The organism is Enterobacter cloacae complex sp.6700776, assembly GCF_048284255.1.
GTDB lineage: Bacteria > Pseudomonadota > Gammaproteobacteria > Enterobacterales > Enterobacteriaceae > Enterobacter > Enterobacter intestinihominis.
On sequence record NZ_JBLVYK010000007.1, the window covers coordinates 1 to 57,671 of the forward strand.

52 protein-coding genes and 1 rRNA gene (1 of these 53 running past the window's edge) are annotated in these 57,671 nt (G+C 54.0%); 27 read left to right on the forward strand and 26 right to left on the reverse strand.

Annotated features, from left to right (window positions below):
• Positions 1–101, forward strand: a 5S ribosomal RNA gene (gene rrf, locus ACNQ0T_RS12515); the annotation flags it as partial.
• Between the two features lie 348 nt (positions 102–449).
• On the opposite strand, the gene ACNQ0T_RS12520 is transcribed toward rrf, so the two are convergent.
• From ACNQ0T_RS12520 to ACNQ0T_RS12530, 3 genes are all read right to left on the reverse strand, one after another.
• Positions 450–671, reverse strand: coding sequence for a lipoprotein (locus tag ACNQ0T_RS12520; RefSeq protein WP_003860364.1), 222 nt, complete (start codon positions 669–671; stop codon positions 450–452).
• A 247-nt stretch (positions 672–918) separates the two neighbouring features.
• On the reverse strand, positions 919–4,032 hold the full coding sequence (locus ACNQ0T_RS12525; RefSeq protein WP_022649576.1) for an efflux RND transporter permease subunit: 3,114 nt from the start codon (positions 4,030–4,032) through the stop codon (positions 919–921).
• 11 nt (positions 4,033–4,043) lie between these two features.
• Positions 4,044–5,183, reverse strand: a complete 1,140-nt coding sequence (locus tag ACNQ0T_RS12530; protein ID WP_417930102.1) for an efflux RND transporter periplasmic adaptor subunit — start codon at positions 5,181–5,183, stop codon at positions 4,044–4,046.
• A gap of 396 nt (positions 5,184–5,579) precedes the next feature.
• Between ACNQ0T_RS12530 and envR the strand changes: the two genes are divergently transcribed.
• Positions 5,580–6,227 carry an acrEF/envCD operon transcriptional regulator gene (gene envR / locus ACNQ0T_RS12535; RefSeq protein ID WP_417930104.1) on the forward strand — a complete coding sequence of 216 codons (648 nt, stop codon included), beginning with the start codon at positions 5,580–5,582 and terminating at the stop codon, positions 6,225–6,227.
• Here envR and ACNQ0T_RS12540 read toward each other — a convergent pair.
• The 14 genes from ACNQ0T_RS12540 to ACNQ0T_RS12605 form a co-directional block, all read right to left on the reverse strand.
• Positions 6,222–8,306 carry a putative bifunctional diguanylate cyclase/phosphodiesterase gene (locus tag ACNQ0T_RS12540; RefSeq protein WP_417930105.1) on the reverse strand — a complete coding sequence of 695 codons (2,085 nt, stop codon included), beginning with the start codon at positions 8,304–8,306 and terminating at the stop codon, positions 6,222–6,224. The two genes, envR and ACNQ0T_RS12540, sit on opposite strands and share 6 nt — an antisense overlap.
• Positions 8,307–8,445: 139 nt before the next feature.
• Positions 8,446–8,610: a DUF2556 family protein gene (locus ACNQ0T_RS12545; protein WP_003860373.1), complete on the reverse strand. Its 165-nt coding sequence runs from the start codon at positions 8,608–8,610 to the stop codon at positions 8,446–8,448.
• Positions 8,611–8,788: 178 nt separating this feature from the next.
• Positions 8,789–9,085, reverse strand: coding sequence for a DNA-binding transcriptional regulator Fis (gene fis / locus ACNQ0T_RS12550; protein WP_000462905.1), 297 nt, complete (start codon positions 9,083–9,085; stop codon positions 8,789–8,791).
• 23 nt (positions 9,086–9,108) lie between these two features.
• Complete coding sequence (gene dusB / locus ACNQ0T_RS12555; protein ID WP_006812176.1) at positions 9,109–10,074, reverse strand: tRNA dihydrouridine synthase DusB; 966 nt, start codon at positions 10,072–10,074, stop codon at positions 9,109–9,111.
• A gap of 329 nt (positions 10,075–10,403) precedes the next feature.
• Positions 10,404–11,144, reverse strand: a complete 741-nt coding sequence (locus tag ACNQ0T_RS12560; protein ID WP_108367887.1) for a carbonic anhydrase — start codon at positions 11,142–11,144, stop codon at positions 10,404–10,406.
• Positions 11,145–11,282: 138 nt separating this feature from the next.
• A complete protein-coding gene (prmA, locus tag ACNQ0T_RS12565) occupies positions 11,283–12,164 on the reverse strand; it encodes a 50S ribosomal protein L11 methyltransferase (protein ID WP_108367886.1) in 882 nt (293 codons plus the stop codon).
• A gap of 11 nt (positions 12,165–12,175) precedes the next feature.
• A complete protein-coding gene (gene panF, locus ACNQ0T_RS12570) occupies positions 12,176–13,627 on the reverse strand; it encodes a sodium/pantothenate symporter (protein ID WP_022649570.1) in 1,452 nt (483 codons plus the stop codon).
• On the reverse strand, positions 13,617–13,859 hold the full coding sequence (locus ACNQ0T_RS12575; protein ID WP_022649569.1) for a YhdT family protein: 243 nt from the start codon (positions 13,857–13,859) through the stop codon (positions 13,617–13,619). The genes panF and ACNQ0T_RS12575 overlap by 11 nt, the downstream gene beginning before the upstream one ends.
• A 108-nt stretch (positions 13,860–13,967) precedes the next feature.
• Positions 13,968–15,317, reverse strand: coding sequence for an acetyl-CoA carboxylase biotin carboxylase subunit (gene accC, locus ACNQ0T_RS12580; RefSeq protein WP_003860388.1), 1,350 nt, complete (start codon positions 15,315–15,317; stop codon positions 13,968–13,970).
• Between the two features lie 10 nt (positions 15,318–15,327).
• Positions 15,328–15,789, reverse strand: a complete 462-nt coding sequence (accB, locus tag ACNQ0T_RS12585; protein ID WP_010436174.1) for an acetyl-CoA carboxylase biotin carboxyl carrier protein — start codon at positions 15,787–15,789, stop codon at positions 15,328–15,330.
• 21 nt (positions 15,790–15,810) lie between these two features.
• Entirely contained in the window at positions 15,811–16,263 is a 453-nt protein-coding gene (gene aroQ, locus ACNQ0T_RS12590; protein ID WP_022649568.1) for a type II 3-dehydroquinate dehydratase, read from the reverse strand.
• A 234-nt stretch (positions 16,264–16,497) separates the two neighbouring features.
• On the reverse strand, positions 16,498–17,097 hold the full coding sequence (gene msrQ / locus ACNQ0T_RS12595) for a protein-methionine-sulfoxide reductase heme-binding subunit MsrQ (protein WP_038416810.1): 600 nt from the start codon (positions 17,095–17,097) through the stop codon (positions 16,498–16,500).
• Complete coding sequence (msrP, locus tag ACNQ0T_RS12600) at positions 17,098–18,099, reverse strand: protein-methionine-sulfoxide reductase catalytic subunit MsrP (RefSeq protein ID WP_032626457.1); 1,002 nt, start codon at positions 18,097–18,099, stop codon at positions 17,098–17,100.
• A 77-nt stretch (positions 18,100–18,176) separates the two neighbouring features.
• Positions 18,177–19,151, reverse strand: coding sequence for an MDR family oxidoreductase (locus tag ACNQ0T_RS12605; protein ID WP_154051829.1), 975 nt, complete (start codon positions 19,149–19,151; stop codon positions 18,177–18,179).
• Positions 19,152–19,334: 183 nt separating this feature from the next.
• On the opposite strand from ACNQ0T_RS12605, the gene csrD reads away from it, so the two are divergent.
• From csrD to tldD, 8 genes are all read left to right on the forward strand, one after another.
• A complete protein-coding gene (gene csrD, locus ACNQ0T_RS12610; RefSeq protein ID WP_022649564.1) occupies positions 19,335–21,275 on the forward strand; it encodes an RNase E specificity factor CsrD in 1,941 nt (646 codons plus the stop codon).
• 282 nt (positions 21,276–21,557) lie between these two features.
• Positions 21,558–22,601 carry a rod shape-determining protein MreB gene (gene mreB / locus ACNQ0T_RS12615; protein WP_000913396.1) on the forward strand — a complete coding sequence of 348 codons (1,044 nt, stop codon included), beginning with the start codon at positions 21,558–21,560 and terminating at the stop codon, positions 22,599–22,601.
• Positions 22,602–22,663: 62 nt separating this feature from the next.
• On the forward strand, positions 22,664–23,680 hold the full coding sequence (gene mreC, locus ACNQ0T_RS12620; RefSeq protein WP_003860400.1) for a rod shape-determining protein MreC: 1,017 nt from the start codon (positions 22,664–22,666) through the stop codon (positions 23,678–23,680).
• On the forward strand, positions 23,680–24,168 hold the full coding sequence (gene mreD, locus ACNQ0T_RS12625) for a rod shape-determining protein MreD (RefSeq protein WP_003860402.1): 489 nt from the start codon (positions 23,680–23,682) through the stop codon (positions 24,166–24,168). Before mreC ends, mreD begins: the two co-directional genes overlap by 1 nt.
• 9 nt (positions 24,169–24,177) lie before the next feature.
• Entirely contained in the window at positions 24,178–24,771 is a 594-nt protein-coding gene (locus ACNQ0T_RS12630) for a Maf family protein (RefSeq protein WP_003860403.1), read from the forward strand.
• On the forward strand, positions 24,761–26,230 hold the full coding sequence (gene rng / locus ACNQ0T_RS12635) for a ribonuclease G (RefSeq protein ID WP_003860405.1): 1,470 nt from the start codon (positions 24,761–24,763) through the stop codon (positions 26,228–26,230). Before ACNQ0T_RS12630 ends, rng begins: the two co-directional genes overlap by 11 nt.
• Positions 26,231–26,272: 42 nt before the next feature.
• Positions 26,273–30,079, forward strand: coding sequence for an AsmA2 domain-containing protein YhdP (yhdP, locus tag ACNQ0T_RS12640; RefSeq protein WP_417930107.1), 3,807 nt, complete (start codon positions 26,273–26,275; stop codon positions 30,077–30,079).
• A gap of 83 nt (positions 30,080–30,162) precedes the next feature.
• Complete coding sequence (gene tldD / locus ACNQ0T_RS12645) at positions 30,163–31,608, forward strand: metalloprotease TldD (RefSeq protein ID WP_199126317.1); 1,446 nt, start codon at positions 30,163–30,165, stop codon at positions 31,606–31,608.
• A 113-nt stretch (positions 31,609–31,721) separates the two neighbouring features.
• Here the strand turns inward: tldD and aaeR are convergent, their stop codons facing one another.
• A complete protein-coding gene (aaeR, locus tag ACNQ0T_RS12650) occupies positions 31,722–32,648 on the reverse strand; it encodes an HTH-type transcriptional activator AaeR (RefSeq protein WP_022649561.1) in 927 nt (308 codons plus the stop codon).
• A 178-nt stretch (positions 32,649–32,826) separates the two neighbouring features.
• On the opposite strand from aaeR, the gene aaeX reads away from it, so the two are divergent.
• From aaeX to ACNQ0T_RS12675, 5 genes are all read left to right on the forward strand, one after another.
• Positions 32,827–33,030: a p-hydroxybenzoic acid efflux pump operon protein AaeX gene (gene aaeX / locus ACNQ0T_RS12655; protein WP_003860416.1), complete on the forward strand. Its 204-nt coding sequence runs from the start codon at positions 32,827–32,829 to the stop codon at positions 33,028–33,030.
• 7 nt (positions 33,031–33,037) lie between these two features.
• The gene (gene aaeA, locus ACNQ0T_RS12660) at positions 33,038–33,970 is read left to right on the forward strand and encodes a p-hydroxybenzoic acid efflux pump subunit AaeA (protein WP_023298740.1); all 933 of its coding nucleotides are present in this window, start codon (positions 33,038–33,040) and stop codon (positions 33,968–33,970) included.
• Between the two features lie 5 nt (positions 33,971–33,975).
• Positions 33,976–35,943, forward strand: coding sequence for a p-hydroxybenzoic acid efflux pump subunit AaeB (gene aaeB / locus ACNQ0T_RS12665; RefSeq protein WP_038416806.1), 1,968 nt, complete (start codon positions 33,976–33,978; stop codon positions 35,941–35,943).
• Positions 35,944–36,029: 86 nt separating this feature from the next.
• A complete protein-coding gene (locus tag ACNQ0T_RS12670) occupies positions 36,030–37,484 on the forward strand; it encodes an NAD-dependent succinate-semialdehyde dehydrogenase (protein WP_022649558.1) in 1,455 nt (484 codons plus the stop codon).
• Between the two features lie 45 nt (positions 37,485–37,529).
• On the forward strand, positions 37,530–37,802 hold the full coding sequence (locus tag ACNQ0T_RS12675; RefSeq protein WP_022649557.1) for a barstar family protein: 273 nt from the start codon (positions 37,530–37,532) through the stop codon (positions 37,800–37,802).
• Between the two features lie 59 nt (positions 37,803–37,861).
• Here ACNQ0T_RS12675 and yhcN read toward each other — a convergent pair whose 3' ends face one another.
• Both yhcN and argR read right to left on the reverse strand, forming a co-directional pair.
• Positions 37,862–38,125: a peroxide/acid stress response protein YhcN gene (gene yhcN / locus ACNQ0T_RS12680; protein ID WP_006812160.1), complete on the reverse strand. Its 264-nt coding sequence runs from the start codon at positions 38,123–38,125 to the stop codon at positions 37,862–37,864.
• A gap of 378 nt (positions 38,126–38,503) precedes the next feature.
• Positions 38,504–38,974, reverse strand: coding sequence for a transcriptional regulator ArgR (gene argR, locus ACNQ0T_RS12685; protein ID WP_003860428.1), 471 nt, complete (start codon positions 38,972–38,974; stop codon positions 38,504–38,506).
• A 397-nt stretch (positions 38,975–39,371) separates the two neighbouring features.
• Here argR and mdh point away from each other — a divergent pair, with 397 nt between their 5' ends.
• On the forward strand, positions 39,372–40,310 hold the full coding sequence (gene mdh / locus ACNQ0T_RS12690) for a malate dehydrogenase (protein WP_022649556.1): 939 nt from the start codon (positions 39,372–39,374) through the stop codon (positions 40,308–40,310).
• A 51-nt stretch (positions 40,311–40,361) separates the two neighbouring features.
• Here the strand turns inward: mdh and degS are convergent, their stop codons facing one another.
• The 3 genes from degS to zapG form a co-directional block, all read right to left on the reverse strand.
• Entirely contained in the window at positions 40,362–41,429 is a 1,068-nt protein-coding gene (gene degS, locus ACNQ0T_RS12695; RefSeq protein WP_003860430.1) for an outer membrane-stress sensor serine endopeptidase DegS, read from the reverse strand.
• A 92-nt stretch (positions 41,430–41,521) separates the two neighbouring features.
• The gene (degQ, locus tag ACNQ0T_RS12700) at positions 41,522–42,889 is read right to left on the reverse strand and encodes a serine endoprotease DegQ (protein ID WP_022649555.1); all 1,368 of its coding nucleotides are present in this window, start codon (positions 42,887–42,889) and stop codon (positions 41,522–41,524) included.
• Between the two features lie 170 nt (positions 42,890–43,059).
• Positions 43,060–43,458 (reverse strand): Z-ring associated protein ZapG, encoded by a 399-nt coding sequence (zapG, locus tag ACNQ0T_RS12705; RefSeq protein ID WP_022649554.1) that lies wholly within the window; start codon positions 43,456–43,458, stop codon positions 43,060–43,062.
• Between the two features lie 189 nt (positions 43,459–43,647).
• On the opposite strand from zapG, the gene zapE reads away from it, so the two are divergent.
• From zapE to ACNQ0T_RS12760, 11 genes are all read left to right on the forward strand, one after another.
• A complete protein-coding gene (zapE, locus tag ACNQ0T_RS12710; protein WP_193131693.1) occupies positions 43,648–44,772 on the forward strand; it encodes a cell division protein ZapE in 1,125 nt (374 codons plus the stop codon).
• A gap of 346 nt (positions 44,773–45,118) precedes the next feature.
• The gene (rplM, locus tag ACNQ0T_RS12715) at positions 45,119–45,547 is read left to right on the forward strand and encodes a 50S ribosomal protein L13 (protein ID WP_003860434.1); all 429 of its coding nucleotides are present in this window, start codon (positions 45,119–45,121) and stop codon (positions 45,545–45,547) included.
• A 15-nt stretch (positions 45,548–45,562) separates the two neighbouring features.
• Positions 45,563–45,955 (forward strand): 30S ribosomal protein S9, encoded by a 393-nt coding sequence (gene rpsI / locus ACNQ0T_RS12720; protein ID WP_003860436.1) that lies wholly within the window; start codon positions 45,563–45,565, stop codon positions 45,953–45,955.
• Between the two features lie 307 nt (positions 45,956–46,262).
• A complete protein-coding gene (gene sspA, locus ACNQ0T_RS12725; RefSeq protein WP_003860438.1) occupies positions 46,263–46,901 on the forward strand; it encodes a stringent starvation protein SspA in 639 nt (212 codons plus the stop codon).
• 5 nt (positions 46,902–46,906) lie between these two features.
• Entirely contained in the window at positions 46,907–47,404 is a 498-nt protein-coding gene (sspB, locus tag ACNQ0T_RS12730; RefSeq protein WP_032622090.1) for a ClpXP protease specificity-enhancing factor, read from the forward strand.
• A 268-nt stretch (positions 47,405–47,672) separates the two neighbouring features.
• Positions 47,673–48,413, forward strand: coding sequence for a DUF1120 domain-containing protein (locus tag ACNQ0T_RS12735; protein WP_022649551.1), 741 nt, complete (start codon positions 47,673–47,675; stop codon positions 48,411–48,413).
• A 49-nt stretch (positions 48,414–48,462) separates the two neighbouring features.
• On the forward strand, positions 48,463–49,209 hold the full coding sequence (locus ACNQ0T_RS12740; RefSeq protein ID WP_022649550.1) for a DUF1120 domain-containing protein: 747 nt from the start codon (positions 48,463–48,465) through the stop codon (positions 49,207–49,209).
• Between the two features lie 147 nt (positions 49,210–49,356).
• Complete coding sequence (locus ACNQ0T_RS12745) at positions 49,357–50,028, forward strand: fimbria/pilus chaperone family protein (protein WP_022649549.1); 672 nt, start codon at positions 49,357–49,359, stop codon at positions 50,026–50,028.
• A gap of 24 nt (positions 50,029–50,052) precedes the next feature.
• Positions 50,053–52,440 (forward strand): fimbrial biogenesis usher protein, encoded by a 2,388-nt coding sequence (locus ACNQ0T_RS12750; RefSeq protein WP_193131694.1) that lies wholly within the window; start codon positions 50,053–50,055, stop codon positions 52,438–52,440.
• Entirely contained in the window at positions 52,437–52,967 is a 531-nt protein-coding gene (locus tag ACNQ0T_RS12755) for a hypothetical protein (RefSeq protein ID WP_045308045.1), read from the forward strand. Before ACNQ0T_RS12750 ends, ACNQ0T_RS12755 begins: the two co-directional genes overlap by 4 nt.
• Positions 52,964–53,668 (forward strand): DUF1120 domain-containing protein, encoded by a 705-nt coding sequence (locus tag ACNQ0T_RS12760; protein ID WP_022649546.1) that lies wholly within the window; start codon positions 52,964–52,966, stop codon positions 53,666–53,668. Before ACNQ0T_RS12755 ends, ACNQ0T_RS12760 begins: the two co-directional genes overlap by 4 nt.
• Positions 53,669–53,818: 150 nt before the next feature.
• Here ACNQ0T_RS12760 and codA read toward each other — a convergent pair whose 3' ends face one another.
• The 3 genes from codA to gltD form a co-directional block, all read right to left on the reverse strand.
• Positions 53,819–55,099, reverse strand: a complete 1,281-nt coding sequence (gene codA, locus ACNQ0T_RS12765) for a cytosine/isoguanine deaminase (RefSeq protein ID WP_063146516.1) — start codon at positions 55,097–55,099, stop codon at positions 53,819–53,821.
• Positions 55,089–56,339 carry a cytosine permease gene (codB, locus tag ACNQ0T_RS12770; RefSeq protein WP_063200040.1) on the reverse strand — a complete coding sequence of 417 codons (1,251 nt, stop codon included), beginning with the start codon at positions 56,337–56,339 and terminating at the stop codon, positions 55,089–55,091. Before codB ends, codA begins: the two co-directional genes overlap by 11 nt.
• 187 nt (positions 56,340–56,526) lie before the next feature.
• Positions 56,527–57,671, reverse strand: partial view of a glutamate synthase subunit GltD gene (gltD, locus tag ACNQ0T_RS12775; protein WP_032626441.1) — the 3' portion only. Its footprint extends 274 nt past the window's final position; only the last 1,145 of its 1,419 coding nucleotides appear in the window; its start codon lies beyond the right edge, outside the window; it ends in the stop codon at positions 56,527–56,529.

The following is a 57,671-nucleotide window of genomic DNA, read 5'->3' on the forward strand; positions in this document are numbered from 1 at the left end:
GCGGTGGTCCCACCTGACCCCATGCCGAACTCAGAAGTGAAACGCCGTAGCGCCGATGGTAGTGTGGGGTCTCCCCATGTGAGAGTAGGGAACTGCCAGACATCAAACAAGTAGAAAGGCCATCCGAAAGGATGGCCTTTTTGCGTTATGCCCTCAGCTAAACCAATTTCCTTATCAGATATTCCAACGAGTGCCGTTAATACCTTACTTGACGTATTAAAGCGTCTTAACCCAGCTATAAATGAATTCACGGAATGCATAATGCTTACTCGCAGCAGCGTTAAATCAATTCAGTGATTCAGACGGAGGTTGTATAGGTAAGGAAATAGGGCTATAAAAAAAACAGGATACTGAATCTAAAAATTATCTGATGATATCTGAGAGGGGAAATATACATCCCTTTGATTAGATAAAATAAAAGCGCGGCGATGGCCGCGCTTTTAAAAGTATTATTTAGTCAGGGCGACAATACCGAGAGTCAGGCCAGCTATTGCTGCGGCGCCACCGGCAATCGCACCTGCTGTTTCCCAGTTATCCTGGGTAGTCCCCTTCATACAGGTATTGGTGTGAACCAGTCGCCCCTGATCGTCGTATACCGGTACACAGGGAGAGTCGTGCGCGCAACCAGCAAGCAGCGCAGCGAGGAGTGCAACGGAAAGGAATCTTTTCATGATGTTACCTCAATATGATCGCTTATTCGCTTAAGAGCCGATGCGGCAATTTACGAATTGATGATTATTTTACCACCGCACTAATACCATACAGCACGGGGAATAATCTCAAATTGTGTGGATTGTAAAAATCATGGAGAAAAAAGAGGGGCGTTGATTATTTATGGAGGAAATGTGAAGAGATGTCTTTTTATTAGAATGCTGACAGGAAATAAAAAAGGCACCAGAGGTGCCTTTATGATTTTCATTAATCCTTATGCTTTGTAAACCGTCTCCGGACAACAACGAAGAAAACAGGAACAAAGAAAATGGCCAGCAGAGTGGCTGACAGCATCCCGCCCATCACGCCCGTCCCGACAGCGTTTTGTGCCCCACTACCTGCGCCACTACTGATGACCAGAGGCATAACACCAAGGATAAATGCCAGAGAGGTCATCAGGATAGGGCGCAGACGCATACGTGAGGCTTCCAGCGTGGCTTCAATAATCCCTTTGCCTTCTTTATCCATAAGATCCTTGGCGAACTCAACGATCAGTATGGCGTTTTTGGCTGATAAACCAATTGTCGTAAGCAGACCAACCTGGAAGTAAACGTCATTGTTCAGCCCACGTATTGATGCAGCCAGAAGCGCGCCGATCACCCCCAGGGGCACAACCAGCATGACCGAGAATGGAATTGACCAGCTTTCATAGAGAGCCGCCAGACACAGGAACACCACAATCAGTGAAATGGCATACAGTGCTGGAGCCTGATTTCCGGAAAGACGTTCCTGATAAGACATCCCCGTCCAGTCGTAGCCAATTCCGGAAGGCAGTTTCGACGCAAGGCTTTCCATCATCTCCATTGCCTCACCGGTACTTTTGCCTGGCGCAGACTCACCGAGGATCTCCATTGATGGCATCCCATTGTAACGTTCCAGACGAGGTGAGCCGTACACCCAGTGAGAGCTGCTAAAGGCAGAGAAAGGCACCATTTCGCCGTTAGCACTACGCACATACAGGTCGTTAATATCTCCTGGTAACATACGGAAGCGAGCATCAGCCTGGACATAAACTTTTTTCACGCGTCCATGATCGATAAAGTCGTTCACATAAGTGCCACCCAATGCTGTTGAGATGGTCTGATTGACATCAGATATGCTCACACCCAGCGCCTGGGCCTTCTCCTGGTCGACATCCAGTTTGTACTGTGGCGTATCTTCCAGTCCGTTAGGACGCACGCGGACCAGTAAGTCAGGATGTTCCCTTACCATGCCAAGCAGTTGGTTACGTGCCTGCGTGAGCTGCGTATGTCCTAGGTTTGCCTGGTCAATCAGTTCAAAGTCAAAGCCTGTTGCGGTACCCAGTTCAATAATGGCAGGGAGGTTAAACGGAAATACAAGACCATCTTTGATCTGGCTAAACGCTTTCGTTGCGCGGCTGACAATCGCCTCAACGCCGTTTTCCTTGCCCGGGCGTTCTTCCCATGGCTTCAGGCTGACGAAAGCGATACCGGAGTTCTGCCCCTGCCCGCTAAAGCTAAATCCGTTTACGGTAAAGACCGATTCAACGTTCGCTTTCTCTTTCGTCAGATAATAGTCCTGAACCTGATCGAGTACCTGCTGGGTACGCATCTGCGTCGCCCCTGCCGGCAGCTGAACCATCGTCATAAACACCCCCTGATCCTCTTCCGGCAGGAAGGAGGAAGGCAGGCGCAGGAACAGTACTGCCATGCCGCCGACGATGATGACGTAAACCAGCAGATAGCGTCCGGTCTTACGTAAAATGCCGCTCACGCTGTTGCTGTAGTGCTCCACGCTCTTATCAAAAAGCGCGTTAAACCAGCCGAAGAATCCACCTTTCTTTTCATGATGGTCGCTGGAAACCGGTTTGAGCAGCGTTGCACATAAAGCAGGCGTTAATATCAACGCCACCAGCACCGATAAGGCCATCGCGGAGACAATGGTCAGCGAGAACTGGCGATAGATAGCCCCGGTTGAACCTCCAAAAAATGCCATCGGAATAAACACCGCTGAAAGCACCATGGCAATGCCCACCAGAGCGCCCTGGATTTGCTCCATCGACTTCTGGGTCGCCTCTTTTGGCGGCAGCTTGTCCTCAACCATGACGCGTTCTACGTTCTCAACCACCACGATGGCATCATCGACGAGCAAACCTATCGCCAATACCATCCCGAACATCGTCAGGGTGTTAATGGAGAAACCAAACGCAGCCAGTACCGCAAAGGTACCCAGTAGCACCACGGGCACGGCAATAGTCGGAATAAGGGTTGCCCGCAGGTTTTGCAGGAACAAGTACATCACCAGGAACACGAGAACGATCGCTTCAAACAGCGTCTTCACCACTTCATGGATTGAGATCTTCACGAAAGGTGTGGTGTCGTACGGATAAACGACTTTCAGGCCCTGAGGAAAGAAGGGCTGCAACTGCGCCAGTTTACTCTTAATGGCGGCAGCGGTATCCAGCGCGTTTGCGCCAGTCGCCAGCTTGATCCCGAGCCCCGTTGCTGCCTGGCCATTGATTTTGGTGACCATGTTGTAGTTTTCGCCACCCAGCTCAATGCGGGCCACATCTTTCAGGTGGACCATTGAACCGTCCTGGTTCACCTTCAGCGTCACACGGCCAAACTCCTCCGGCGATTTGAGGCGCGTTTGAGCAATAATTGAGGCGTTCAGTTGCTGCCCTGGTACGGACGGCGTACCTCCCAACTGGCCCGCAGCAATCTGGTCGTTCTGCGTTTTCAGTTGGTTAATGACATCCAACGGCGTGAGCTGATATTTATTCATCGCGTTGCTGTCCAGCCAGATGCGCATTGCATACTGCGCACCGAACAGCTGCACATCACCGACGCCGGAAGTACGGCTGATCGCATCTTTTACGTTAGAAGCGACATAGTCGGAGATATCATCCTGAGTGAGGTTTTTATTATCCGACACAAATCCCGCGACCAGCAGGAAGCTGCTGCTGGATTTTTCCACGCCGATCCCCTGTTGCTGTACTTCTTGCGGTAGCAGCGGCATAGCGAGCTGGAGTTTGTTCTGAACCTGCACCTGCGCGATATCAGGATCCGTACCCGACTCGAACGTCAGGGTGATGGTGACGTTACCGGCAGAATCACTGGTGGACGACATGTACATCAGATTGTCGATTCCGTTCATGTTCTGTTCGATAACCTGCGTCACGGTATCCTGGACCGTCTGGGCATCAGCGCCAGGGTAGGTCGCTGTCACCGCAACTGCTGGCGGCGCAATGGTTGGATATTGCGCCACCGGCAGTTTTAAAATGGCCAGCCCGCCCGCAATCATCAGAATGATGGAGAGCACCCAGGCGAAAACAGGCCGTTGAATAAAGAAATTAGCCATCTCGTTATCCCTTAACTGGCTGGAGTCGCGGCGGTATCAGGAATAGCCACGACGGTGACGCCAGGGCGAACTTTTTGCAGGCCGCTGATAATGACGCGGTCGCCATTTTTCAGACCTTCCGTGATCAACCACCGATTGCCAATCGCCTGCGGTGCAACGACAGTGCGAGATTCCACCTGGTTTTTATCGTTTACCACAAGCACGGTTGCATCACCGCGAGGTGTACGGGTTACCCCCTGCTGGGGAACAAGGATGGCATCAGGCTGTGTGCCTTCGTCAATGCGTGCACGGACAAACATACCCGGTAACAGCATATGCTGAGGGTTAGGGAAGAGAGCGCGAAGGGTGATTGAGCCGGTACTTTCATCTACCGTGACATCAGAGAACTGGAGCGTTCCTTTCAGCGGATAAGGCTGGCCATTTTCCATCAGCAACTCAACGCTGCTGGTGTCTCCCTTTTGCAGGCTCGTCTGCTGCTTCAGACGCATAAAATCGCTGCTGGATTGCGTTACATCGACATAAATGGGATCGAGCTGCTGAACTGTCGCCAGTGCGGTTGACTGACCATTAGTGACTAACGCCCCTTCAGTGACGCTGGATTTGCCAATGCGCCCGTTGATTGGCGATGTGACTTTCGTATAAGCAAGATTGATCCGCGCGTTTTCAACGCCAGCTTTCGCGGCAACGACGCTTGCATCCGCCTGCTGGGCGGTTGCCACCGCCTGATCATACTCCTGCTTGCTCACATATTGCGTACCGACCAGCGGAAGGTAACGTTTTACCGTCAGATGGGCTATGTTTGCCGCAGCCTGCGCTTTTACCAGTTCACCTTTCGCATTATCGTAGGCTGCCTGATAGGTGGCCGGATCGATCTGATAAAGTGATTCACCCGCTTTGACGTCGCTGCCTTCGGTAAAATTACGGTGCAGAATGATACCACTTACCTGGGGACGAACCTCCGCTACACGATAAGCGTCAGTTCTGCCTGGCAATTCCGTCGTTACGGCCAGTGGCGCGCTTTTGACAATATGAACACTGACCTGAGGAGCTTGCCCATGCTGCTGTGGGTTTTCTTGCCCATCGCACCCGGCGAGCAGTGCAGCACAGACAATGAAACCGGATAAGGGTAAGCGTCTGAAGTGATTCGTCATTACTGTTCCTTAAACTACCCTTGAACCGATATATGCCATAAGTCGGTGAAAGGGTGTGAGGCAAAAAAAGAAATGTAGCTGCGTATAATAATGAGGGTATTCAAGGTTTTTTAATTTATAAGTGCTGATGGAGGCAATAAAAAGCAAAATCAGATTCTGAACCAGTGTATTCGAAATCCGGCTTCTGTCAGGATAATCAACGGAATACTTATGAGTAAATACAAACTATTTATTTAATGAATTTGATTCGCTCAATTTATTCGTATGAATTATAAATTAAATGAATTGACTTTTTTTGTGCAAAACTAAAACGGGTTATGGTGAATACTTTGACTTACACGACCCTTTAATAACGTTTGATGTCGTATCAACCGTATAAGTAATGAGTAGCAGGCTATGGCGCGTAAAAAGAAAGAAGAGGCTCAAAAGACCCGGCAGCAGCTGATTGAAGCCGCTATCGGGCTATTCGCGACACGTGGCGTGGCTAATACCACGCTTACCGACATCGCCGATGCTGCTCAACTTACTCGCGGGGCGGTTTACTGGCATTTTTCGAGTAAAGCGGAAATATTTAACGCCATCTGGGAACAGCAATTGCCGCTGCGTGAAATGATTCGTGACAGGTTAATACTTTCTGAAAAAGATGACCCTTTGTTAATGCTTCGTGAACAGTTTATTGTCGCGCTGCAATATATTGCGAGCGAGCCACGTCAGTATGCTCTTTTACAAATTCTGTATCATAAGTGTGAATTTCATGACGATGTGATTTCAGAATGTGAAATACGCAAGCGGATCGGTTTAAACGATACTTATCTTCGCAGGACGTTGAGACAATGCATTGCGCGTAGCATTATTTCTTCCCAAACTAATATTGAACTGGCGCTGATTGTTTTCCACGCATTTTTTAGCGGAGTCATTAAAAACTGGTTAATGGATAGCAACAGTTTTAATCTGTACAAACAGGCGCCGGCGCTGGTGGATAATATTCTTGCGACACTAAATATCACTCGAGTGGCGCCAGTGTTCTACGATACAGCCTCATGATTGCATACGGGATGGTGACATCTCCCCGTGCTGGCACTGTTCCATAATAGCCTGCGCGGTAATCGGTTTGCCCAGCAGATAACCCTGTAGCGTATTGCATCCCAGTTCTGTCAGAAAGGTCTGCTGCGCTGCGGTTTCGACCCCTTCTGCCACGACCTTCAGATTCAGCGTTTTTGCCAGGGCAATAATCGCCGAGACGATCGTCGCATCTTCACTCTCTCCACTTAACTCTTTTACAAAAGCACGATCGATTTTCAACTCGCAGGCAGGGAGTCGCTTAAGATAAAGAAGGCTTGAATAACCTGTACCAAAATCGTCTATCGAGGCTTTTACGCCCGCATCCGTCAGCGCTGTCAGGACACGAACGCTTTCGTCCGGATTGCTCATCGCCGTGGTTTCGGTCACCTCCAGGATCAACATGCCGGGCGGTACGCTATGGCGCGTCAGACAATCGAGAACCGTTTTAACCAGCGACGGCTGTTCGAACTGCAACGTAGAAAGATTCACCGCCATTGACCAGTCCGTGTGGCCCTGAAGGTGCCATTCTCGCAGCTGGCGGCAGGCCTCGTCGATTACCCAGTTTCCAATTGGAATAATCAGCCCGGTTTTCTCTGCAAGCGGTAGAAACAGGTCGGGGGGCAGTAATCCCTGTTTGGGATGCTGCCAGCGTAACAGCGCTTCGAATCCGATGACCGGCCCGGCAGGGGCATGGAATTTAGGTTGATAAAGCAGGCGTAACTCATCACGGTCGATGGCCTGCCACAGATCATTCATCAGCTGTAGATGCGTCTGCGCCAGCGTATTCATTGACGGCTGAAAGAAGTGATAACCGTTGCGACCCATATGTTTCGTGTGGTACATCGCAGCATCAGCGTTAAACATCAGTTCACGATCGGTTTTGCCATCGTGTGGATAGAGCGCAATGCCAATGCTCAGGGTGACCATCAGTTCGTAAGGATCGAGATGGAACGGGCTATCAATGACGCGTACCAGTGAATTTGCCAGTGAGGCAGCATCATCCGGGGTAGTGGTTTCGGCCAGCAGGACGAATTCATCCCCACCGATACGCGCCAGCGTGTACTGACCTTTCAACTGCAACAGCAAACGCTGAGTCACCGCAACCAGAAGATTGTCACCGACATCATGACCATAGGCATCGTTGACGGTTTTAAAGCCATCAAGATCCATAAACATCAGCGCGAAAGGGCTTCCTTCGCGATCGGCCTTGCTGATGGCCTGATCGAGGCGATCCTCAAGCAGAATACGATTGGGTAAGCGCGTCAGCGTATCATGCAACGCCAGCTGTGCGAGTTCACGGTTAGCTTCTGCCAGGGATGAGGCCAGCAGCGAGGTACGAGCCTGAAGGCGGGCATCGAACATCGATACCAGCAGCGTAATCCCCAGAATAGCGAGCGCGACCACGCTAACCAGTATCGCCAGCCAGCTCCCGTTAAGACCATGATGGTGGACCATCGTCGATATCGGAAATTGTGCTGCTTCCATGCCGGCGTAATGCATGCCAGCGATAGCGATGCCCATGGTGACCGCCGCCCCCAGCCGCATCAACGCCATTCGTGCAGCTTCCTGACGTAAACGGAACGTCAGCCAAAGAGCGGCCAGTGAAGCGGCAAGGGCTATGACCACAGAGATAGCCATCCACGTTTTATCCCAGACAATACCCGGTGTGACCTCCAGGGCAGCCATACCGGTGTAGTGCATGACAACTATGCCTGTACCCATCACGACGGCGCCAGGCAGCAGTCGGCGCAAATGTAGCTGCTCGCCGCTAACGAGCCACAGGGCGAACATTGACGAGCTGATGGCGATAATCATCGAAAGCACGGTCAGGGTCGCGTTGTAACTCATGCTCATGGAAAGATCCATCGCCAGCATACCGATGAAATGCATCGCCCACACGCCAATCCCCATCGAAACACCGCCACCTGCCAGCCAGACGCGTGCAGCGACGCCCTGGCTTCCGGCAACGCGCGCAGCCATATTCAGCGCGGTATAGGCGGCAAGAATGGCGACAATAAAGGAGATGACGACGAGGATTTGGTTGTATTGGCTAACCAGCATGGTCTGTTCACTCGTTGTGAGACGTTAAGCAAGAGCGGTTGGAAAGGGCACAGACATTATCATCGTCAGGAAATGACGAAAAGTGATTTAAGCCCCTGTTTTTATTGGGTGATAACAGAGGGGTACAGGATGAAAGAGGCTAGTCCAGCTCTGAGCAGTTGACCAGTTTTAGCGGGTTCACGGAATTCATATTGCGACATTTATCGGTTTCGGTGCTCATCAGTTCAATCCACTGCATCAGCAGCGCATCGAAAATGAAAACAGAGACAGCAAAAACGACCAGCCACCAGTATTTACGAATCATGTGTCATTCCGTGAAAAGAGAGCCTGTAAGGTGGTGGAAATATACACGAAAAGCGGGCGTTGAAAAGTGGGGAAGGAGAAGGTTTACAAAGCGTTGACGGTCACCCATCCGGGCAATAAAAAAGGCGCTTCCCCATGCCGAAGAGCGCCTTTTTAAACAAGCATTTAACTGATTAGTATCAGTTCATGCCGTATTTTTTCAATTTCTTACGCAGGGTACCACGGTTGATGCCCATCATCAGGGCAGCGCGGGTTTGATTACCACGGGTGTATTGCATCACCATGTCCAACAGTGGCTGTTCAACTTCAGCCAGTACCAGCTCATACAGGTCATTAACATCCTGACCGTTCAGTTGAGCAAAATAGTTCTTCAGTGCCTGTTTAACCGAGTCACGCAGGGGCTTTTGAGTCACCTGATCCTGAGAGTTAACGGTAGAAACGGTCAGTACGTCAGAATTTACGCGTTGTTCGAACATAGTTCTGTCAGCTCTTTATTTCATTACGCAAGATTTTCGAAGTATGCCTCCAACGCCTCCAGCTGTTCGCTGGCATCCTCAATGGCGTTGAATGTGCGCCGAAACTGGTCATTTGGAGCGTGCTCCTGGAGATACCAGGATACGTGTTTACGCGCAATTCGGTACCCTTTTGCCTGGCCGTAGTGGTCATGCAGTTCCCGAACATGCGAACAAAGCAAGCGCTTAACCTCTGCCAGAGGCAGCGGGGCAAGCAGCTCCCCAGTGTCCAGATAATGCTGGATTTCCCGAAAGATCCAGGGTCTTCCCTGAGCGGCACGTCCTATCATCAGAGCATCAGCTCCCGTATAGTCGAGCACAGCTCTGGCTTTAAGCGGGTCAGTTATGTCGCCATTCGCGATAATCGGAATGGAAACTTTCTGCTTAACTGCCCGAATGCTGTCGTATTCAGCTTCACCGTTGAACAAACAGGCGCGAGTGCGTCCATGAATGGTCAGGGCCTGAATGCCACAGTCTTCGGCCAGTTGGGCAATCTCTACACAGTTACGGTGTTCCGGCGACCAACCCGTGCGAATCTTCAACGTAACAGGAACGTCCACTGCGCTGACAACCGCCGTCAGGATTGACTTCACCTGGTCGGGGTATTGCAGAAGGGCTGAACCTGCAAGCTTGCGATTCACCTTTTTGGCCGGGCAACCCATATTGATATCAATAATCTGGGCGCCACTTTCCACGTTAATACGCGCGGCATCTGCCATCTCTTCAGGCACGCTTCCGGCAATTTGCACGGTGCGGATACCTGGCTCATCCACGTGCACCATCCGAAGGCGGGACTTGTCGCTTTCCCAAACCTGCGGGTTAGACGACATCATCTCGGAAACGGTTAATCCTGCTCCCATCTCGTAGCACAGCGTCCTGAACGGCCGGTCGGTAATACCTGCCATTGGGGCTGCGATCAGGCGATTTCTAAGCTGGTGGTGTCCGATGCGCATGAGTTAAGAAATGACCATACTGTGACTGCAAGGCGGCGTATATTACGCATTTTTTGCACGAGATGAAAGGCCAAACTTTGAACAATCCTCTGTTGTAGATCAAGGAATCGCCAGTCATTCTTTTCGGATAAGATTATTCGCTATTTAAATCATTGTGTTATGAAGAAATGAACATTTTGTGGGCGCTTACAATTTCCCGTAACTTCTCATCATTTCTGAATAAATGAATCAATTGGCCGGGATAATCTGCTGCGATATGCAGCAGATTATGGCGCTTCTTTGCGATCTGCGTCGCATTTCAGCACAGGATATCAGCGCAAAAAATCGGCTTATTCAACAACCAGACGGCCATGAAGCGGCTGAACCGGGCGGCTGTTTTCGTGGTGCATAGTGTGAGTGAATTTTTGCAGCTGTTCAGCAGAGACGGTCAGCGGATGCTTGAGCACCAACCATGTCACCCCTTCTGAGCACGGTGGCGTGGTCAGGGAGCCGCTAAAACGCCAGTAGGTTTTATCCGCAGGCAGTAATTTATTCATATCGAGGGTTGGCTTAATTGTAACGTTCTGGTCAACCTGTCCTGGCATCACGCCCCAGAGTTTATCCAGCTCAGTGTTTGCCGCGCCCTGATCGAACATAACGGCAACGACCGTCAGTTCGCCGTCAGCGTTTTTATGGACCAGATGCATTTCCATTGCGTATTTTTTACCGTGCACCGTGTTTTCGGATGGTGCATGGAAATGGAACTGCTGTAACGTCCAGCGCTGTTTATCAAGCGTGATGCTGTCGCGTGTATCGGCATTTTCACTCGCCTGGATAGTATGGCCGTTGTTTGTCAGTGTGACCGGGCCGTCGATATAGTGCGTTTCCAGCGGAGAGATGTGAGCTTTGACCGTATTATCAATGTTAACCGGCGACTGATACATCCCGCTTTTACACGTCTTGTACGCCTCGTCCAGTTCGCCCCAGTGTTCCGGTGCGCCTTCTCCTTGATAGCTCCAGTGTGAGGCGTAAGTTGAAGCCGAAATCACGCTCAGCGCCAGCAGCGCTGCCTTGCCTGAAATGTGTTTCATCGTATTCTTCCTGTGAATTTTATTATCCAAATCAATGATTAACATTATGATTTGTGCGGTTATTTTATCGAAGAAAGGATGAAGGGGGGGAGAAAAAACCGAAGGGAAAAGGCGTGGTCAGACGACCACGCCAAAGGCTTATTTTTTACGACCGGTGATGCGACACCACTCTTCTTTCTCGACAACCGGGTCGAGCGCAAAGAGATCGGCGTAGGCTTCACAGACGCTGGCTGCCTGGCTGGCAAGGATACCGGACAGGCCCAGCAGACCGCCTTCAACCGGCAGCACGCTGATTAACGGCGCCAGCTCGCGTAACGGGCCAGCCAGGATATTCGCGACCACCACATCGGCTTTCATGGCCTCTGGCTGTGCATCGGGCAGATACAGTTCAAGGCGATCGGAAACGCCATTACGCTCGGCGTTATCACGGCTGGCCTGAATCGCCTGCGGATCGATGTCGATCCCGATGGCTTTTGCCGCGCCCAGTTTCAGCGCCGCGATAGCGAGGATCCCGGATCCGCAACCGAAGTCGATCACGGTTTTGCCTTCCAGATCCAGGCCATCCAGCCATTGCAGGCACAGGGAGGTTGTCGGGTGGGTACCGGTGCCGAACGCCAGACCCGGATCCAGCATTACGTTGACCGCATTTTCATCGGGAACGTCGCGCCAGCTTGGGCAGATCCACAGACGATGACCAAACTGCATCGGATGGAAGTTGTCCATCCACTCGCGTTCCCAGTCTTTGTCTTCCAGCTGTTCGATTTTATGCGCGAAACCCGCGCCCAGCAGCGGATGGTTTTCCAGAATCGCCACGACCTCTTTCATGTCGGTTTCTGCATCGAACAGGCCGATAACGTCCGTATCACCCCACAGGCGCGTTTCGCCTGGTAGCGGCTCAAAGACCGGCGTGTCATGCGTGTCCTGGAACGTGATAGAGACCGAACCGGCCTCCATCAGCGCATCACTCAGTTCTTCGGCGTTCGCGCCGGTTGTGTTCAGTTTCAATTGGATCCACGGCATGGCAAAACTCTTTATTTATCAGTAGAAATCAGGGTGGCGGGTGGAACGGGACGGCCAAAACGGTTACCCACCACAAACGCCAGTAAACTTAACAGTAACGAAGGCACGATCGGGTGAAAGCCAAGATACTGAATTTTCAACGTGGCGAGAACGGCATACAGGACGCCCCCGACAATCATGCCGCTTAATGCACCCGCGGCATTCGCGCGTTCCCAGTACAGCCCCAGCACCAGCGGCCACAGGAAAACGGCTTCCAGCCCGCCAAAGGCGAGCAGGTTCAACCAGATGATCATCTCCGGTGGACGCCACGCGGCCAGCAGCAGCAACGCCCCCAGCACCAGGGTAATCACCGCCGACATGCGCTTGAGGCGTCGCTCATTTTCGACCTGTTCAGGGCGCAAATTCAGATAGAGATCTTTAATGATCGTAGCGGAACTTTGCAGCAACTGAGCGTTGATGGTCGACATAATGGCCGCCATGGGTGCGGCGAGGAAAATTCCGGCGGCAAACGGCGGAAGTACTTTCACCATCAGGGTTGGAATGACCAGATCCGGTACGGTAAGGTCAGGGATCACCGCGCGTCCCAGCGCGCCCGCCAGGTGCATACCAAACATCAGGATTGCCACCACAATTGTCCCGATAATAATCCCGCGGTGTACCGCTTTGCTGTCTTTATATGAAATGCAGCGCACGGCGGTATGCGGCAGGCCAATCACGCCAAAGCACACCAGCACCCAGAACGAGGTCATAAAGGTTGGAGAGAGGATGTCATCCGCCCCCTGCGGCGAGACCAGTTTCGGATCGATCGCTTCCAGGGTTTCAACCGCATGGCTCAGGCCCCCTGCGGCATGCACGATACCCACCAGCAGAACGAGAGTGCCAATGAGCATCACCATTCCCTGCATCGTATCGTTCAGAACGCTGGCACGGAACCCGCCAAACGCGGTGTACAGCGCGATACTCACACCGAAAATGACCAGACCCGTCTCGTAGGGGATCCCGGCTGCCGTTTCCAGCAGACGTGCGCCGCCGATAAACTGCACCGTCATCGCACCAATAAACGCCACCAGCAGACTCAGGCTTGCCAGCCATACCAGCAAGCGACTCTGATAGCGGGCAAACAGCATATCGTTCAGCGTCACGGCATTGTAGCGACGGGCCAGAATGGCAAACTTTTTACCCAGTATGCCCAGAGAGAGCCAGATGGCAGGCAGCTGGATCATGGCCAGCAGTACCCAGCCCAGTCCGTACTTATAAGCGGCGCCCGGGCCACCGATAAACGAGCTGGCGCTGATGTAAGTAGCGGTCAGCGTCATGGCCAGCACGACGCCACCCATTGAGCGGCTCCCGAGAAAATACTCGTTCAGAAAGGTGCCGGTCGAACGTTTACGCATCGCATAAACCGACAGGCCAAACACCAGGAACAGGTAAGCGACAAGCGGCAGAATGACTTCAAGCTGCATCATCGTCCTCCAGGGAGATATCGCGATAGATGAATTTCACCATCGCCCAGCACAGCACAATAAACACCAGCGGCAGCAGCAGGCAGGCCATTTCAAACCAGTGCGGGAGGCCGGTAATGCCAATCGCTGAATCAGGTAAGTAAGCAGTTACTAACCATGCAGCGAGATAGAGAAGGGTCAGCCACAGCGCCCAGCGCGCTTCTTTATGGGCCTGAACAAAACGTTTGTCCATTTTTTGTCCCTTGTGGATGAAGAAAGCGGGGATTGTACATGATGGGGCTTTGCGATCCCCAGAAATAAAAAAGGCCGGATAATCCGGCCTTTTAGCAACACTGGTCTCTTACTTCTCGTTCAGACCGAGTTTTTTCTCCAGGTAGTGGATGTTAGTACCACCATTCTGGAAGTGCTCGTCGCTCATGATGCGCATCTGGAGATCTACGTTGGTTTTGATCCCGTCGATGATCAGCTCCTGAAGGGCGTTCTTCATGCGGGCAATGGCCACGTCACGGTTTTCGCCGTAGCAGATCAGCTTACCGATCATTGAGTCATAGTACGGCGGTACGGTGTAACCGGCGTAAATATGGGACTCCCAGCGCACACCAAAGCCACCCGGCGCGTGGAAACGCGTGATTTTACCCGGGCTTGGCAGGAAGGTGTTCGGGTCTTCGGCGTTGATACGGCACTCTACCGCATGGCCTTTCACCACAACTTCTTCCTGTTTGATGGACAGCGGCTGACCGGCTGCGATACGCAGCTGTTCTTTGATCAGGTCAACGCCGGTGATCATTTCGGTAACCGGGTGTTCAACCTGAATACGGGTGTTCATCTCAATGAAGTAGAACTCGCCGTTTTCGAACAGGAACTCAAAGGTACCCGCCCCGCGATAGCCGATATCGACACACGCTTTGGCGCAACGCTCACCGATGTAGCGACGCAGTTCCGGCGTAATGCCCGGCGCTGGCGCTTCTTCGACGACTTTCTGGTGACGACGCTGCATGGAGCAGTCACGTTCAGCCAGATAGATCGCGTTGCCCTGACCGTCAGCCAGCACCTGAATTTCGATGTGGCGTGGGTTTTCCAGGTATTTTTCCATGTACACCATGTCATTGCTGAAAGCCGCTTTCGCTTCCGCTTTGGTCATGGAGATGGACTGCGCCAGTTCAGCATCGCTGCGTACAACGCGCATACCGCGACCGCCGCCGCCGCCAGACGCCTTGATGATAACCGGGTAGCCAATGCGTTTAGCATGGGCGCGGTTAGCATCCATATCGTCGGTCAGCGGGCCGTCAGAGCCCGGTACGGTTGGCACGCCGGCTTTTTTCATCGCGGTGATGGCAGACACTTTGTCACCCATCAGGCGAATGGTGTCGGCTTTCGGGCCAATGAAGATAAAGCCAGAGCGTTCAACCTGCTCAGCAAAGTTGGCGTTCTCAGAGAGGAAACCATAACCCGGGTGAATCGCGACCGCGCCAGTGATTTCGGCGGCGCTGATGATCGCCGGGATGTTCAGATAGCTTTTTACGGACGGAGCCGGACCGATACAGACCGTCTCATCCGCCAGCAATACGTGTTTTAAATCGCGATCCGCGCTTGAGTGCACGGCCACGGTCTTGATGCCCAGTTCTTTACAGGCACGAAGAATACGCAGTGCAATCTCGCCACGGTTGGCGATAACAATTTTATCCAGCATGTTCGCCTCGTTACTCGATGACGACCAGCGGCTCGTCAAATTCTACCGGCTGACCACTTTCGACCAGAATCGCTTTCACAGTACCTGATTTGTCTGCTTCGATCTGGTTCATCATTTTCATGGCTTCAACGATGCACAGGGTATCGCCTACGTTGACTTTCTGACCCACTTCGATGAACGCTTTCGCGTCCGGGCTCGGGGTGCGGTAGAAAGTACCAACCATTGGGGAACGTACGATGTGACCACTGATTTCTGCAGCTGCTGCAGGTGCGGCTTCTGCTGCTGGTGCAACGGCTGCGGAGAGCGCAGGCTGCTGCACTGGCGCAGCATAAGCTTGCTGCATTACCGGGAAGCTAGCGGCTGGGGCTGCACGGCTGATGCGTACAGACTCTTCGCCTTCAGAAATTTCCAGTTCGGAGATGCCTGATTCTTCAACCAGCTCGATCAGTTTTTTAATCTTACGAATATCCATGAGTGGGTTCCGTACTCTTGTTTAGTGTGATTGTGACAAGCGTTTTACCGCTGTCTGTAAAGCGTATGAATAGCCGTCTGCACCCAGCCCACATATCACGCCAGCGGCGATATCTGACAAGTAGGAATGGTGGCGGAACGGCTCTCGGGCGTGCACGTTACTCAGATGGATCTCGATAAACGGGATACTCACCGCGAGCAGTGCGTCGCGTATAGCAACACTGGTGTGCGTAAACGCGGCCGGATTGATCAGGATATAGTCCACAGTGTCTTTAGCCTGATGAATACGGTCGATGATTGCGTACTCCGCGTTTGACTGAAAATGGTCCAAATCCACATTCAGCGAGGCTGCTTCCGTACCCAGACGGTTAACAATTTCGCTCAATGTCAGCGTGCCGTACTTCTCTGGCTCACGGGTGCCGAGCATGTTCAGGTTCGGTCCGTTCAATACTAAAATTTGGAATTTGTCAGCCATTGTGCCGCTATCTCCTGCGATTTTCGGGTAAAAAACAACATATACCCTCAACACGCAATTGTCACCCTTTCAGAGGCCAAAAACCCCTGTCCGGAAAACCGAAGTCGCACATTATAACGATTTCGTAGCATTTGGCAGCTAAATACTGGTCTTATCAGGGAAGATTATCAACCGCTATCCGAAAAAGATTCGCGGCTGATAAATAATCTGCGGGAAAACGCACAGTTTCGTGGACTATCGTACCCACTGGCGGAACTTCTTATAACGCCATGCTAAAAGGGCCAATGCCAGCAGGGTGTAGATGACCGGCTGAGGAGATAATATCTTCACCGACCACAGGTAATGGATGGGCGCGAGGATCGCGACAAGATAGACGAAGTTGTGCAGCAGTTGCCAGCGCCGTCCCATTTTTCGCTGCGCGTACTGCGTGGATGTCAGCGTCAGCGCCAGTAAAACCAGCCAGCTTACGATACCCAGCGTCAGATAAGGACGCGTAACCAGTTCGCTGCCAAGGAGTGCCAGGTTGTTAATGCCCAGTTCCAGCAGGGCGTAACTGGTGAGATGCAGCGTCGCCCAGGCAAAACACCATAGCCCCAAAAGCCGACGGGTACGTATTAGCAATGGCTGTTTAGCGTAGCGCGCAAGCGGTGAGACGAGCAAGGTCGCCAGCAAAAATTTCAGAGCCATCCGACCCGTAAAATGCTGAATATCTTTAGCCGGATCGGCACTGAACTGTCCCTGGCTGGCTGCCCAAAAGAGCCAGATAAAGGGGAGCAATCCGGCTAAATGCAGGAGTACCTTCAGCCAGGTTATCTGCTTTGCCGTTAAACGCACTTAGAAGTTCTCCCGTAAATTCAGCCCTCGATAGAGGGATGCCACCTCATCTGCATAGCCGTTAAACAGCAGCGTTGGCTGGCGTTTAACATCCAGCGCGCCGCCGGAACCGATAAAACGTTCCGTCGCTTGCGACCAGCGTGGATGATCAACGTGCGGGTTAACGTTGGCAAAAAAACCATACTCATCTGGCGCTGCGAGGTTCCAGGTGGTGGGTGGGCGTTCACGGGTGAGCTTAATGCTGACGATCGATTTGATGCCCTTGAAACCGTATTTCCACGGTACGGTCAGGCGAATGGGCGCCCCGTTTTGCGGCGGCAGCGCTTTGCCGTAAACCCCGACGGTGAGCAGCGTAAGCGGATGCATGGCTTCGTCGAGACGTAAACCTTCAACGTAGGGATACTCCAGCCCGCCGCCGATAAACCGATCCTTCTGGCCTGGCATCTCGTCCGGGGCATAGCGCGTCTGGAAGGAAACATACTTCGCGTTGCTGGTGGGCTCAACCAGCGCCAGCAGTTTATGCAAAGGGAAACCTACCCACGGCACCACCATCGACCAGGCTTCCACACAGCGCATACGGTAAATGCGTTCTTCAAGTGGGAAGCGGGTGGTGAGGTCATGATGATCCAGCGTCAGCGGCTTTGCCACTTCGCCATCAATCTTCAGCGTCCAGGGATCGGTTTTCATGCTCCCGGCGTTGGCGGCAGGATCGGCCTTATCGAGGCCAAACTCATAGAAGTTGTTATAGCCGGTGACTTTATCTTCCGGCGTCAACGTCAGTTTATTCTGCCACTGCGCCGGTTTCGTGAAGTTAAGCGGTGCGCCAGAGGGGGCTTTCGGGCGGTCGTTGCCCTTAAACCAGTCGAGCAGATCGGCGTGGGCCGCAGGGGTGAGCGTCAGGGCAGTGGCGCTGATGCCAAGCATTTTCAGGATCTGGCGACGCTGTAGCATAAAGACAGACTCGGACGTTACGTCGGCTTCCGTCAGTTTTCGGGTTTTCATGGCATCCTCCGTCAGGCGTTTTTCTAAGCATGACGGAGGAGGAGGGTTAGCGCGAATATGTCACGAAAATTTGAAGATTAGGCGATTTTAACCAGCGCACGACCGTGGAACTGGTTGTCCATGATTTTATTGGCGTACTCTGGCGCCTGGCTCAGGGTAATCTCAGTGGCGCTCTGCTCATAGAATGAGGCTGGCAGATCCCGCGCCAGACGTTCCCAGGCCTCAGCCCGCCGCTCGGCTGGGGTCATGACCGAATCGACACCCTGAAGACGCACGTTACGCAGAATAAATGGCATCACCGTCGTCGGCAGGGCAAAACCACCCGCCAGACCACAGGCCGCCACGCAGCCACCGTAATTCATTTGCGCCAGCACCTTCGCCAGCACTTTGTCGCCGACGGTATCTACAGCGCCAGCCCAGACCTGTTTTTCCAGCGGACGGGTCTCGGCGAATTCGTCGCGGCTCAGAATACGGCTTGCGCCCAACTGACGTAGATAATCATGCGTACTTTCGCGGCCAGAGACGGCGGCGACCTGGTACCCCAGCTTGTGCAGCAGCGTGACGGCCGTGCTGCCCACGCCACCGCTGGCGCCGGTCACGACAATTTCGCCAGAGTCAGGACGGATCCCGGCCTCTTCCAGCGCCATCACGCAGAGCATGGCGGTGAAACCTGCCGTGCCGACGATCATCGCCTTACGGCCGTCCAGGCCTTTCGGCATCGGGACCAGCCAGTCACCTTTTACGCGCGCCTGCGCTGCCAGTCCTCCCCAGTGGTTTTCACCTACGCCCCAGCCGGTGAGCAGCACCTGCTGTCCGGCGTGAAAACGCGGATCTTCACTGGTATGCACGTGGCCAGCCAAGTCGATGCCTGGCACCATTGGGAAATTTCGGATGATTTTACCTTTTCCCGTAATGGCCAGTGCATCTTTATAGTTCAGGCTTGACCAGTCGATATCTACGGTCACGTCGCCCTCCGGCAGGCGGCTCTCGTCAATGGCTTGCACCGAGGCAACGGTTTTGCCGTCCTGCTGTTCTAAGATCAAAGCCTGCATACAGGGTCCTCACTAGGATTGATGATGGGAAAATATGTACTGAAGACTATACTCGCTCAATGAAACGCAGTGCCGATTTAACGCAATAAATTGCCAGATACACCAGGTTTGGTAGTATGCCGCATTTGAAATGCAAGTTAGCGCTCACTTGCGACCCCTTAAACCCACGGAGTAATCTCAAGGATGCGATTAACGACGAAGTTCTCAGCTTTTATCACCTTGCTGACGGGACTGACCATATTTGTCACGCTAATCGGCTGCTCGCTGAGCTTTTATAATGCCATCCAGGATAAGCTGGTTAACCGGGTAGAATCGGTTGCATCGGTTATCGACACTCGCCTGATTACAACCTCCTTCCCGGCACTTTCGCGTGAACTGGATGAGTTAATGGTGCCTGTGGATATCGTGCAGATCGACATTAAACAGGGGAAGCAGACCGTTTTCAGCCATACCCGTCAGGGCAGCTACCGTCCTGCCGGCACGGTAGATCAGTATCGGGACATAACGGTACGCTCACTTAAACATCCGGGCATGACAATCCATCTGATGTACCAGGATCCGATGAGCAACTATTTACGCTCGCTCATGACCACCGCGCCCTTAACCATCGCCGTTGCCTTGATCGTCCTGCTGATTTTCCTCGCCGTTCGCTGGCAGCGTCGTCAACTTTCCGGCCAGGAACTGCTGGAAACACGCTCGGTGCGAATACTGAATGGCGAGCGGGGTCCGCAGGTACGGGGATCGGTTTATGAATGGCCATCACGTACCAGTAGCGCCCTGGACGTGCTGCTCTCCGAAATCCAGTTTGCCAGCGATCAGCGTAGCCGTATGGACACGTTGATTCGCTCCTACGCCGCGCAGGATAACAAAACGGGCCTTAACAACCGTCTCTTCTTTGATAATCAGCTGGCTACGCTTCTTGATGACCCCGAAAAGGTGGGGACGCATGGCGTGGTAATGATGATTCGCCTGCCCGACTTCGATCTGCTCCGTGATACCTGGGGCCAGCGCGTGGCGGAAGAGAACCTCTTCACGCTGATTAACCTGCTGTCCACCTTTATTATGCGCTACCCCGGCGCGTTACTGGCACGCTACCACCGCAGCGACTTTGCCGTCTTGCTGCCGCATCGCACCTTAAAGGAGTCCGAGAGTATCGCCAGCCAGCTGTTGAAAGCCGTCGATGCGCTACCCCAGAGCAAAATGCTCGACCGCGACGACATGGTGCATATGGGCATCTGTGCCTGGCGCGGCGGTCAGTCGACGGAGCAGGTGATGGAACATGCAGAAGCGGCCACGCGCAACGCCGTATTGCAGGGGGCGAACGGCTGGGCGGTCTATGATGATACGCTACCGGAAAAAGGGCGCGGCAACGTACGCTGGCGAACCCTGATTGAACAGATGCTGAGCCGGGGTGGACCGCGCATCTATCAAAAACCGGCGGTCATAAAAAATGGTCATGTCCATCATCGTGAGCTGATGTGCCGTATTTTTGATGGGACCGAGGAGGTTATCTCCGCAGAGTATTTGCCGATGGTGCTGCAATTCGGATTGTCCGAAGAGTATGACCGCCAGCAAATCACCCGCCTCATTCCGTTTTTATCGTACTGGCCTGAAGAAAATCTGGCTTTACAGGTGACCGTCGAATCGCTGATCCGTCCGCGTTTTCAGCGTTGGTTACGTGACACGTTAATGCAATGCGAAAAATCGCAACGCAAACGCATTATTTTTGAACTTGCAGAGGCAGATGTAGGTCAACACATCAGCCGGTTGCGCTCGGTTGTGCGTTTAATCAATGCGCTTGGGGCTCGCGTGGCGGTAACACAGGCGGGTCTTACCCTGGTCAGCACCAGCTGGATCAAAGAGCTGGATGTCGAATTATTGAAGCTGCATCCGGGTCTGGTAAGGAATATCGAAAAGCGCACGGAAAACCAGCTGCTGGTACAAAGCCTGGTGGAGGCGTGCAAAGGAACGCAAACGCAAGTATTTGCCGCAGGCGTACGTTCACGCAGTGAATGGCAGATGTTGACAGAGCGCGGCGTGACGGGCGGTCAGGGGGATTTTTTTGCCGCCTCTCAGCCGCTTGACACCAATGTGAAAAAATATTTGCAAAGATACTCTGTTTGACCTGCCGTTTACTTTGTTTTCACGTAGAATATCGCGCCTGTAGCTTTGAGTAAGACGAGCATAAAAGCCAGTGAACGACCTTTTATAGGTTACAAGTGAAAGTGAGGGACGCTGCTGTTTACTCAGCCCTGAGGGATTCAGGGGATGAATTTGTAACAAAGGAAACGTGCTGCACTAATTTTCACCGTAGCAGACGATTTTTGCGCCTTGTCGCTGCTGCGTGTGGTTGGTAAAGTAAGCGGATTTTGTTTTCCGCCCCAGCTTTCAGGATTATCCCTTAGTATGTTGAAAAAATTTCGTGGCATGTTTTCCAATGACCTGTCCATTGACCTGGGTACCGCGAATACCCTTATCTATGTAAAAGGACAAGGCATCGTATTGAATGAGCCTTCCGTTGTGGCCATTCGTCAGGATCGTGCTGGCTCGCCAAAAAGCGTGGCCGCAGTAGGCCATGATGCGAAGCAGATGCTGGGCCGTACGCCGGGCAACATTGCCGCGATCCGCCCAATGAAAGATGGCGTTATTGCTGACTTCTTCGTGACCGAAAAAATGCTTCAGCACTTCATCAAGCAGGTTCACAGCAACAGCTTCATGCGCCCAAGCCCGCGCGTACTGGTGTGTGTGCCGGTTGGCGCAACCCAGGTTGAACGCCGTGCAATCCGTGAATCCGCTCAGGGTGCCGGTGCGCGTGAAGTGTTCCTGATTGAAGAACCGATGGCTGCGGCAATTGGTGCGGGTCTGCCGGTTTCTGAAGCAACCGGTTCTATGGTGGTGGATATCGGTGGCGGTACCACTGAAGTGGCCGTTATCTCCCTGAACGGCGTGGTGTACTCCTCTTCCGTGCGTATCGGCGGCGACCGTTTCGACGAAGCCATCATCAATTACGTTCGCCGTAACTACGGCTCTCTGATCGGTGAAGCGACCGCAGAGCGCATCAAGCATGAAATTGGTTCTGCCTATCCGGGTGATGAAGTTCGCGAGATCGAAGTTCGCGGTCGTAACCTGGCAGAAGGCGTGCCACGCGGATTCACCCTGAACTCCAACGAAATCCTGGAAGCGTTGCAGGAGCCGCTGACCGGCATCGTGAGCGCGGTGATGGTTGCGCTGGAACAGTGCCCGCCAGAGCTGGCCTCCGATATCTCCGAGCGCGGTATGGTTCTGACCGGTGGTGGTGCGCTGCTGCGTAACCTCGACCGCCTGTTAATGGAAGAGACAGGTATTCCTGTCGTAGTTGCAGAAGATCCACTGACTTGCGTCGCCCGTGGTGGTGGCAAGGCGCTGGAAATGATCGACATGCACGGCGGCGACTTGTTTAGCGAAGAGTAGTCGGGTGTGAGAGGGTAGCAAATGGCTACCCTTTCTCTCTGACGCGAGAATACGCATAGCCTATGAAGCCAATTTTTAGCCGTGGCCCGTCGCTACAGTTTCGCCTGATCCTGGCGGTTCTGGTGGCGCTCGGGGTCATTATTGCCGATAGCCGCCTCGGTACGTTCAGCCAGATCCGAACGTACATGGATACCGCCGTCAGTCCTTTCTACTTTATTTCAAATGGTCCCCGTGAACTGCTCGACTCCGTGTCGCAAACGCTTTCATCGCGTGACCAGCTCGAACTCGAAAACCGTGCATTACGCCAGGAACTGCTGCTGAAAAACAGCGAGCTACTGATGCTGGGGCAATATAAGCAGGAAAACGCGCGTCTGCGGGAACTGCTTGGCTCGCCGCTGCGCCAGGATGAACAGAAAATGGTCACCCAGGTGATCTCCACCGTAAACGATCCATACAGCGATCAGGTGGTGATTGATAAAGGCAGCGTGAACGGCGTATACGAAGGTCAGCCTGTCATCAGCGATAAAGGCGTTGTGGGCCAGGTCGTGGCGGTTGCCAAACTGACCAGCCGTGTGCTGCTGATTTGCGATGCCACCCATGCACTGCCGATTCAGGTGCTGCGTAACGATATTCGCGTAATTGCCGCCGGTAATGGTTGTACCGACGATCTGCAACTGGAACACCTGCCCGCCAACACGGATATCCGCGTGGGTGACGTGCTGGTGACGTCTGGTCTGGGCGGTCGTTTCCCTGAAGGCTACCCGGTTGCGGTTGTCTCTTCCGTGAAGCTCGACACTCAACGTGCCTACACCGTGATCCAGGCGCGTCCAACGGCTGGCTTGCAGCGTTTACGCTACCTGCTGCTGCTATGGGGCGCCGATCGCAACGGCGCTAACCCGATGACGCCGGAAGATGTGCATCGCGTGGCCAATGAGCGCCTGATGCAGATGATGCCGCAGGTGCTGCCTGCGCCGGATGCAATGGGGCCACCTGCGCCCGTACCGGCTCCGGCGACGGGGTTAACGCAGCCGCTACCGGATGCGCCGCCACCGCCGCAAGTCTCGGGTGGAGGGCAGTAGTGGCCAGTTATCGTAGCCAGGGGCGCTGGGTAATCTGGCTCTCATTCCTCGTTGCATTGTTACTGCAAATTATGCCCTGGCCGGACGACATTCTTGTTTTCCGGCCAAACTGGGTATTACTCATTTTGCTCTATTGGATCCTTGCCCTGCCGCACCGCGTAAATGTCGGCACAGGTTTTGTGATGGGTGCCATACTGGATCTTATCAGTGGCTCTACGCTTGGCGTCCGCGCCTTATCCATGAGCATTATTGCGTATCTCGTTGCACTCAAATTCCAGCTCTTTCGTAACCTTGCGCTCTGGCAACAGGCGCTGGTGGTGATGTTGTTGTCGCTCGCTGCGGATATCGTTGTTTTCTGGGCAGAGTTTTTAGTGATCAACGTCTCTTTCCGACCGGAAGTGTTCTGGAGTAGTGTAGTAAACGGTGTGCTCTGGCCGTGGCTGTTCCTGCTGATGCGTAAAATTCGCCAGCAGTTTGCCGTGCAATAAAAGGTTTCTATGACGTCTTTGTATCTTGCCTCCGGTTCTCCGCGTCGCCAGGAACTGCTCGCGCAGTTGGGTGTATCCTTCGAACGCATCGTTACCGGTATCGAAGAAAAACGTGCTGAGGGCGAAAGCGCTCAGCAGTATGTCTCCCGTCTGGCGCGTGAAAAAGCGCAGGCGGGCGTTGCATGCGTGCCGCGTGACTTACCGGTGCTGGGGGCCGATACCATCGTCATTCTCAATGGTGAGGTGCTTGAGAAACCCCGCGACGCAGACCATGCTGCGCGGATGCTGCGTAACATGTCCGGGCAAACCCATCAGGTGATGACGGCGGTAGCGCTGGCAGACAGCCAGTACGTTCTGGATTGCCTTGTGGTAACGGAAGTGACGTTCAGAGTCCTCACCGACGAGGAGATCGCCGGCTATATCGCCAGCGGTGAACCTATGGATAAAGCAGGTGCATACGGTATTCAAGGGTTGGGTGGCTGTTTTGTCAGGAAGATAAATGGCAGCTATCACGCCGTAGTCGGCTTACCGCTGGTGGAAACGTATGAGTTGCTGAGCAATTTTAACTCACTGCGTGAGGGAAGGGATAATTATGACGGCTGAATTGTTGGTAAACGTAACGCCATCGGAAACCCGTGTGGCCTACATTGATGGTGGCATTCTTCAGGAAATTCATATTGAGCGTGAAGCGCGGCGCGGAATCGTAGGCAATATCTACAAAGGTCGTGTCAGTCGTGTACTGCCGGGTATGCAGGCGGCTTTTGTAGATATTGGGCTCGATAAAGCGGCGTTTTTGCACGCCTCCGACATCATGCCGCATACCGAATGCGTGGCAGGCGAAGAGCAAAAACAGTTTGCCGTGCGCGACATCTCTGAGCTGGTGCGTCAGGGCCAGGATCTGATGGTGCAGGTGGTAAAAGATCCGCTGGGCACCAAAGGCGCGCGTCTGACCACCGACATCACCCTTCCTTCACGTTATCTGGTCTTTATGCCGGGGGCGTCGCACGTCGGCGTGTCACAGCGTATTGAGAGCGAAAGCGAGCGTGAACGCCTGAAAAAGGTGGTCAGCGCCTACTGCGACGAGCAGGGCGGGTTTATTATCCGTACCGCAGCGGAAGGGATCAGCGAAGAAGACCTGGCCTCGGATGCGGCCTATCTGAAGCGCGTCTGGACCAAAGTGATGGAGCGTAAAAAACGCAACCAGACCCGCTACCGGCTGTACGGTGAGCTGGCGCTCGCTCAGCGCGTATTACGTGATTTCGCCGATGCGCAGCTCGACCGAATCCGCGTGGACTCCCGTCTGACGTACGAAGCCTTACTGGAGTTCACCGCCGAGTACATCCCGGAAATGCCGGGGCTGCTGGAGCATTACACCGGACGCCAGCCGATATTTGATCTCTATGACGTTGAAAACGAAATCCAGCGTGCGCTGGAGCGTAAGGTTGAGCTGAAATCGGGTGGCTATCTGATTATTGATCAGACCGAAGCGATGACCACCGTCGACATCAACACCGGCGCGTTTGTCGGCCATCGCAACCTCGATGACACCATCTTTAATACCAATATAGAAGCGACGCAGGCCATCGCACGCCAGCTTCGCCTGCGTAATCTGGGCGGTATTATCATCATCGACTTTATCGATATGAATAATGAAGACCACCGCCGTCGCGTGCTGCACTCCCTGGAGCAGGCGCTGAGTAAAGATCGCGTGAAAACCAGCATCAATGGCTTCTCGCAGCTCGGTCTGGTGGAAATGACCCGGAAACGGACCCGCGAAAGCGTGGAACATGTCCTGTGTAATGAGTGTCCAACCTGCCATGGACGCGGAACGGTAAAGACGGTGGAGACGGTCTGCTACGAGATCATGCGTGAGATTGTCCGTGTCCATCATGCCTACGACTCAGACCGTTTTCTGGTCTATGCTTCCCCTGCGGTGGCAGAGGCCCTGAAAGGGGAAGAGTCGCACGCGCTGGCGGAAGTGGAAATCTTTGTCGGCAAACAGGTAAAAGTGCAAATTGAGCCGCTCTATAACCAGGAGCAGTTTGACGTCGTCATGATGTAAACGCAGTTCGCTGCGAGATTTAAGGCTGACAAGGAGAGACGCGTGAGGCGATTGCCGGGGATTTTACTGCTTACAGGGGCAACGCTGGTCGTGATTGTCGCGTTGCTCGTGAGCGGGCTGCGTCTCGCCTTGCCGCATCTGGACAGCTGGCGGCCGCAGATCCTGGCAAAAATCGAATCTGCCACCGGTCTGCCGGTGGACGTGAGCCATATCGAGGCAAGCTGGCAGAACTTTGGCCCGACGCTTGATGCGCGGGATATCAGCGCCAGCCTGAAAGATGGCGGCCATCTTAAAATCAAACGCGTCACCCTGGCGCTGGATGTCTGGCAAAGCCTGCTGCATCTGCGCTGGCAGTTTCGCGATCTCACCTTCTGGCAACTTCAGCTGATGACCAACACGCCGCTGCAAAGCGGCGACAGCGATCGTGGGCTGGAAACCAGCCGTATCAGCGATCTCTTCCTGCGTCAGTTCGATCATTTCGATCTCCGCGACAGCGAAGTGAGCTTTATAACCCTTTCCGGACAGCGCGCTGAGCTGGCGATCCCACAGCTGACCTGGCTCAACGGGAAAGATCGCCACCGCGCCGAGGGGCAGGTGAATCTCTCCAGCCTGAACGGGCAGCACGGCGTTATGCAGGTGCGGATGGATCTGCGCGACGACAATGGCCTGCTGAACAACGGCAGGGTGTGGCTACAGGCGGACGATGTGGACGTGAAGCCGTGGCTGGGTGAGTGGCTACAGCAGAACATGCAGCTGGAAACCGCGCGCTTCAGCCTGGAAGGCTGGATGACCCTGACGAACGGGGCGTTCGCCAGCGGCGATATCTGGCTTAAGCAGGGGGGCGCGAGCTGGAAGGGGGAAAACCATCAGCATCAGCTTTCCGTCGATAACCTCACCGCACACGTGACGCAGGATAAAGGCGGCTGGCAGTTCGCTATTCCGGATACGCGCATCTCCATGGATAACAAACCCTGGCCGCGCGGCGCACTGACGCTGGCGTGGATGCCGGAGCAGGACGTCGGCGGGATAAACGGTAAACGCAGCGATGAGTTGCGTATCCGCGCCAGTAACCTGGATCTGACGGCGATCGAAGGGCTGCGTTCAATGGCCGCAAAACTCTCCCCGGAGCTGGGCGAAATCTGGCTGGCGACGCAGCCGAGCGGGCAGATAAACCGGCTGGCGCTGGATATTCCGCTCCAGGCCACGGAAAAGACGCGTTTTCAGGCGGCATGGAAAAATCTCGCATGGAAACAGTGGAAGCTGCTGCCGGGTGCCGAGCACTTCAGCGGTAAACTGGAAGGAAGCGTGGAAAACGGCAGGCTGACGGCAGAAATGCAGGAAGCAAAAATGCCGTACGAAACGGTCTTCCGTGCGCCACTGGAGATCGAAAAGGGAAACGCCACCCTTAACTGGCGGAAGAATGACAAAGGTTTTCAGCTCGATGGTCGCGATATTGATGTAAAAGCCAAAGCGGTACATGCCCGCGGTAATTTCCGTTATCTACAGCCTGAAGGCGATGAGCCGTGGCTGGGCATTCTGGCAGGCATCAGCACGGATGACGGTTCGCAGGCGTGGCGCTACTTCCCGGAAAACCTGATGGGGAAAGCGCTGGTAGACTATCTCAGCGGCGCCATTCAGGGCGGTCAGGCGGACAACGCCACGCTGGTCTACGGCGGCAATCCGCACCTGTTCCCGTATAAGCATAACGAAGGCCAGTTCCAGGTTCTGGTGCCGCTACGCAACGCCACCTATGCCTTCCAGCCGGACTGGCCCGCGCTGAAGAATCTGAATATCGAACTCAACTTCCTGAATGACGGCTTGTGGATGAAGACGGACAGCGTTGCGCTGGGCGGCGTAACGGCAAGCAACCTGACGGCAAACATCCCGGATTACTCCAAAGAGAAACTGCTGATTGATGCGGATATTAAGGGGCCGGGTAAAGCGGTTGGCCCATATTTTGAAGATACGCCGCTGGATGACTCCCTGGCGGCCACTCTCCAGCAGTTGCAGTTAGATGGTGATGTGAATGCTCGCTTACATCTGGATATCCCGCTCGACGGTGAAATGACCACCGCCAAAGGCGACGTTCGTCTGAACAATAACAGCCTCTATATCAAGCCGCTGGACAGCACGCTGAAAAACCTTAGCGGTCAGTTCAGCTTTGTTAACGGCAATCTGAAAAGTAAGCCGCTGAAAGCGACCTGGTTCAATCAACCCGTCAATATCGATTTCTCCACCACCGAGGGCGATAAAGCCTACCAGGTGGCGGTCAATATGGACGCGAACTGGCAGCCGTCACGCATGGATGTTCTGCCGAAGCCGATTGAGAATGCGGTGGACGGCGCGGTGTCATGGAATGGCAAGGTCGCCATCGATCTGCCTTATCATGCCGGTGCGCGCTATAACGTCGACATTACGGGCGATCTAAAAAACCTCAGTAGCCAGCTTCCCGCACCGCTGAACAAGAAAAGCGGTGAAGCACTGCCCGTCAACGTTAAGGTTGCGGGCAACCTCTACAGCTTTGATTTAACCGGAAACGCTGGCGGAACAAACCACTTCAACAGCCGCTGGCTGCTTAACCGCAAGCTGACGCTGGACAGGGCGATCTGGACGACGGACAGCCGTACCACGCCGCCGCTGCCGGAGCAGGCGGGCATTGAACTGAATCTCCCGCCGATGGATGGCGCAGAGTGGCTGGCACTGTTTCAGAAAGGTGTCGGGCAAAACGTCGACCAAACGGCGCAGTTCCCGCAGTCCATTACCTTGCGCACGCCTGCGCTGACGCTAGGTGGGCAGCAGTGGAACAACCTGAGTATTGTCTCCCGGCCGACGGTGAACGGCTCAAAGGTCGAGGCGCAGGGGCGTGAAATTAACGGTTCGTTGACGATGCGCGATAACGCGCCATGGCAGGCGGCTATCCGTTATCTCTATTACAACCCGACCTTTACGGCGTCTAAAACACAGTCGACAAGTACGTCTCCTTTCAGCAGCAGTGGAACGTCGCGCGTGGATTTCAGCAACTGGCCCGATCTCCAGCTGCGCTGCGCGGAGTGCTGGCTGTGGGGACAGAAATATGGCCGTATCGACGGTGATTTTGCTATTCAGGGCAATACGCTGAGCCTCTCTGGTGGGCTGGTGGATACCGGCTTTGGCCGCATGACCGCCGCTGGCGAGTGGGTGAACAAACCGGGTGAACAGCGCACCTCGCTGAAGGGCGATATTAAAGGCAACAAGCTGGACTCCGCGGCTAACTTCTTTGGGATCAGCACGCCGCTTCGCGGATCGTCCTTCGATGTGAATTACGATCTGCACTGGCGCGCGGCACCGTGGCAGCCGGACGTTGCCTCGCTGAACGGTATCCTCAGAACCCGTTTTGGTAAGGGACAAATTGCCGATGTTAGCACCGGTCATGCAGGGCAAATACTGCGCCTGCTGAGCTTTGACGCGCTGCTGCGCAAGCTGCGCTTCGATTTCAGCGATACCTTCAACGACGGTTTCTATTATGACTCCATTCGCGGAACGGCCTGGATCAAGGACGGCGTGATGCATACCGATGATACGCTGCTGGACGGCCTGGAAGCGGACATCGCCATGAAAGGATCAGTGAACCTCGTGCGCCGGGAGCTGGATATGGAAGCGGTTGTTGCCCCGGAAATCTCCGCTACAGTGGGTGTCGCTACCGCTTTTGTGGTCAATCCGATAATCGGCGCGGCGGTATTTGCCGCCAGCAAAGTGCTGGGGCCGCTCTGGAGCAAAGTCTCGATTCTGCGCTACCGCATTACGGGCCCAATCGATAAACCGCAGATTAATGAAGTGCTGCGCCAGCCGCGCAAAGAAGCACAGCAATGATTTGACGTGGGCAGGTAATTGCCTCACTCTCAATAATATTGATTTTATACCGCCACTGGCGGCAACGAACGAGTAGCAATACGATGAGTCTGAACCTGGTAAGTGAACATTTGCTCGCAGCGAACGGCCTGAGCCATCAGGACCTGTTCTCCATTCTTGGTCAACTGACCGAACGCCGCCTCGACTACGGCGATCTCTATTTCCAGTCGAGCTATCACGAATCCTGGGTTTTAGAAGACAGCATCATTAAAGATGGTTCTTATAACATTGACCAGGGCGTCGGCGTGCGCGCCGTCAGCGGCGAAAAAACCGGTTTTGCTTATGCAGACCAGATAAGCCTGGCCGCGCTGGAGCAGAGCGCGCAGGCGGCGCGAACCATTGTGCGTGATACCGGCGACGGTCGCGTGAAAACCCTGGGTGAAGTGCAGCACGCTGCGCTTTATACCAGCATCGACCCACTGCAAAGCATGAGCCGCGAAGAGAAGCTGGACATCCTGCGTCGCGTGGACAAAGTGGCTCGCGCGGCGGACAAACGCGTGCAGGAAGTCTCTGCCAGTCTGAGCGGGGTCTATGAGCTGATTCTGGTGGCGGCGACGGACGGTACGCTGGCCGCTGACGTGCGTCCGCTTGTGCGCCTCTCTATCAGCGTGCAGGTGGAAGACGACGGCAAGCGCGAGCGCGGCTCAAGCGGTGGCGGCGGTCGTTTTGGCTACGACTGGTTCCTCGGCGACGTTGACGGCGAAGCACGCGCGGATACGTGGGCAAAAGAAGCCGTGCGCATGGCGCTGGTCAACCTGTCTGCCGTGGCGGCACCTGCCGGTACGCTGCCGGTGGTTCTGGGCGCAGGCTGGCCTGGCGTGCTGCTGCACGAAGCGGTCGGTCACGGCCTGGAGGGGGATTTCAACCGTCGCGGGACGTCCGTATTCAGCGGTCAGATGGGGCAGCTTGTCTCCTCCGAGCTGTGTACCGTGGTGGATGATGGCACTATGCTCGACCGTCGCGGCTCGATTTCTATCGACGATGAAGGCACGCCGGGCCAGTACAACGTGCTGATCGAAAATGGCGTACTGAAAGGTTACATGCAGGACAAGCTTAACGCGCGTCTGATGGGCGTTGCGCCAACGGGTAACGGTCGTCGCGAATCCTACGCGCACCTGCCGATGCCGCGCATGACCAACACCTACATGCTGCCGGGTAAATCCACGCCGCAGGAGATTATCGAATCCGTTGATTACGGGATCTTCGCGCCGAACTTTGGCGGCGGCCAGGTGGATATCACCTCCGGTAAATTTGTCTTCTCTACCTCAGAGGCGTATCTGATTGAGAAGGGCAAAGTGACCAAAGCGGTGAAGGGCGCAACCCTGATTGGCTCTGGCATTGAGGCCATGCAGCAGATTTCCATGGTGGGTAACGACCTGAAGCTGGATAACGGCGTGGGCGTCTGCGGCAAAGAAGGTCAGAGCCTGCCGGTAGGCGTGGGCCAGCCAACCCTGAAGGTCGATAACCTGACGGTGGGCGGCACGGCGTAATTTTTTCATTTTCCCCTCACCCTAACCCTCTCCCCAACGGGGAGAGGGGACTGCTCCGTGCTGTCTTTTCTCCCTCGCCCCTTTGGGGAGAGGGCCGGGGTGAGGGGGGAGGCCTACTCTTTCCTTCTTCCCCGCATCCCCTGAAACAGCTCTGCCACTTCCACAAAATAGTCCGTCAGATAGTTAATACAGACCTGCACCTTCAGCGGCAGCTTGTCCTTTTCGGTATAGAGCGCGTACACCGGGCGCGGATCCGACTGGTAGCGCGGGAAGAGGATCTCCAGTTCGCCGCTGTTGATCTCGTTGATCACCCACATCAGCGGCACGTAGGCGATCCCGGCCCCGGCCACCAGCCAGCGTGAGATGGTCATCGGATCGTTGGTCACGAAACGGCCTTCAGGCAGCAGTTTGGTGGAAAGCCCTTCTGGCGCGATCAGTTCAAATTCGTTATCTGGGCGAACGCTGTATTCCAGCCACGAGTGGTTGCTCAGGTCGGCAGGTTTTTCCGGTACGCCATACTGTGCCAGATAGCTTTTCGAAGCGCAGACCACCATCGGCATGCTGCCCAGTCGACGCGAGAACAGGCTCGAGTCCTGCAATGCGCCAACGCGGATCACCACGTCTAACCCATCGGCAATCAGATCCGGTGCCGGAATACCCGTTACCAGATTAACGGTTAAACCGGGATACTCTTTCAGCATTTCCGCCGTCATGGCAGCGAGAACATTTTGTGCCATAGTTGAAGAACACCCGATACGCAGCGTGCCGATAGGCGTGTTGTTAAAGGCGTAGAGCTGCTCGTGAACATCCTGCACTTCATGCAGCATTCGACGGCAGCCCTGATAGTAAATTTTACCCGCTTCCGTCAGCCCAATGCTGCGGGTGCTGCGGTTGAGCAGCTTCACCTGGAGCTCATCTTCCAGTTTTGACACTGTCTGGCTAATGGATGAGACGCTCATTTGTAGCTGACGTGCTGCGGCGGTAAAAGAGCCTTGCTCAACCACTTTCGCAAAGACGGACATGCGTTTTAGACGTTCCATTATTCACTCTGGCTTAAAAGTGATTTAGATCACATATGATAGATAACAGCATAACAGTTACGTTAATATATTATTAATTACATAACGGCTGCGCCACTCTCGCCCGGCAATTCATGCTCTCCTGCGGCGGCGTGAGCTTAATAATCCAGTAACCTGCATCTCTTTAATCAAGGTCAACATGAGTCTGTTTCCCGTTATCGTGGTGTTCGGTCTGTCGTTCCCACCGATATTTTTCGAGCTTCTTTTATCACTGGCGATCTTCTGGCTGGTGCGCAAGGTGCTGGTCCCTACCGGGATTTATGATTTCGTCTGGCATCCTGCATTGTTTAATACCGCGCTGTATTGCTGCCTGTTCTATTTAATATCGCGCATGTTTGTCTGAGGTTGATGTGAAAACGCTAACAAGAAAAATCTCCCGCACTGCCATCACTATGGCGCTGGTCATCCTGGCGTTCATCGCTATTTTTCGCGCCTGGGTTTATTACACCGAATCCCCGTGGACGCGCGATGCGCGTTTCAGCGCGGAGGTGGTCGCGATAGCGCCCGATGTCGCCGGTCTCATTACGGCGGTCAATGTCCACGATAACCAGCTGGTGAAAAAAGATCAGGTACTGTTCACTATCGACCAGCCGCGCTATCAAAAAGCGCTGGAAGAAGCGGAAGCCGACGTAGCGTATTACAACGCGCTGGCCGCTGAAAAACGCCGTGAAGCAGGACGTCGTAACAAGCTGGGCATCCAGGCCATGTCCCGGGAAGAGATTGATCAGTCCAATAACGTGCTGCAAACCGTGCTGCATCAGCTGGCAAAAGCGCAGGCGACGCGCGATCTGGCGAAGCTCGATCTGGAACGTACCGTTATCCGCGCCCCGTCCGATGGCTGGGTAACCAACCTCAACGTCTATGCGGGTGAGTTTATCACGCGCGGCTCTACGGCCGTGGCGCTGGTGAAACAGAACTCTTTCTACGTCCTCGCCTATATGGAAGAGACCAAGCTGGAAGGCGTGCGTCCGGGCTATCGCGCCGAAATCACGCCGCTCGGCAGCAACCGGGTCCTGAAAGGAACCGTGGACAGCGTGGCCGCGGGGGTGACCAACGCCAGCAGTACCAATGATTCAAAAGGGATGGCGACCGTCGATTCTAACCTCGAGTGGGTTCGTCTGGCGCAGCGCGTACCGGTACGCATTCGTCTGGATGAGCAGCAGAGCAACCTCTGGCCCGCAGGCACCACGGCGACGGTAGTGATCACCGGTGAAAAAGACCGTGATGCCAGCCAGGATTCTATCTTCCGTCAAATCGCCCATCGCCTGCGCGAGTTTGGTTGATCGCTATGGGCATTTTTTCCATCGCCAGCCAGCACATCCGCTTCGCCGTGAAGCTGGCATGCGCCATTGTGCTGGCGCTGTTTGTTGGCTTCCATTTCCAGCTTGAAACGCCGCGCTGGGCTGTTCTGACCGCCGCGATCGTCGCCGCCGGTCCTGCCTTCGCGGCGGGTGGCGAACCTTACTCCGGGGCAATTCGCTATCGCGGGATGCTGCGTATTATCGGTACCTTTATCGGCTGTATCGCCGCCCTGACCATTATCATCCTGATGATCCGCACGCCGCTGCTGATGCTGATTGTATGCTGTATCTGGGCGGGTTTTTGCACCTGGGTCTCTTCGCTGGTGAAGGTGGAGAACTCGTACGCCTGGGGCCTGGCGGGATATACCGCGCTGATTATTATCATCACCATTCAGAGTGAACCGCTGCTTGCTCCGCAGTTCGCCGTGGAACGTTGCAGCGAGATTGTCATTGGTATCGTCTGCGCGATTGTCGCCGATCTGCTCTTCTCTCCGCGATCCATCAAGCAGGAAGTCGATCGTGAGCTGGACGCGCTGATTGTTGCCCAGTACCAGCTTATGCAGCTGTGCATTAAACACGGCGACAGCGAAGAGGTCGACAAGGCCTGGAGCGCGCTGGTGCGCCGCACGCAGGCGCTGGAAGGGATGCGCAGTAATCTCAATATGGAGTCTTCCCGCTGGGAGCGTGCCAATCGTCGTCTAAAAGCGATCAATACCGTCTCGTTAACGCTGATCACCCAGGCGTGTGAAACCTACCTGATTCAGAACACTCGCCCCGAAGTGGTAACGGATACCTTCCGCGAACTGTTTGATGAGCCTGTGGAGACAGTGCAGGACGTGCATCGACAGCTTAAACGCATGCGTCGTGTGATTGCCTGGACGGGCGAACGGGATACGCCAGTCACCATTTATACCTGGGTTGGCGCCGCAACGCGCTACCTGCTTCTGAAACGCGGCGTGATTAGCAACACCAAAATCAGTGCGGCGGAAGAAGAGGTGTTACAGGGCGAAGTGGTGATCAAACCGGAATCCGCCGAGCGTCATCATGCGATGGTTAACTTCTGGCGTACCACCCTGGCCTGTATACTCGGCACGCTGTTCTGGCTGTGGACCGGCTGGACGTCCGGCAGCGGCGCGATGGTGATGATTGCCGTCGTTACCGCGCTGGCGATGCGTCTGCCCAACCCGCGCATGGTCGCTATTGATTTTCTGTACGGCACCATTGCGGCGTTACCCATTGGCGCGCTCTACTTCCTGGTAATCATCCCCTCGACGCAGCAAAGCATGCTTTTGCTCTGTATCAGCCTGGCGGTGATGGCGTTCTTTATCGGGATTGAGGTACAAAAACGCCGTCTGGGATCGTTAGGTGCGCTGGCGAGTACGATTAACATCCTCGTGCTGGATAACCCGATGACCTTCCATTTCAGCCAGTTCCTGGATAGCGCATTAGGCCAGCTGGTGGGCTGTTTCCTGGCGATGATGGTGATCCTGCTGGTGCGGGATAACTCTCAGGCGCGGACAGGGCGCGTGCTGCTCAATCAGTTTGTGTCGGCCGCCGTATCGTCCTTGACCACCAACACCGCGCGGCGCAAGCAGAACCACCTTCCGGCCCTTTACCAGCAACTGTTCCTGCTGTTGAATAAATTCCCGGGCGATGTCGCTCGCTTCCGTCTGGCGTTAACCATGATTATCGCGCACCAGCGTCTGCGGAACGCGCCAGTGCCGATCAACGACGATTTGTCCGCTTTCCACCGCCAGCTACGGCGAACGGCGGACCATGTGATATCGGCATCCAGTGATGACAAACGTCGCCGCTACTTTAAGCAACTGCTGGAGGAGCTGGATATCTACCAGGAGAAACTGCGATTCTGGGAAGCCCCGCCGCAGGTTACCGAGCCGGTAGAGCGGCTGGTGTTTATGCTGCACCGCTACCAGAATGCGCTGACAGACAGCTAACGAAGAGAAAACCGACGCCAAAAGCGTCGGTTTTTTTGTGGCTATACTTATTCTTGCAGGTTCAAACATTCAGGAAGGGAGGACACATGACAACCCAGGCTCTTCAGGACAGTATTCTTTTTCAGACCGGGTATCTGGTTAACGGTATCTGGAAAACACTCGACACCACGTTTGATGTGCTAAACCCGGCCACGGGCGAGGTGGTTGCGAAAGTGGCGAAAGCAGGGAAAGCCGAAACCGAAGAGGCCATTGCGGCCGCGACGAAAGCCTTTCCCGCATGGCGCGCAAAAACGGCAAAAGAGCGTTCCGCGATCCTCTATCGCTGGTATGAACTGATTATCGAGAACAAAAGCTGGCTCGGGCGGCTGATGACCACCGAGCAGGGCAAGCCGCTGAAAGAGGCTGAGGGCGAGGTGGACTACGCTGCCAGCTTTATTCAGTGGTTTGCGGAGCAGGCCAAGCGCGCTAACGGTGAAATCATTCCTCCGGTTAAACCCGGCTCCCGTATTCTGGCCACTCGTGAACCTGTTGGGGTGGTTGCTGCTATCACGCCATGGAATTTCCCGATGGCTATGCTCACCCGTAAGCTCGGCCCGGCGCTGGCAGCAGGATGTACCGGCGTCATCAAGCCTGCAAACAACACGCCGCTGAGCGCCTTTGCGCTGCTGACGCTGGCGAAGCAGGCCGGTGTGCCGGATGGTGTGCTGAATGCGGTCGCGGGGAGCACCTCAGAAATTAGCGACGCCATTATGGCCAGCCATGACGTGCGCAAAATCTCGTTTACGGGGTCAACCGCCGTCGGGAAAACGCTGGTTCGCAATTCCGCTGAGACCATGAAAAAGGTATCGATGGAGCTGGGCGGCAATGCGCCGTATATCGTTTTCGAGGACGCGGATATTGAGGCCGCCGTCAAAGGCGCCATCGCCAATAAATTCCGTAACGCCGGGCAGGTCTGCGTCAGCGTAAACCGTTTCTATATTCAGGAGACGGTCTATGACAAGTTTGTCAATCAGCTTGCCGATGCGGTGAAGGCGCTGAAGGTGGGTAACGGTCTGGACGAGGGCGTCGTTGTCGGCCCGCTGATTGAGCCTTCGGCTGTCGAGAAAGTCCGTGAGCACGTCGAAGATGCGGTAGCGAAGGGGGCCACGGTGCTGGCTGGGGGTAAACCGCACGAACTTGGCGGCAACTTCTGGATGCCAACCGTACTCGGTGACTGCCATGAAGGCATGAAGCTGGCAGAAGAGGAGACCTTTGGTCCCGTTGCCGCCTGCTTCCGCTTCACGTCGGAAGACGAAGTGGTTATGCGCGCTAACAATACGCCTTACGGGCTGGCGGCCTACTTTTATACCCAGAATCTCTCGCGCGTGTTCCGCGTCTCACAGGCCATTGAGAGCGGCATGATCGGAATTAATGAATGTGCGGTCTCGACCGAGCTGGGTCCGTTTGGGGGCGTAAAAGAGTCCGGGCTGGGGCGCGAGGGGTCCGTGCTGGGGCTGGAGGAGTTTCTGGAAGTTAAAACCCTGCATATCGGGGGCTTATAATAGACAGGGCGGCATCTGCCGCCCGCCTGTACCGGGTGGCTGGCAATGAAAATTTATACCTTTGATTTTGACGAAATTGATAGTCAGGAAGACTTCTACCGCGAGTTTATCCGGGCGTTCGACCTGGAGCGGGGCAGCGTAAACAATCTTGATATGCTGTGGGATGTGGTTACCGGCGACAGGCTGCCGTTACCGCTGGAGATCGAATTTACCCATCTGCCTGAAAAACTGCGCAGACGCTTTGGCGCATTGATTTTATTGTTTGATGAAGCGGAGGAGGAGCTGGAAGGGCAACTGCGTTTCAACGTGCGCCAGTGATAAAAAAGCCCCTGACCGGGAGGTCAGGGGCAAGTCGTATGATGAGATACGACGAGGGTTTATTTGTACAGTTCTGCGGTAGCGTGCCAGTGGTCGCCACTGCGCGCTTCGATGATGCGATAAGATGACGCACCCTGTTCTTCCGCTTTTTTGTTCAGCATTTCGTGCATGTCCATCGGAGAAGTACCGATGGCACCAACAGAAACGGTCCCGATAGCCTGACGGGATTGTGCCTGTTCGGCGTTAATAGTGTCGGCTGCAAACGCACCGAATGACAGGACTGACAGTACGCTCAGGGCAGCTACAGTGGTTTTAATTTTCATGATTATTTACCTCGTCAATTATTTTACTGGGGTCTTTGTTCTGTGACCCTCATCACAAAATCAAGTATACACTAATCACGGAAAAAATTAATACCAGGCTAATGGTTTCGCCTGTTATTACGTGTTAAAAACATCATTTTTTATAACGGGAATGAATAAAAAAGGGCGTTACTCTGCAGGTGTTATGATTTTTTATTATGTAAATCAATTGGATAGGCGGCTTTGATTTTTAGTGCGATTTTACGGCAGATCATTCACTGAATGAATGTTAACAGGCGGTAAAAAGCACTATTTGCAAAAGCAGCAGGCAGAGAAAAGCAGGGTAAAACGAGGCGGTAGCAGAATGATCCCCGCAGCCAGGCGCTACGGGGCAGAAGATTACAGCTCCTGTTCGAACAGGACCAGAATCGCTTCGTAGAGGTCTTTCACCGAGAAACCATTTGCCGGGGTCGTAAAAATGGTGTCATCACCGGCGATGGTCCCGAGGATCCCCTCTGCTTTACCCAGCGAGTCCAGCAGGCGGGCAATCAGCTGGGCTGCACCCGGGCTGGTGTGGATCACGACCACGGCATCGTTATAGTCAATGTCCAGAACCAGGTTTTTCAGCGGGCTGGAGGTCGTTGGCACGCCAAGTTCAGCAGGCAGGCAATAAACCATCTCCATTTTGGCGTTGCGCGTACGCACTGCACCAAACTTGGTTAACATGCGGGAGACCTTCGACTGGTTGATGTTGTCGAAGCCTTGCTCCTGCAACGCCTGAACAATTTCTCCCTGAGAACTGAATTTCTCTTCTTTGAGTAGCGCTTTAAACGCTTTCACTAATTCTTCTTGCTTAGACGAGCTTCGCATAAGTCACCCGGAATATGACGATAGAAACAACATTATTATGCATGTGGATGAATTTTTATGCAAATTATCTACCTGGCACCAGGCTGAAATAATGTTATGAAAGGGAGAGATTTTATCAGATTTCGTTATCAGAAAACATGCCTGGGTCACGCCGCGCAAATAAGCTTAAAAGTAAATTAAATGTTATCAAAATGATGTTGTTTTGGTGGCTTGGCAGGGTGTATTGTAACCCCCTCTTAATTCGTTGTTGCCCATAGCCTGATAGCATTCGGGTGAAGGTCAAAGACGTGCGACCTCAAATTCTTTAGCGATGAAAATTGTAATTAATGACGTGCTGAATTATGGTCGCCGCAACGGAGTTACAGATACTTAAGTTAACCATAATAAGGAGTTTAGGATGAAAGTCGCAGTCCTCGGCGCTGCTGGTGGTATCGGCCAGGCGCTTGCCCTACTACTGAAAACCCAACTGCCTTCAGGCTCAGAACTCTCCCTGTACGATATTGCTCCGGTAACCCCAGGTGTGGCGGTTGACCTGAGCCACATCCCGACAGCTGTGAAAATCAAAGGCTTCTCCGGTGAAGATGCGCGTCCTGCGTTGCAGAATGCCGATGTGGTGCTGATCTCCGCGGGTGTTGCGCGTAAACCGGGTATGGATCGTTCAGACCTGTTCAACGTCAACGCGGGCATCGTGAAAAACCTGGTTCAGCAGATCGCTGAAACCTGCCCGAAAGCGTGCATCGGTATCATCACCAACCCGGTGAACACCACCGTTGCCATCGCAGCAGAAGTGCTGAAGAAAGCGGGCGTTTACGACAAGAACAAACTGTTCGGCGTAACTACGCTGGATATCATCCGTTCCAATACCTTCGTGGCTGAGCTGAAAGGCAAGCAGCCAACGGAAGTGGAAGTGCCGGTTATCGGCGGACACTCTGGCGTGACCATCCTGCCTCTGCTGTCGCAGATCCCGGGCGTGAGCTTCACCGAGCAGGAAGTGGCTGACCTGACCAAACGTATTCAGAATGCAGGCACCGAAGTGGTGGAAGCGAAGGCGGGTGGCGGTTCTGCAACCCTGTCTATGGGCCAGGCGGCGGCGCGTTTCGGCCTGTCTCTGGTTCGCGCGCTGCAGGGCGAGAAAAACGTGGTTGAATGCGCTTACGTAGAAGGCGACGGTGAACACGCGCGCTTCTTCTCTCAGCCGCTGCTGCTGGGTAAAAACGGCGTTGAAGAGCGTAAGTCTATCGGCACGCTAAGCGCGTTTGAGCAAAACGCGATGGAAGGCATGCTGGATACGCTGAAGAAAGACATCACGCTGGGCGAAGAGTTCGTTAACAAGTGATCTTGTCCCGGTAAAAAAAACGGAGCGCTAAGCTCCGTTTTTTTATGCCCGTCAGTTAGTGGCCGGGTATTCCTGGATGGTGACCTGAATCGTGAGTTTCTTGTCATTACGCATGACTTCTACGGGGATGATAGAGCCGGGTCGAATTTCCGCCACCTGGTCCATCGTTTCAAGCGCAGAGACCGCCGGCGTGCCGTTGACGGAAAGAATAACGTCGTTCACCTGGATACCTGCATTGGCCGCCGGGCCGCCAGGCGCCACTTCGTTGACCACAATCCCCTGGATCTGATCGATACCACCGCCCTGCGTATGCATCGGCGCGATTTCACGCCCGCCAATACCGATGTAGCCACGGATCACGCGGCCATCGCGGATCAGCTTGTCCATGATCTTGGTCGCCAGCTGGAACGGAATGGCAAAGCCAATCCCTTCCGGTGTTTCACCATCGTTGCTCTTGTCGAAGGAGAGGGTATTAATGCCCATCAGTTCGCCCAGAGAGTTCACCAGCGCACCGCCGGAGTTACCGTGGTTGATCGAGGCATCGGTTTGCAGGAAGTTCTGCCGCCCTGACGGGTTCAGGCCGATACGACCGGTCGCGCTGATGATCCCCTGAGTGATGGTCTGGCCCAGGTTGTACGGGTTACCGATCGCCAGCACCACATCGCCGATATGCGGTGTTCGTTTGCGATTAATCGGGATAGTCGGCAGACCGCCCGTGGCGTTGATCTTCAGCACCGCCAGATCGGTCAGGCTGTCCGACCCCACCAGCAGGGCTTCAAACACGCGGCCATCCTGCAAGGCGACGATAATCTGGTCGGCATCGTTGATCACGTGTTTATTGGTGATGATGTAACCCCGGTCATCCATGATCACACCGGAACCGAGCGTGCGGATCTCCAGCTGGTTATGAGCGGAACTGTTAAGCCCGCGGTTATAGACGTTAACCACGGCGGGGGCGGCACGGCGTACCGCCTGATTGTACGTTGCAGGCGTTTCATCCGTGCTGTCGAACTGAGGAGCCGACAGTTTGTTGAACTGGCGTAAAGATGGCATAGCCACCAGCAGCAGACCGGCAACGATCAAACCAATGACAATTGAACGAAAGAGCTTTAAAAGCATGATGCGTGTGTCGTTAAAAAAGGAACGGTTTGCAGCATAACATGAGTTATCCGGACATCACACGCAGCGGCGATGCCCGGAGTCGCAAATGGTTAACGCAGTAAAATGTAGAGGGTGTCGTTGCCACGGATAATTTGCAGGGCAATGACCGCCGGTTTACTCTCCAGCACCTTGCGCATTTCGGCAATAGACTGCACGCGAGTGCGGTTCACGCCCACGATCACGTCGTCCTGATGTAAACCTGCCTGCGCGGCTGGACTGCTTTTCTCAACGGCAGTGACAGAAATGCCTTTCGTGCCGTCTTTAAGCTGACCGTCGCTCAGCGTTGCGCCCTGTAGCGCCGGGGAGATCTGTTCTGCACTGGCGGAAGAGGAGGTGCTCTTGTCCAGTGTCACTTCCACGGTCAGCGGTTTGCCCTCGCGGATCAGGCCCAGCTTCACTTTAGCGCCAGGCTCCGTGGTGGCAATACGCGAACGTAATTCAGCGAAGCTGCTCAGCGGTTTATCGTTCAGGCTGACAATAACATCGCCGGATTTCACGCCCGCTTTCGCAGAGCCTGAGTTGGGCAGCACTTCGCTGACAAACGCCCCGCGCTGGACGTTGAGCTTAAAGGCTTTGGCGATATCGGCGCTCATCTCCATGCCTTTGATGCCCAGCAGCCCGCGCTTAACCTCGCCAAACTGAATCAGCTGTTGAGACAGGGTTTTCGCCATGTTACTCGGAATGGCAAAACCAATCCCGATGCTGCCGCCGCCTGGCGCGAGGATAGCGGTGTTGATGCCGATCAGCTCGCCGTTCAGATTAAGCAGCGCACCACCGGAGTTGCCCCGGTTGATGGAGGCGTCGGTCTGGATGAAGTTTTCCAGCCCTTCGAGATTCAGGCCGCTGCGCCCCAGGGCGGAGACAATCCCGGAGGTGGCGGTTTGGCCTAAGCCGAACGGGTTACCGACCGCGACGGCAAAATCACCGACGCGTAGCTTATCGGAATCTGCAATGGCGATCTGGGTCAGGTTGCTGGGGTTTTGCACCTGTAGCAGGGCGATATCACTCTGATCGTCACCGCCGATCAGTTTGGCGTCAAACTCCCGGCCATCGTTCAGCTGAACGCTGATTTTATCAGCCTGGCTGATCACGTGGTTATTGGTCAGGATATAGCCTTTGGCCGCGTCGATAATCACGCCCGAACCAAGGCCTTCAAACGGCTGAGCCTGCTGATCCGGCGCCTCTTCGCCAAAATATTTCTTCAGCTCTTCGGGAATACGCTGGCTTTGGCGTGCCGTCCCTTCCACCTGAACGCTGACTACCGCAGGCAGGACTTTTTCAAGCATCGGCGCAAGGCTGGGAATAGCTTCTTGTCCTGGCACCTGCGAAGGTAGTGCCGCACTGGCGGGGAAGGACGCCGAGAGAGATAACCCGACACTTAACGCTAAGGCGCTCAACAGCTGGTTTTTTTTCTTCATCGATGCTGACTCTCGTATCCTGGAATGAAAAAGAACGGCCCCAAAAACATCTTGATGTTATTGAATTTTCAACCGCTGAACAATGAGGTGTTTGACTAAATAATAGCTGGGGACGGGAAGAAAGGACGGGCGCATAAGGTGCGCCCGTAAAATTTATTCAGGTTGTGCGATTAATCGCGTTTTACGCCACCGCGCAGCAGGCCGGACGCGCCGTCTGAATAGTCGCGTGGCATCTGAACCGGTGCCTGATCGTTACCGGCTTCAGAGTCCGCCAGACGATTGCGGAAGGGGTTGCTCTCCGCGGTCATTTCCGGCAGCAGGCTGCTGGAGCTTTTCGCCATGTGCTGGTAGAGCTGGCGATAATCTGTCGCCATGTTGTCCAGCAGCTCAGCGCTACGGGCAAAGTGGCTGACCAGCTCTTCGCGGTATTCTTCCAGTTCGGCTTTGTTCTTTTCCAGTTCGTATTGCAGTGACTGCTGCTGACGCAATTTGCGGTTACCGAAACGCATGGCCACAGCACCAATGATGATGCCGACGACTAAACCGATTAGCGCATATTCCCAGGTCATGAACTTCTCCCGTTGTCTTGTTGTTCCGTAGGGTGTTGGCTCGGCTCCTGCCTGTGCCTGATTATGCCACTATAACCGCTATTTCCGCAGAAGTGGAATCCTGACGTATCATCGCGTAGTGTAGAACGGCCTTTTTTTCATCAGCCACGACCGCTGATGAGGTTTAACTAAAGGAATAACAATAACATCATGCAAAACCTGTCCCCATCATCGCGTTACCAACTCGCCCTGAGTGAGGGCACACACCAGCCGGATGATGTCCAGCGTGAAGCGGTAAACCGCCTGGACACGATTTACCAGGAGCTTCTGGCGAAACCCGCCGATGCGATGCAGAGCAGTGGGCTAAAGGCGGCATTCGGCCGTTTACTGGGCAAAAAAGAGCCCACGGTAAACGCACCGGTTCGTGGCTTATATATGTGGGGCGGCGTTGGGCGGGGTAAGACCTGGCTGATGGACATGTTCTACCAGAGCCTGCCCGGCACGCGTAAGCAGCGTCTGCACTTTCACCGTTTTATGCTCCGGGTCCATGAAGAACTGACGGCGCTCCAGGGCGAAACCGACCCGCTGGAAATCGTGGCGGACCGCTTCAAGGCGGAAACGGACGTTCTCTGCTTCGACGAATTCTTTGTTTCCGATATTACGGACGCGATGCTGCTGGGGGGGCTGATGAAAGCGCTGTTTGCGCGTGGGATCACCCTGGTGGCGACCTCAAATATCCCGCCGGATGAGCTTTATCGCAACGGTCTCCAGCGGGCGCGTTTCCTGCCAGCCATAGATGCCATTAAGCAGCACTGCGACATCATGAATGTCGACGCTGGCGTCGACTATCGTTTGCGCACGCTGACGCAGGCGCACCTGTGGCTTTCACCGCTGAACGCCGACACAGCCAGCGAGATGGATAAACTCTGGCTGGCGCTGGCAGGGGCGCCGCGGGATAACGCACCAGCGCTGGAGATTAATCATCGTCCGTTGCCGACGCTTGGCGTAGAGAACCAGACGCTGGCCGTCTCGTTTGCAACGCTCTGCGTGGACGCCCGCAGCCAGCATGACTACATTGCGCTTTCGCGACTGTTCCATACCGTTATGTTATGGGATGTGCCCGTCATGACCCCTCTCATGGAGAGCGAAGCGCGCCGCTTCATCGCGCTGGTGGATGAGTTTTATGAGCGCCACGTCAAGCTGGTAGTCAGTGCCGAGGTGCCTTTATATGAGATCTATCAGGGCGAGCGCCTGAAGTTTGAGTTCCAGCGCTGCCTGTCGCGCCTGCAAGAGATGCAGAGCGAAGAGTACCTCAAGCGTGAGCATATGCCATAAATGCTACCCTCTCCCCGTGGGAGAGGGGCTGTGGGTGAGGGCACCAGGCCTTAACAAACGCTACCCTCTCCCTGTGGGAGAGGGGCTGGGGGTGAGGGCACCAGACCGCACAATACGCAACCCCGAAAAACCCATCCCAAATCACATTTAAGGGTCGATCTTTGACCTCAACTTCTCTATAATCTTGCGACCCCACGTTACGAGAAGGTTTTTTTCCCGAAACTTTCTATGTGTCGGCATGTGCTATTCGAAGGGGTAGGTTTGCCGGACTTTGTCGTGTGAACCTCAACTGACTAAACGTTTGGGTGTTCACCAACGTGTAACTTATTATTTGGGTAAGCTTTTAATGAAAACTTTTACAGCTAAACCAGAAACCGTACAGCGCGACTGGTATGTTGTTGACGCGACCGGTAAAACTCTGGGCCGTCTGGCTACTGAACTGGCTCGTCGCCTGCGCGGTAAGCATAAAGCGGAATATACTCCGCACGTTGATACCGGTGATTACATCATCGTTCTGAACGCTGACAAAGTTGCTGTTACCGGCAACAAGCGTACTGACAAAATGTACTACCACCACACCGGCCACATCGGTGGTATCAAAGAAGCGACCTTTGAAGAGATGATTGCCCGCCGTCCTGAGCGTGTGATTGAAATCGCGGTTAAAGGCATGCTGCCAAAAGGCCCGCTGGGTCGTGCTATGTTCCGTAAACTGAAAGTTTACGCAGGCAACGAGCACAACCACGCGGCACAGCAACCGCAAGTTCTTGACATCTAATCGGGATTATAGGCAATGGCTGAAAATCAATACTACGGCACTGGTCGCCGCAAAAGTTCCGCAGCTCGCGTTTTCATTAAACCGGGCAGTGGTAAAATCGTAATTAACCAGCGTTCTCTGGAACAATACTTCGGTCGCGAAACTGCCCGCATGGTAGTTCGCCAGCCGCTGGAACTGGTTGATATGGTAGAAAAACTGGATCTGTACATCACCGTTAAAGGTGGTGGTATCTCCGGTCAGGCAGGTGCGATCCGTCACGGTATCACCCGCGCGCTGATGGAGTACGACGAATCCCTGCGTTCTGAACTGCGTAAAGCTGGCTTCGTTACTCGTGACGCTCGTCAGGTTGAACGTAAGAAAGTGGGTCTGCGTAAAGCACGTCGTCGTCCACAGTTCTCCAAACGTTAATCTATTCTGCTTACGCAGAACGATTGGCGAAAAACCCGCTTCGGCGGGTTTTTTTATGGATAATGCGCAGGTTATCCACAGTAACATTTCATATATCTTCTCTTTTTCCACATTTCCGGCATCCCCTCACCACAAAGCCATCAAAATCTGGTAAACTATCATCCAATTTTATGCCCAAATATCGGTGAATACTCGATTTTTGTTCGATTCTTGAACAATGTGTTTTCTCTGGGATGGGCGATACATCATCTGGCTGGCCCCGTTGGGCTGGTAGCAGTAAAAATTCTGAATATACCTGGAGGTTTTCATGGCTGTCGCTGCCAACAAACGTTCGGTAATGACGCTGTTTTCTGGTCCTACTGACATTTATAGCCATCAGGTTCGTATCGTGCTGGCCGAGAAGGGTGTCAGTTTTGAGATCGAGCATGTGGAAAAGGATAACCCGCCTCAGGATCTGATCGATCTCAACCCGAGCCAAAGCGTACCGACGCTGGTGGATCGCGAGCTGACCCTGTGGGAATCCCGTATCATTATGGAATACCTGGATGAGCGTTTCCCGCATCCGCCGCTCATGCCTGTTTACCCTGTTGCGCGTGGTGAAAGCCGCCTGTACATGCAGCGTATCGAGAAAGACTGGTACTCGCTGATGAACGTTATCGTTAACGGTTCCTCTTCAGAAGCGGATGCTGCGCGTAAACAGCTGCGTGAAGAGCTGCTGGCGATTGCGCCGGTATTTGGTCAAAAACCTTTCTTCCTGAGCGATGAGTTCAGCCTGGTAGATTGCTACCTGGCACCGCTGCTGTGGCGCCTGCCAACCCTGGGCGTAGAATTCAGCGGTCCTGGCGCGAAAGAGCTGAAAGGCTACATGACTCGCGTCTTCGAACGCGACTCTTTCCTGGCATCCTTAACTGAACCGGAGCGCGAAATGCGTCTCGGCCGAGGCTAATGACTGTGGAAATGTCACAACTTTCACCACGCCGTCCGTATCTGCTGCGCGCCTTCTATGAATGGCTGCTGGATAACCAGCTCACGCCGCACCTGGTTGTGGATGTGACGTTGCCGGGCGTGCAGGTTCCAATGGAATACGCACGCGACGGACAGATTGTACTGAATATTGCGCCACGTGCAGTGGGTAACCTGGAACTGGCGAACGACGAAGTGCGCTTTAATGCGCGTTTCGGCGGCGTGCCGCGTCAGGTTTCCGTTCCGCTGGCTGCGGTTCTGGCTATCTACGCCCGTGAAAACGGTGCAGGTACCATGTTCGAACCGGAAGCGGCTTATGATGAAGAGGTCGCCAGCCTGAACGATGATGGGACATCCGATGAACGTGAAAGCGACACGGTAATGTCTGTGATTGATGGCGATAAACCCGACCATCACGACGACAATGACCCTGATGACGATCCGCCTCCGCGCGGTGGTCGTCCGGCACTCCGTGTCGTCAAATAAACTTCATAAAGCACAATATTTTTCCGAACCTGCACAACTGTGCAGGTTTTTTTATTTTCTGCATAAAATTACTCTCTAAAAAACTTGTGTCTTTGCAAAAGATATAGGTCTATTAATTGGCATGGGATTAATCTTGTTGGGTTATTTTCTGTAGGACAGTTAAATTTATCTTCAATAATGTTTTATTTTAATTTGATTGTATCCGATATCACCCTGTGAAAATATATATGTGCGTTAACAAAAACGGATTTTCTTTTAAGGACAAATTATGAATATCACTTTTAAAAAATTATTTTCATCTGCTGCTATTTGTGCAGCCCTCGCCATGTCAAATGCACACGCGGCTAATGATGTGACGTTGAAAGTTATTGGTAATATCGTTCCTGGTTCCTGCGTACCCTCACTGCCAAACGGTGGAGTGGTAGATTATGGCACAATGCCAGCTTCTACCATCAATCCAACTGGCACGGCGAATACACTGGTTCAGTTGGGGGCTAAAAGTATTACTCTCACTATTACCTGTGACAGCGATACCAGCGTTGGGGTGACTTCTACGGATAACCGCCATGATACTCGTGTGGGCCTGGGGAGCGCCGCTTATATTGAAAATGGGTTTTTCGATAATGTAAATGCTAACGCTTCAGGAAACGCCTATGGCTTGGGTAAAACGAGTGCGGGTGTGAATATTGGCTCCTATGTCATTGCAGCAGATCCCGTTAATACAACAACAGATGGTGTTGTCGCTGATCTCATTGCAGCCACAGGTACCGATACATCAAATTATACCTGGGTAAAATCCAGTACGGGTGCTTTTGCACCAGTTAACAGTGGCACAGGCCAGACACGTGTCTTTACGGCTGCTGCATCGGGAACCACCACACCAAAAGCTTTTAAAGTTATGAATATGCCGTTACGCATTACAACTGCGCTTCAGGACAACACTGTATTGGGTACAGGCGATACTATCACGCTTGACGGTAATGCCACGCTGAGCCTTGTTTATCTTTGATATTCGTTATTGCTAAATGCTGTAGAAAATAAATCGGGAAATGAAAATAATGGAATTTAAAAAAGTACTCTCGGCAGCAACCGTCGCCGTAGCCTTCGGTTTATCCGCTTTTGCTGCCCAGGCCGCTAACGATGTTACGCTGAAAGTTGTCGGTACGATTAACCCGGCTGCATGTACGCCGACCCTGCCTGATGGCGGCGTTGTAGATTATGGAACGGTACTGAACCAAAATATTGCACCGACCGGTGCGACAAACAAGCTGGTACAATTGGGGCAGAAAAGCATCACGCTAAATATCAGTTGCGAAAGCAACATGAGCGTTGCTTTTACCTCCACCGATAACCGCCTGGACAGTCGCGTTAACCTGTCTTCAACCGCGTTTATCGCAGGTAGCGGTACGGATAAATCAGACTTCAGCAACACCGCTGGTGCCTTTGGTCTGGGTAAAACCACCGCTGGCGTGAGCATTGGTGCTTACACCGTTGCCATCAATACTGAAGCGGTCACAGCGGATGGCGCGAATGTTGACACCCTGGTAACAGGGAGCATCACTGAAGGTCAGCGTTCCTGGGAGAAAGTTGCGCCAGGCCTGGGTTACCTCTGCTCGCTTAATGGCTGCACGGGCTACCAAAAAGCGAATACCGTAGCAACAGCCGGTACCACGCAGCCAAAAGCCTTCAAACAGCTTAGCGTGCCGTTGCTGGTTACCTCTGCAGTGCAGGATAACTCGGTATTAGGTACGACTGACGTAATTACGCTGGACGGTAACGCAACCATTAGTCTGGTATATCTCTAATAATTTAACGCTTAATTAACGTGGCAATGGTTAGAGTATTTAAAAGCCATTGTCACGCTTTTTTTGCATTAAAATAGCTTTCTCTGCCGCAAGAATAATAAAAATAATGCCGGTATGATTTTTATTTATTTATGTGAGTGGAAAGTCATGAAGAAAATTCTATATCTTGCGTTGTTGGCTGTAGCGACAAAGTGTTGTGCCACCGGTATGGTTCCAGAAACATCGGTTTTATTAGTCGATGCACAAAAAGGCGAAGCCAGTATGAATGTTAAAAATACGGATTCGCAACCTGCATTGCTTTATACAAACATTGTAGATTTACCTGATAGCGATAAATCTATTCGTTTAATCGTTTCTCAACCTGTAGTCCGTGTCGACGCCGGGGAAACACAGCGAATGCGTTTTCTGCTGCAAACCAGCAAACCCATGAAGTATGAAGAACTTAAACGCGTCACGTTCGAAGGCATTCCTCCAAAGGAGAAAGGAGAAGATAAAGTTGCGTTGACTATCCGCCAGGATCTTCCTGTTGTAATTCATCCTGCGGGTCTACCTGAGGAGACGCAGCCATGGAAATTTTTGACATGGAACAAAAAGGGTGATGGCCTGGTTATCAACAATCCCAGCGATTACGTTGTTCGTATAACGGCATCCTTTAAAACATTACCCTCAGGAAAAGCGGGTGTGCTGGATAAGACCTACATCCTTCCTCACACCTCGATAAAAACAACATTACCAAATTTCTCTGATAATAAAGTTGAATTCTATCCGGCGAGTCGTTACGGCTATAAAGGGGATCGCTTTACTACAGATTTGAAGTAAGCCTCTATAAGGACAGCAAAGGATATGCAGCAAAAAACGTTACTCGCCTGTCTCATTGGCCTGGTCTGTTCTGGCCAGACGATGGCTCAGCAGATGGAGACTGCTGCCATTAATTTTGATCAGGAAACGCTTCGTTCACTGGGGATAAACCCGGACGTATCAAATTATTTCTCTCGCAAGACGAAGTATTTACCGGGTAGCGTTTCCGTCGCCCTGAAGGTGAATGGTGATAATAAAGGCAACGTTATTGCTCGTTTCGACAACAACGGCGATCTCTGTTTCGACAAACCTTTTATGGAGCAGGCAGGATTAAAAGTTCCCTCTGACTATGAGTCCGGCTGCTACGATTATACCGGTCATATCCCGAGCGCTATTGTGGAGGCTTCGCCTGCGCAAGAATCTCTAAGTCTGGTTGTACCGGCGGATCGGATAGCAAACAGCGAATCGGATATCGGAGCTTATACTTCCGGTGGCACTGCTGCGCTGTTGAATTATTCTCTTCTCTCCTCGCGCAATGAGTTTGGTGACGGGCACTCTGACTATTCACAGGCCATGCTGGACGGTGGGGTCAATTTCGACGACTGGATCTTACGTACTCAGCAACTGCTGAGCCGGAGCGACGGAGAATTCGAGAGTAATAACTCGTCGACCTATTTGCAGCATACTTTTGTCCCCCTGAAAAGTACCCTGAGGGCGGGCGAGGTCAATATCAATAACTCCCTTCTTCAGGGAACGGGAATCTATGGTATCGAGCTTTCACCGGAGAGCGCCTTACAACAGGGCGGTAGCGGAGTGAGCGTGTCCGGTATCGCCAATACGCCTCAGGCCCGTATTGAAGTGCGTCAGCAAAATGTTCTGGTGTACAGCACACTGGTGCCGGTCGGGCCGTTTAATCTCACCGATGTGCCGGTACGTAACGGCGTTAGCGATCTGAACGTGACGGTAGTGGAAACCGATGGCAGCCAGCACAGCTATGTGGTGCCCGCAGCGCTGTATAACCAGAGCGCAGGGGCGCCTTCAGGATATCACTTCGCGCTGGGACGAGTGAGCGATAGCTATAGTGAAACGCCATGGGTAGCCAGCCTTTCTGGAGGCTGGAAACTAAGCGAACGGGTGAATGTCAACGCAGGCTCAATCGTAGGCGAAGATTACCAGGCTGTCGCCACCAGCCTTGATACAGTGCCGCTACCAGCCTGGCTTGTTTCACTCCAGGCGAACCAGTCCAACGATTCGAAAGATTCACTGAAAGGGCAGAGGTACACGCTATCGGCAACATGGAGTTCTGACCCCGCATTTGGCATGGGGGCTAACGCCTCTGTTACGCATAAATCGCAAGACTATCGCGAACTTTTTGAAGCACTGGATGATGATTTCGACAGCGGTAATAAAAATGAGTATTCCGCCGGGCTGACCTGGAGTGTGCCCTACTTAGGCACGCTTAGCACCAGCTACTACCAAACGCAGGGTTATGATAAGTCAGATGATTCCCGCTTCATCTCTGCGGGTTGGAACAAGTCATTCAAGTACGCCACGATTTCCATGAACTGGCAACATCAGTTGAGTGCAGATGAGGAGAATGAGGATGATGGCGATCTGTTCTACGTCAACCTCAGTATTCCTTTTGGTGCCAGCAATAGCGTAAGCCTGTACAGCCGTCATGATGACCATAAAACGCGGTATGGCGCCTCTGCGCTTGGCGTTGTAAGTGATACCACATCCTGGTCGCTGGGAGCTGAACACGATCAGGCCACGAATCGCGATAATGTAAACGGTGGGATAAGCAGCAACCTTCACTATACGCAGCTTGGCCTGAGCGCCAGTTCGGATAACGAGAATAGCCGCAGCTATTCAGGATCGCTACAGGGGGGCATCGCGGTTCATGGACAAGGCGTTACGTTCTCTCCATGGGCGATCCGCGACACGTTCGCGATCGCTGCTCTGGATAAACCCGTCTCCGGTGTGAGGATTGACACGCCCCAGGGGCCGGTATGGACCGACTTCCGTGGTCAGGCAGTGGTACCGTCAGTGGGAGCCTGGCGCCCAGCGCGGGTAGAAGTGGATACGGAAACATTGCCGAAAAATATGGATATCGGGAATGGAACCCGTGTCGTCACGCTTGGCAAAGGAGCGGTAGGGCATCTTGATTTTACTGCGTTAACCCAGCGACGTGCACTGGTGAACGTTACCCTGGCAAACGGTAAAAAGCTGCCGAAAGGGATCGCCCTTGAGGATTCGCACGGAAATTATCTTACGACCTCAGTGGATGACGGCGTGGTCTTTTTTAACGATGTTGAACCTGCTCAACAGGTGGTGGCAAAACTGGATAACGGCACCTGTGCATTTGGTCTGAAGCTTCCGAAAGAGGCAAATACCGATACATTCTATGAAACTGTCAATGAGGTGTGTAAATGAAGGCGCTTATTTTAGCCGTGTGCGCAATGGCGTTTTCTCTGCATGCTATGGCTGACTGCCAGTTAGTATCAAGCCAGCAAAAACTCAGCTATGGCCGTATGAGTGCCGCAGAGCGCCAGGCGGAAGGGAACACGTTGATTGAGATGCCGGAGAAACAGATTGTCCTGAACGTGATATGCGATGAACCGTCGCGTATTCGTCTCTTTCTGGGCAGTAACGTACCGAAAGGGCATGAATTTGGTTTTGGTGATAACGGCGTCATGCGCGTTACTGCCGCGCAGGCAACGGTGGACGATCGTACAGTCAATCTGGCGGCTATCCATGCCGGCGACCCGTGGGTTACCAATGGCGGCGTGAGAGAGATCGCGCCAGCGCTTAACGAAGGGATTGCGTTTATCAACGGTCAGGAGCTGCGGGGAAAAACGGCGTCTGTCACGCTTACCATCAAACCGCGCTTCAAAAGTAACCATATTACGGACAGAGAAGTGTGGCGCGGAAATTTACGCGTAAGGATGGATGTACAATGAAAAAGCGTATAGCGCTATTACTCTGCGGAATGTCTGCCGCTTCAGCGGTATGGGCAACTGATACGGTCAATATTGATGTGGATGTCACCGTTGACGCTGCCGCCTGTACACCGGCGTTGAGCAATGGCGGTGTGGCAGATTTCGGCACGCGCTATGCGGGGTCGCTCTCCTCCAGCGCATTCACACAGCTTGGTACTCGCGATCTTACACTATCGGTGACGTGTGAATCTTCTACGGGAGTTGCGATTACCGCGCGTGATACCCGCGCCAGTTCCGTGGTCGTTGGCAAAGATAAATCCGGGCAAGAAGGGGTAAAATTCCAGATAAATAACGGTGCCTATGTGCGTGATACGACCCGCCTGTTTGGTTTAGGATTGACCAGCGAGCAGAAGCCGATTGGCAGTTATGGGGTACAAATTAACGCGGCAGGCGTGACGGCAGCCGACGAAAGTGCCGCTGTTCAGGTGGAGATCGCCGGGGCCGCGACCAAAAATGGTCCATGGACGCGCACGACGCTATTGCCCTTGCCGACCCAGCAGGACTTTTTCTATACGTTTGTGCAAAAAGGCACGGATATTCCGCAGCCGATCTCATCGGCGGTTGTTCCGCTACAGGTGAGCGCCGCTGTCGCCAACGGGCTTGGCAGCGGGCAAGAGATCAAGCTGGACGGCGAGGCGGTGATTACGCTGGTCTATTTATAATCTCTTTTCTGTAAAAGAATATCGAAAATAGACGCGCCAGTTCACCACTGGCGCCGCGCTTACCAGGTCTGCAAAGAGGCTGCGATTTGTAGACCTGATAAAGCGTAAACAGGCTGATACGTCTCCGGATGAGATTTCCTGAAGCGATAATTACCGTTTAAAGGTCACCGCTTCCGGCTGCGTCAGATGCAGCGTTGTCTGGCTGGGTACCGTCTCGGCGATAACCCGCCCGTGACGAACCGAATAACGCGCTGGCGTCTGGCGACGAACCGCATCAAAGCCATTTTCGGCCGGTAAAACAACCAGGTTCGCAGAATTACCCACCTTCACGCCGTAGTCCTGCAGGTTGAGCGTTTTCGCGCTGTGGGTGGTGATCAGATTCAGCCCGTCGTTAATCTGCCCGTACCCCATCAGCTGGCAGACGTGTAAACCCATATGCAGCACCTGCAACATATTGGCGGTGCCCAGGGGATACCACGGATCGAAAACGTCATCATGCCCAAAGCAGACGTTGATCCCCGCCTCCAGCATCTCTTTCACGCGCGTTACGCCGCGGCGCTTAGGATAGGTGTCGAAACGGCCCTGAAGGTGGATGTTCACCAGCGGATTGGCGACGAAGTTGATGCCCGACATTTTCAGTAAACGAAACAGGCGGGACGCGTAGGCACCATTATAGGAGTGCATCGCTGTGGTATGGCTGGCGGTAACGCGCGCGCCCATCCCATCACGGTGCGCCAGCGCGGCGACGGTTTCCACGAAGCGCGACTGTTCATCATCGATTTCGTCGCAGTGTACGTCGATCAGCCTGTCGTACTTCTGCGCCAGTGCGAAGGTTTTGTGCAACGACTCCACACCATACTCGCGGGTAAATTCAAAGTGCGGAATTGCGCCAATAACGTCCGCCCCCATACGCACCGCCTCTTCCAGCAACGCTTCACCGTTGGGATAAGAAAGAATGCCCTCCTGGGGGAACGCCACGATTTGCAGATCGACCCACGGGGCGACCTCCTGCTTCACTTCCAGCATCGCTTTCAGCGCCGTCAGCGTGGGATCGGAGACGTCAACGTGAGTACGCACATGCTGAATGCCGTTGGCCATCTGCCACTTCAGCGTCTGCATTGCGCGGGTCTTAACATCTTCGTGGGTGAGCAGCGCCTTACGTTCAGCCCAGCGCTCAATCCCCTCGAATAAGGTACCAGACTGGTTCCAGCTCGGTTCACCAGCCGTTTGAGTGGTATCCAGATGGATATGCGGCTCAACGAAAGGGGGAATGACCAGCCCGCCTTCAGCATCAAGCACCTGGCCCGCAGGTGACGATGCCGCGTCCTGCGGTTCAATACGGCTAAAGCGCCCGTTTTCAATTGCGATCTGCCATAACCCCTCTTGCCCCTGTAAACGGGCCTGACGAATGGTGAGGGTATTATTCTGCATGGGGAGCCTCCGGGGCGGTAGCAAAGGTACGTCTGACTAAGGGGGTTAACAGAAGGTAGCTGAATACGCCGCCGAGGACCGCATTCACCGGCACTATACCGGGAATAATATTCCCGGCAGCCACGCCGAGCGCGACCGAAAGAATGGCTACCCAGTTGACCGGCACAAAGGTAGCGCTATGGAAGCTGGCGTAGCGGCGGCGGTTGATCAGATAGTCGGCGATAATCACCCCACCGACGGGAGGGATCGCCGCCGACAGAAAGGTGAGCCAGCCGACAAAGTTATTGTACAGCCACAGCGCGCAGAGCGTGCCGATAATACCGTTAACCACCGACAGCGTGCGGCTGGAAAGGCCGGTCACGTTGGCAAAGCCCAGACCCGACGCATAGAGCGCGTTGTCGTTGGTTGTCCAGATGTTCAGGCCGAGAACGATAATGGCGGGCAGCAGTAGCCCCTGAGCGATCATCACGTCCGAGATATCCGCCTGTCCAACTGCCGCGGCGCCTGCCGCACCGAAGATAAACATCAGCGAGTTGCCAAGGAAAAACGCCACCATTGCCACCACCACGGCGCCTTTCGCGTTACGCCCAAAGCGGACGAAGTCGGCGGTCAGCGTTCCGGCGCTGATGAAGGAGCCGACGACCAGCGCCAGCGCGCCTGAAAAACTGAGCGGGGTCTGCGGCACGATCGCTTTTAAATGATCCAGCCCGCCCACGCCGTCCACCGCCAGCCAGACGGAGTAGCTGCCGAGGATAACTATCGCGGGAACGGCGATGATCGACAGAATCGTCAGCGCTGAGATACCAAAGAAGATGGTCATGGTCATCAACAGACCGGATACCGCGATCAGGATATTGACGTCGATGCCCGTGGCTTTACTCACCGGGATGGCAAACATCGCTACGCCGACGCCAAACCATCCTACCTGCGTACCGCCTAAAAGCATGGAGGGAAGCCAGGAACCTTTTATACCGAACGAGTAACGCGCAAGAAGATGGGTTGAGAGGCCGGTTTTTGCGCCAATGTAGCCAAGAAAAGCAGTGTAAATACCGAGGAGGAGATTGCCGAAGAGAACTGCGAGGAAGAAATCATTATAGGAAAGACCGGTACCGAGCGTACCTCCGGTCCACATACTGGCGGAAAAAAAGGTTAACCCTAACATCACAAAAGTGAGTGGAATCACGCCTTTCCGCGCCGCCAGAGGGACGGGGCCCTGGCTATAATTGTTATCTTGCGACACAACGCCTCCTTGAATTTTGGCCAAAAAATCCGCCGCATAATATACAGTTTTTTCATGAAAGCAAACGTTTACGTCAGGATTTACGCTGCTTTTTTGCTTAAAAAGGTATCATTAACTTAAGGGCAGGCTACTGAAAACAGGCTCCCCAGCGTTCCGCTTTATGCTTCTGCCGGGGAGTCAGAGGGGCTTACACTTCCAGGAAGTTCATGATCCCGTCAGCCGCTTTACGGCCTTCGGCAATCGCCGTCACCACCAGGTCAGAGCCGCGAACGATGTCGCCACCGGCGAAGATTTTCGGGTTGCTGGTCTGGAACGCGTTGTCGCTGCCTTCCGGCGCAATTATGCGGCCCTGAGAGTCCAGCTCTACGCTGTGCTTCGCCAGCCACTCCATGCTGTGAGGACGGAAACCAAACGCCATCACCACGGCGTCAGCCGGGATCACGTGTTCAGAACCGGCCACGATCTCCGCGCGACGACGGCCTTTCGCATCCGGCGCGCCCATCTCCGTGCGCGCCATCTTCACGCCGCTCACTCTACCGTTGGCATTCACCTCAATACCCAGAGGCTGGATGTTGAACTGGAACTCCACGCCCTCTTCACGCGCGTTTTTCACTTCGCGCTTAGAGCCCGGCATGTTCTCTTCGTCACGACGGTAAGCACAGATGACGTGCGCCGCGTTCTGACGAATGGAGGTACGCACGCAGTCCATCGCGGTATCACCGCCGCCCAGCACCACCACGCGTTTGCCTTCCATGCTGACGAACGGCTCATCGGCGGTCTCACCGTAGCCCATGATCTGCCTGGTGTTGGCAATCAGGAACGGCAGCGCGTCGTACACGCCCGGCGCATCTTCGTTCTCCAGACCACCGCGCATGGACTGATAAGTACCCACGCCCAGGAACACGGCGTCGTAATCCTTCAGCAGGTCGTCGAGCTGCACGTCACGGCCCACTTCCACGTTCAGTTTGAACTCAATGCCCATGCCGGTGAAGATTTCGCGGCGGCGGGTCATCACCTCTTTCTCCAGCTTGAAGGCCGGGATACCGAAGGTCAGCAGGCCGCCAATCTCCGGGTGGCGATCAAAGACCACCGCTTTCACGCCGTTACGGGTCAGCACGTCCGCACAGGCAAGGCCTGCCGGGCCCGCGCCAATAATCGCCACGCGCTTGTCGGTTTGACGCACGCCGGTCATATCCGGACGCCAGCCCATTTCGAACGCTTTATCGTTGATATAACGTTCGATGTTGCCGATGGTCACCGCGCCAAACTCGTCGTTCAGCGTACAGGAGCCTTCACACAGACGATCCTGAGGGCACACGCGGCCGCACACTT

Bases quoted from the DNA above. Each gene is read 5' to 3' on its own strand.
- ACNQ0T_RS12520 (WP_003860364.1), bottom strand. From the start codon at position 671: ATGAAAAGATTCCTTTCCGTTGCACTCCTCGCTGCGCTGCTTGCTGGT.
- ACNQ0T_RS12525 (WP_022649576.1), bottom strand. From the start codon at position 4,032: ATGGCTAATTTCTTTATTCAACGGCCTGTTTTCGCCTGGGTGCTCTCC.
- ACNQ0T_RS12530 (WP_417930102.1), bottom strand. From the start codon at position 5,183: ATGACGAATCACTTCAGACGCTTACCCTTATCCGGTTTCATTGTCTGT.
- envR (WP_417930104.1), top strand. From the start codon at position 5,580: ATGGCGCGTAAAAAGAAAGAAGAGGCTCAAAAGACCCGGCAGCAGCTG.
- ACNQ0T_RS12540 (WP_417930105.1), bottom strand. From the start codon at position 8,306: ATGCTGGTTAGCCAATACAACCAAATCCTCGTCGTCATCTCCTTTATT.
- ACNQ0T_RS12545 (WP_003860373.1), bottom strand. From the start codon at position 8,610: ATGATTCGTAAATACTGGTGGCTGGTCGTTTTTGCTGTCTCTGTTTTC.
- fis (WP_000462905.1), bottom strand. From the start codon at position 9,085: ATGTTCGAACAACGCGTAAATTCTGACGTACTGACCGTTTCTACCGTT.
- dusB (WP_006812176.1), bottom strand. From the start codon at position 10,074: ATGCGCATCGGACACCACCAGCTTAGAAATCGCCTGATCGCAGCCCCA.
- ACNQ0T_RS12560 (WP_108367887.1), bottom strand. From the start codon at position 11,144: ATGAAACACATTTCAGGCAAGGCAGCGCTGCTGGCGCTGAGCGTGATT.
- prmA (WP_108367886.1), bottom strand. From the start codon at position 12,164: ATGCCGTGGATCCAATTGAAACTGAACACAACCGGCGCGAACGCCGAA.
- panF (WP_022649570.1), bottom strand. From the start codon at position 13,627: ATGCAGCTTGAAGTCATTCTGCCGCTTGTCGCTTACCTGTTCCTGGTG.
- ACNQ0T_RS12575 (WP_022649569.1), bottom strand. From the start codon at position 13,859: ATGGACAAACGTTTTGTTCAGGCCCATAAAGAAGCGCGCTGGGCGCTG.
- accC (WP_003860388.1), bottom strand. From the start codon at position 15,317: ATGCTGGATAAAATTGTTATCGCCAACCGTGGCGAGATTGCACTGCGT.
- accB (WP_010436174.1), bottom strand. From the start codon at position 15,789: ATGGATATTCGTAAGATTAAAAAACTGATCGAGCTGGTTGAAGAATCA.
- aroQ (WP_022649568.1), bottom strand. From the start codon at position 16,263: ATGGCTGACAAATTCCAAATTTTAGTATTGAACGGACCGAACCTGAAC.
- msrP (WP_032626457.1), bottom strand. From the start codon at position 18,099: ATGAAAACCCGAAAACTGACGGAAGCCGACGTAACGTCCGAGTCTGTC.
- ACNQ0T_RS12605 (WP_154051829.1), bottom strand. From the start codon at position 19,151: ATGCAGGCTTTGATCTTAGAACAGCAGGACGGCAAAACCGTTGCCTCG.
- csrD (WP_022649564.1), top strand. From the start codon at position 19,335: ATGCGATTAACGACGAAGTTCTCAGCTTTTATCACCTTGCTGACGGGA.
- mreB (WP_000913396.1), top strand. From the start codon at position 21,558: ATGTTGAAAAAATTTCGTGGCATGTTTTCCAATGACCTGTCCATTGAC.
- mreC (WP_003860400.1), top strand. From the start codon at position 22,664: ATGAAGCCAATTTTTAGCCGTGGCCCGTCGCTACAGTTTCGCCTGATC.
- ACNQ0T_RS12630 (WP_003860403.1), top strand. From the start codon at position 24,178: ATGACGTCTTTGTATCTTGCCTCCGGTTCTCCGCGTCGCCAGGAACTG.
- rng (WP_003860405.1), top strand. From the start codon at position 24,761: ATGACGGCTGAATTGTTGGTAAACGTAACGCCATCGGAAACCCGTGTG.
- tldD (WP_199126317.1), top strand. From the start codon at position 30,163: ATGAGTCTGAACCTGGTAAGTGAACATTTGCTCGCAGCGAACGGCCTG.
- aaeR (WP_022649561.1), bottom strand. From the start codon at position 32,648: ATGGAACGTCTAAAACGCATGTCCGTCTTTGCGAAAGTGGTTGAGCAA.
- aaeX (WP_003860416.1), top strand. From the start codon at position 32,827: ATGAGTCTGTTTCCCGTTATCGTGGTGTTCGGTCTGTCGTTCCCACCG.
- aaeB (WP_038416806.1), top strand. From the start codon at position 33,976: ATGGGCATTTTTTCCATCGCCAGCCAGCACATCCGCTTCGCCGTGAAG.
- ACNQ0T_RS12670 (WP_022649558.1), top strand. From the start codon at position 36,030: ATGACAACCCAGGCTCTTCAGGACAGTATTCTTTTTCAGACCGGGTAT.
- ACNQ0T_RS12675 (WP_022649557.1), top strand. From the start codon at position 37,530: ATGAAAATTTATACCTTTGATTTTGACGAAATTGATAGTCAGGAAGAC.
- yhcN (WP_006812160.1), bottom strand. From the start codon at position 38,125: ATGAAAATTAAAACCACTGTAGCTGCCCTGAGCGTACTGTCAGTCCTG.
- argR (WP_003860428.1), bottom strand. From the start codon at position 38,974: ATGCGAAGCTCGTCTAAGCAAGAAGAATTAGTGAAAGCGTTTAAAGCG.
- mdh (WP_022649556.1), top strand. From the start codon at position 39,372: ATGAAAGTCGCAGTCCTCGGCGCTGCTGGTGGTATCGGCCAGGCGCTT.
- degS (WP_003860430.1), bottom strand. From the start codon at position 41,429: ATGCTTTTAAAGCTCTTTCGTTCAATTGTCATTGGTTTGATCGTTGCC.
- degQ (WP_022649555.1), bottom strand. From the start codon at position 42,889: ATGAAGAAAAAAAACCAGCTGTTGAGCGCCTTAGCGTTAAGTGTCGGG.
- zapG (WP_022649554.1), bottom strand. From the start codon at position 43,458: ATGACCTGGGAATATGCGCTAATCGGTTTAGTCGTCGGCATCATCATT.
- zapE (WP_193131693.1), top strand. From the start codon at position 43,648: ATGCAAAACCTGTCCCCATCATCGCGTTACCAACTCGCCCTGAGTGAG.
- rplM (WP_003860434.1), top strand. From the start codon at position 45,119: ATGAAAACTTTTACAGCTAAACCAGAAACCGTACAGCGCGACTGGTAT.
- rpsI (WP_003860436.1), top strand. From the start codon at position 45,563: ATGGCTGAAAATCAATACTACGGCACTGGTCGCCGCAAAAGTTCCGCA.
- sspA (WP_003860438.1), top strand. From the start codon at position 46,263: ATGGCTGTCGCTGCCAACAAACGTTCGGTAATGACGCTGTTTTCTGGT.
- ACNQ0T_RS12735 (WP_022649551.1), top strand. From the start codon at position 47,673: ATGAATATCACTTTTAAAAAATTATTTTCATCTGCTGCTATTTGTGCA.
- ACNQ0T_RS12740 (WP_022649550.1), top strand. From the start codon at position 48,463: ATGGAATTTAAAAAAGTACTCTCGGCAGCAACCGTCGCCGTAGCCTTC.
- ACNQ0T_RS12745 (WP_022649549.1), top strand. From the start codon at position 49,357: ATGAAGAAAATTCTATATCTTGCGTTGTTGGCTGTAGCGACAAAGTGT.
- ACNQ0T_RS12750 (WP_193131694.1), top strand. From the start codon at position 50,053: ATGCAGCAAAAAACGTTACTCGCCTGTCTCATTGGCCTGGTCTGTTCT.
- ACNQ0T_RS12755 (WP_045308045.1), top strand. From the start codon at position 52,437: ATGAAGGCGCTTATTTTAGCCGTGTGCGCAATGGCGTTTTCTCTGCAT.
- ACNQ0T_RS12760 (WP_022649546.1), top strand. From the start codon at position 52,964: ATGAAAAAGCGTATAGCGCTATTACTCTGCGGAATGTCTGCCGCTTCA.
- codA (WP_063146516.1), bottom strand. From the start codon at position 55,099: ATGCAGAATAATACCCTCACCATTCGTCAGGCCCGTTTACAGGGGCAA.